General features: G+C 53.6%; 51 protein-coding genes, 4 tRNA genes, 1 rRNA gene and 2 other annotated features. Of the genes, 31 read left to right on the forward strand and 25 right to left on the reverse strand.

What is annotated here, in order from left to right; translation table 11 throughout:
• Positions 1 to 200: 200 nt before the first annotated feature.
• Genes BMX22_RS13465 through BMX22_RS13475 form a run of 3 tightly spaced genes read left to right on the forward strand, consistent with a single transcriptional unit; the run spans position 201 to position 3,842 of the window.
• The gene (locus BMX22_RS13465; RefSeq protein WP_074742940.1) at positions 201 to 3,173 is read left to right on the forward strand and encodes a signal peptidase I; all 2,973 of its coding nucleotides are present in this window, start codon (positions 201 to 203) and stop codon (positions 3,171 to 3,173) included.
• A complete protein-coding gene (locus tag BMX22_RS13470; protein ID WP_318259755.1) occupies positions 3,154 to 3,597 on the forward strand; it encodes a hypothetical protein in 444 nt (147 codons plus the stop codon). The genes BMX22_RS13465 and BMX22_RS13470 overlap by 20 nt, the downstream gene beginning before the upstream one ends.
• A 17-nt stretch (positions 3,598 to 3,614) precedes the next feature.
• The gene (locus BMX22_RS13475; RefSeq protein ID WP_074742942.1) at positions 3,615 to 3,842 is read left to right on the forward strand and encodes a hypothetical protein; all 228 of its coding nucleotides are present in this window, start codon (positions 3,615 to 3,617) and stop codon (positions 3,840 to 3,842) included.
• Between the two features lie 41 nt (positions 3,843 to 3,883).
• Here the strand turns inward: BMX22_RS13475 and BMX22_RS13480 are convergent, their stop codons facing one another.
• From BMX22_RS13480 to feoB, 3 genes are read right to left on the reverse strand one after another with little or no spacing between them, the layout of a single operon-like run.
• Positions 3,884 to 4,321 (reverse strand): PPC domain-containing DNA-binding protein, encoded by a 438-nt coding sequence (locus tag BMX22_RS13480; protein ID WP_074742943.1) that lies wholly within the window; start codon positions 4,319 to 4,321, stop codon positions 3,884 to 3,886.
• Positions 4,322 to 4,333: 12 nt separating this feature from the next.
• On the reverse strand, positions 4,334 to 4,483 hold the full coding sequence (locus BMX22_RS13485; RefSeq protein WP_081349216.1) for a FeoB-associated Cys-rich membrane protein: 150 nt from the start codon (positions 4,481 to 4,483) through the stop codon (positions 4,334 to 4,336).
• A gap of 2 nt (positions 4,484 to 4,485) precedes the next feature.
• Positions 4,486 to 6,825, reverse strand: a complete 2,340-nt coding sequence (gene feoB, locus BMX22_RS13490; protein WP_074742944.1) for a ferrous iron transport protein B — start codon at positions 6,823 to 6,825, stop codon at positions 4,486 to 4,488.
• A gap of 396 nt (positions 6,826 to 7,221) precedes the next feature.
• Here feoB and BMX22_RS13495 point away from each other — a divergent pair, with 396 nt between their 5' ends.
• Positions 7,222 to 8,085, forward strand: coding sequence for a PP2C family protein-serine/threonine phosphatase (locus BMX22_RS13495; protein WP_074742945.1), 864 nt, complete (start codon positions 7,222 to 7,224; stop codon positions 8,083 to 8,085).
• 351 nt (positions 8,086 to 8,436) lie between these two features.
• On the opposite strand, the gene BMX22_RS13500 is transcribed toward BMX22_RS13495, so the two are convergent.
• On the reverse strand, positions 8,437 to 10,254 hold the full coding sequence (locus tag BMX22_RS13500; RefSeq protein WP_177173035.1) for a phosphoenolpyruvate carboxykinase (GTP): 1,818 nt from the start codon (positions 10,252 to 10,254) through the stop codon (positions 8,437 to 8,439).
• A gap of 592 nt (positions 10,255 to 10,846) precedes the next feature.
• Between BMX22_RS13500 and BMX22_RS13505 the strand changes: the two genes are divergently transcribed.
• Positions 10,847 to 11,485, forward strand: a complete 639-nt coding sequence (locus tag BMX22_RS13505; RefSeq protein WP_074742946.1) for an AAA family ATPase — start codon at positions 10,847 to 10,849, stop codon at positions 11,483 to 11,485.
• Between the two features lie 449 nt (positions 11,486 to 11,934).
• On the opposite strand, the gene BMX22_RS13510 is transcribed toward BMX22_RS13505, so the two are convergent.
• The 9 genes from BMX22_RS13510 to BMX22_RS13550 all read right to left on the reverse strand — a co-directional run bounded on the left by BMX22_RS13510 (position 11,935) and on the right by BMX22_RS13550 (position 22,570).
• Entirely contained in the window at positions 11,935 to 12,870 is a 936-nt protein-coding gene (locus BMX22_RS13510; protein WP_074742947.1) for a hypothetical protein, read from the reverse strand.
• The gene (locus tag BMX22_RS13515) at positions 12,867 to 13,928 is read right to left on the reverse strand and encodes a hypothetical protein (RefSeq protein ID WP_074742948.1); all 1,062 of its coding nucleotides are present in this window, start codon (positions 13,926 to 13,928) and stop codon (positions 12,867 to 12,869) included. The genes BMX22_RS13510 and BMX22_RS13515 overlap by 4 nt, the downstream gene beginning before the upstream one ends.
• Positions 13,929 to 14,002: 74 nt before the next feature.
• Positions 14,003 to 14,719, reverse strand: a complete 717-nt coding sequence (locus tag BMX22_RS13520) for a PrsW family intramembrane metalloprotease (protein WP_074742949.1) — start codon at positions 14,717 to 14,719, stop codon at positions 14,003 to 14,005.
• 1 nt (position 14,720) lies between these two features.
• Positions 14,721 to 15,485, reverse strand: a complete 765-nt coding sequence (locus BMX22_RS13525) for a hypothetical protein (RefSeq protein ID WP_074742950.1) — start codon at positions 15,483 to 15,485, stop codon at positions 14,721 to 14,723.
• A 177-nt stretch (positions 15,486 to 15,662) separates the two neighbouring features.
• The gene (locus BMX22_RS13530; RefSeq protein ID WP_074742951.1) at positions 15,663 to 17,069 is read right to left on the reverse strand and encodes a glycine--tRNA ligase; all 1,407 of its coding nucleotides are present in this window, start codon (positions 17,067 to 17,069) and stop codon (positions 15,663 to 15,665) included.
• 85 nt (positions 17,070 to 17,154) lie between these two features.
• Positions 17,155 to 17,697, reverse strand: a complete 543-nt coding sequence (locus BMX22_RS13535) for a DUF5684 domain-containing protein (RefSeq protein WP_074742952.1) — start codon at positions 17,695 to 17,697, stop codon at positions 17,155 to 17,157.
• Positions 17,698 to 18,108: 411 nt separating this feature from the next.
• Positions 18,109 to 18,645 carry a DUF5684 domain-containing protein gene (locus BMX22_RS13540; RefSeq protein WP_074742953.1) on the reverse strand — a complete coding sequence of 179 codons (537 nt, stop codon included), beginning with the start codon at positions 18,643 to 18,645 and terminating at the stop codon, positions 18,109 to 18,111.
• 17 nt (positions 18,646 to 18,662) lie between these two features.
• Entirely contained in the window at positions 18,663 to 20,081 is a 1,419-nt protein-coding gene (cysS, locus tag BMX22_RS13545) for a cysteine--tRNA ligase (RefSeq protein WP_074742954.1), read from the reverse strand.
• Between the two features lie 143 nt (positions 20,082 to 20,224).
• Positions 20,225 to 20,416, reverse strand: a binding site (T-box leader).
• A 780-nt stretch (positions 20,417 to 21,196) separates the two neighbouring features.
• A complete protein-coding gene (locus BMX22_RS13550) occupies positions 21,197 to 22,570 on the reverse strand; it encodes a TrpB-like pyridoxal phosphate-dependent enzyme (protein ID WP_074742993.1) in 1,374 nt (457 codons plus the stop codon).
• Positions 22,571 to 23,123: 553 nt separating this feature from the next.
• Between BMX22_RS13550 and ilvB the strand changes: the two genes are divergently transcribed.
• The 15 genes from ilvB (at position 23,124) to BMX22_RS13625 (ending at position 36,299) form a co-directional block, all read left to right on the forward strand.
• Positions 23,124 to 24,779, forward strand: a complete 1,656-nt coding sequence (ilvB, locus tag BMX22_RS13555) for a biosynthetic-type acetolactate synthase large subunit (protein ID WP_074742955.1) — start codon at positions 23,124 to 23,126, stop codon at positions 24,777 to 24,779.
• Between the two features lie 9 nt (positions 24,780 to 24,788).
• The gene (gene ilvN, locus BMX22_RS13560) at positions 24,789 to 25,301 is read left to right on the forward strand and encodes an acetolactate synthase small subunit (protein ID WP_074742956.1); all 513 of its coding nucleotides are present in this window, start codon (positions 24,789 to 24,791) and stop codon (positions 25,299 to 25,301) included.
• Between the two features lie 48 nt (positions 25,302 to 25,349).
• The gene (locus BMX22_RS13565; protein WP_074742957.1) at positions 25,350 to 25,913 is read left to right on the forward strand and encodes a GNAT family N-acetyltransferase; all 564 of its coding nucleotides are present in this window, start codon (positions 25,350 to 25,352) and stop codon (positions 25,911 to 25,913) included.
• A gap of 18 nt (positions 25,914 to 25,931) precedes the next feature.
• On the forward strand, positions 25,932 to 27,197 hold the full coding sequence (leuC, locus tag BMX22_RS13570) for a 3-isopropylmalate dehydratase large subunit (RefSeq protein ID WP_074742958.1): 1,266 nt from the start codon (positions 25,932 to 25,934) through the stop codon (positions 27,195 to 27,197).
• The gene (gene leuD, locus BMX22_RS13575) at positions 27,194 to 27,688 is read left to right on the forward strand and encodes a 3-isopropylmalate dehydratase small subunit (RefSeq protein WP_074742959.1); all 495 of its coding nucleotides are present in this window, start codon (positions 27,194 to 27,196) and stop codon (positions 27,686 to 27,688) included. The genes leuC and leuD overlap by 4 nt, the downstream gene beginning before the upstream one ends.
• A gap of 224 nt (positions 27,689 to 27,912) precedes the next feature.
• A complete protein-coding gene (locus tag BMX22_RS13585; protein WP_074742961.1) occupies positions 27,913 to 28,389 on the forward strand; it encodes a hypothetical protein in 477 nt (158 codons plus the stop codon).
• 9 nt (positions 28,390 to 28,398) lie between these two features.
• Positions 28,399 to 29,472, forward strand: a complete 1,074-nt coding sequence (leuB, locus tag BMX22_RS13590) for a 3-isopropylmalate dehydrogenase (protein WP_074742962.1) — start codon at positions 28,399 to 28,401, stop codon at positions 29,470 to 29,472.
• On the forward strand, positions 29,469 to 29,675 hold the full coding sequence (locus BMX22_RS13595; RefSeq protein ID WP_074742963.1) for a hypothetical protein: 207 nt from the start codon (positions 29,469 to 29,471) through the stop codon (positions 29,673 to 29,675). The genes leuB and BMX22_RS13595 overlap by 4 nt, the downstream gene beginning before the upstream one ends.
• Positions 29,676 to 29,679: 4 nt before the next feature.
• Positions 29,680 to 30,606 (forward strand): quinolinate synthase NadA, encoded by a 927-nt coding sequence (gene nadA / locus BMX22_RS13600; protein ID WP_074742964.1) that lies wholly within the window; start codon positions 29,680 to 29,682, stop codon positions 30,604 to 30,606.
• A gap of 1 nt (position 30,607) precedes the next feature.
• The gene (gene hydE / locus BMX22_RS13605; RefSeq protein WP_074742965.1) at positions 30,608 to 31,645 is read left to right on the forward strand and encodes a [FeFe] hydrogenase H-cluster radical SAM maturase HydE; all 1,038 of its coding nucleotides are present in this window, start codon (positions 30,608 to 30,610) and stop codon (positions 31,643 to 31,645) included.
• A 49-nt stretch (positions 31,646 to 31,694) separates the two neighbouring features.
• A complete protein-coding gene (locus tag BMX22_RS16945) occupies positions 31,695 to 32,219 on the forward strand; it encodes a hypothetical protein (protein WP_318259759.1) in 525 nt (174 codons plus the stop codon).
• Complete coding sequence (locus BMX22_RS16950; protein WP_318259761.1) at positions 32,173 to 32,634, forward strand: hypothetical protein; 462 nt, start codon at positions 32,173 to 32,175, stop codon at positions 32,632 to 32,634. The genes BMX22_RS16945 and BMX22_RS16950 overlap by 47 nt, the downstream gene beginning before the upstream one ends.
• Before the next feature lie 328 nt (positions 32,635 to 32,962).
• Positions 32,963 to 33,922, forward strand: coding sequence for a hypothetical protein (locus tag BMX22_RS13615; protein WP_074742966.1), 960 nt, complete (start codon positions 32,963 to 32,965; stop codon positions 33,920 to 33,922).
• A gap of 92 nt (positions 33,923 to 34,014) precedes the next feature.
• The gene (locus BMX22_RS13620) at positions 34,015 to 35,550 is read left to right on the forward strand and encodes a sialate O-acetylesterase (protein ID WP_074742967.1); all 1,536 of its coding nucleotides are present in this window, start codon (positions 34,015 to 34,017) and stop codon (positions 35,548 to 35,550) included.
• Positions 35,547 to 36,299, forward strand: coding sequence for a hypothetical protein (locus tag BMX22_RS13625; protein ID WP_074742968.1), 753 nt, complete (start codon positions 35,547 to 35,549; stop codon positions 36,297 to 36,299). Before BMX22_RS13620 ends, BMX22_RS13625 begins: the two co-directional genes overlap by 4 nt.
• Positions 36,300 to 36,341: 42 nt before the next feature.
• On the opposite strand, the gene BMX22_RS13630 is transcribed toward BMX22_RS13625, so the two are convergent.
• The 8 genes from BMX22_RS13630 to BMX22_RS13660 all read right to left on the reverse strand — a co-directional run bounded on the left by BMX22_RS13630 (position 36,342) and on the right by BMX22_RS13660 (position 43,651).
• The gene (locus BMX22_RS13630) at positions 36,342 to 36,764 is read right to left on the reverse strand and encodes an Hsp20/alpha crystallin family protein (RefSeq protein ID WP_081349218.1); all 423 of its coding nucleotides are present in this window, start codon (positions 36,762 to 36,764) and stop codon (positions 36,342 to 36,344) included.
• Positions 36,765 to 36,875: 111 nt separating this feature from the next.
• Positions 36,876 to 37,262, reverse strand: a complete 387-nt coding sequence (locus BMX22_RS13635) for a DUF6483 family protein (RefSeq protein ID WP_074742969.1) — start codon at positions 37,260 to 37,262, stop codon at positions 36,876 to 36,878.
• Between the two features lie 311 nt (positions 37,263 to 37,573).
• Positions 37,574 to 38,413, reverse strand: coding sequence for a carboxylating nicotinate-nucleotide diphosphorylase (gene nadC, locus BMX22_RS13640; protein ID WP_074742970.1), 840 nt, complete (start codon positions 38,411 to 38,413; stop codon positions 37,574 to 37,576).
• Positions 38,414 to 38,427: 14 nt separating this feature from the next.
• A complete protein-coding gene (locus tag BMX22_RS16565; protein ID WP_177173036.1) occupies positions 38,428 to 39,753 on the reverse strand; it encodes a D-alanyl-D-alanine carboxypeptidase family protein in 1,326 nt (441 codons plus the stop codon).
• Positions 39,754 to 39,844: 91 nt separating this feature from the next.
• The gene (locus BMX22_RS13650; RefSeq protein WP_074742972.1) at positions 39,845 to 41,302 is read right to left on the reverse strand and encodes an L-aspartate oxidase; all 1,458 of its coding nucleotides are present in this window, start codon (positions 41,300 to 41,302) and stop codon (positions 39,845 to 39,847) included.
• A 159-nt stretch (positions 41,303 to 41,461) separates the two neighbouring features.
• Positions 41,462 to 41,635, reverse strand: a complete 174-nt coding sequence (locus BMX22_RS16570; RefSeq protein ID WP_177173037.1) for a hypothetical protein — start codon at positions 41,633 to 41,635, stop codon at positions 41,462 to 41,464.
• Positions 41,613 to 42,332 carry a hypothetical protein gene (locus tag BMX22_RS13655; RefSeq protein WP_074742973.1) on the reverse strand — a complete coding sequence of 240 codons (720 nt, stop codon included), beginning with the start codon at positions 42,330 to 42,332 and terminating at the stop codon, positions 41,613 to 41,615. Before BMX22_RS13655 ends, BMX22_RS16570 begins: the two co-directional genes overlap by 23 nt.
• A 131-nt stretch (positions 42,333 to 42,463) precedes the next feature.
• Complete coding sequence (locus BMX22_RS13660; RefSeq protein ID WP_074742974.1) at positions 42,464 to 43,651, reverse strand: CPBP family intramembrane glutamic endopeptidase; 1,188 nt, start codon at positions 43,649 to 43,651, stop codon at positions 42,464 to 42,466.
• 203 nt (positions 43,652 to 43,854) lie between these two features.
• On the opposite strand from BMX22_RS13660, the gene prfB reads away from it, so the two are divergent.
• Together prfB and BMX22_RS13670 are read left to right on the forward strand one after the other, a co-directional pair.
• A complete protein-coding gene (prfB, locus tag BMX22_RS13665; protein WP_074742975.1) occupies positions 43,855 to 44,973 on the forward strand; it encodes a peptide chain release factor 2 in 1,119 nt (372 codons plus the stop codon).
• 24 nt (positions 44,974 to 44,997) lie between these two features.
• Complete coding sequence (locus BMX22_RS13670) at positions 44,998 to 45,309, forward strand: hypothetical protein (RefSeq protein WP_074742976.1); 312 nt, start codon at positions 44,998 to 45,000, stop codon at positions 45,307 to 45,309.
• A gap of 331 nt (positions 45,310 to 45,640) precedes the next feature.
• Here the strand turns inward: BMX22_RS13670 and rlmH are convergent, their stop codons facing one another.
• The 3 genes from rlmH to BMX22_RS13685 all read right to left on the reverse strand — a co-directional run bounded on the left by rlmH (position 45,641) and on the right by BMX22_RS13685 (position 47,758).
• Positions 45,641 to 46,117, reverse strand: a complete 477-nt coding sequence (gene rlmH / locus BMX22_RS13675) for a 23S rRNA (pseudouridine(1915)-N(3))-methyltransferase RlmH (RefSeq protein WP_074742996.1) — start codon at positions 46,115 to 46,117, stop codon at positions 45,641 to 45,643.
• Positions 46,114 to 46,899 carry an MBL fold metallo-hydrolase gene (locus BMX22_RS13680; protein WP_074742977.1) on the reverse strand — a complete coding sequence of 262 codons (786 nt, stop codon included), beginning with the start codon at positions 46,897 to 46,899 and terminating at the stop codon, positions 46,114 to 46,116. Before BMX22_RS13680 ends, rlmH begins: the two co-directional genes overlap by 4 nt.
• A 184-nt stretch (positions 46,900 to 47,083) precedes the next feature.
• Positions 47,084 to 47,758: a TIGR00266 family protein gene (locus tag BMX22_RS13685; protein ID WP_074742978.1), complete on the reverse strand. Its 675-nt coding sequence runs from the start codon at positions 47,756 to 47,758 to the stop codon at positions 47,084 to 47,086.
• Between the two features lie 344 nt (positions 47,759 to 48,102).
• Here BMX22_RS13685 and BMX22_RS13690 point away from each other — a divergent pair, with 344 nt between their 5' ends.
• Together BMX22_RS13690 and BMX22_RS13695 are read left to right on the forward strand one after the other, a co-directional pair.
• On the forward strand, positions 48,103 to 48,324 hold the full coding sequence (locus tag BMX22_RS13690; protein ID WP_074742980.1) for a TM2 domain-containing protein: 222 nt from the start codon (positions 48,103 to 48,105) through the stop codon (positions 48,322 to 48,324).
• A 135-nt stretch (positions 48,325 to 48,459) separates the two neighbouring features.
• Positions 48,460 to 48,704: a binding site (T-box leader), on the forward strand.
• Between the two features lie 75 nt (positions 48,705 to 48,779).
• Positions 48,780 to 50,447 (forward strand): 2-isopropylmalate synthase, encoded by a 1,668-nt coding sequence (locus tag BMX22_RS13695; RefSeq protein WP_143055539.1) that lies wholly within the window; start codon positions 48,780 to 48,782, stop codon positions 50,445 to 50,447.
• Between the two features lie 117 nt (positions 50,448 to 50,564).
• Here the strand turns inward: BMX22_RS13695 and BMX22_RS13700 are convergent, their stop codons facing one another.
• Positions 50,565 to 51,512: a CAP domain-containing protein gene (locus BMX22_RS13700; RefSeq protein ID WP_074742984.1), complete on the reverse strand. Its 948-nt coding sequence runs from the start codon at positions 51,510 to 51,512 to the stop codon at positions 50,565 to 50,567.
• Positions 51,513 to 51,921: 409 nt separating this feature from the next.
• Between BMX22_RS13700 and BMX22_RS13705 the strand changes: the two genes are divergently transcribed.
• The 7 genes from BMX22_RS13705 to BMX22_RS16720 all read left to right on the forward strand — a co-directional run.
• Entirely contained in the window at positions 51,922 to 54,228 is a 2,307-nt protein-coding gene (locus BMX22_RS13705; RefSeq protein WP_074742986.1) for an AMP-binding protein, read from the forward strand.
• Positions 54,229 to 54,443: 215 nt separating this feature from the next.
• Positions 54,444 to 54,519, forward strand: a tRNA-Val gene (locus BMX22_RS13710).
• A gap of 6 nt (positions 54,520 to 54,525) precedes the next feature.
• Positions 54,526 to 54,602 (forward strand) — tRNA-Asp (locus BMX22_RS13715).
• A 5-nt stretch (positions 54,603 to 54,607) separates the two neighbouring features.
• A tRNA-Phe gene (locus BMX22_RS13720) sits at positions 54,608 to 54,683 on the forward strand.
• A gap of 4 nt (positions 54,684 to 54,687) precedes the next feature.
• Positions 54,688 to 54,763: transfer RNA gene (locus tag BMX22_RS13725), tRNA-Gly, on the forward strand.
• A gap of 150 nt (positions 54,764 to 54,913) precedes the next feature.
• The gene (locus tag BMX22_RS13730) at positions 54,914 to 55,834 is read left to right on the forward strand and encodes an NYN domain-containing protein (RefSeq protein WP_074742987.1); all 921 of its coding nucleotides are present in this window, start codon (positions 54,914 to 54,916) and stop codon (positions 55,832 to 55,834) included.
• A gap of 427 nt (positions 55,835 to 56,261) precedes the next feature.
• A 16S ribosomal RNA gene (locus BMX22_RS16720) occupies positions 56,262 to 56,346 on the forward strand; the annotation flags it as partial.

A 56,346-nucleotide genomic window follows, 5' to 3' on the forward strand; every position in this document is an offset into this window, starting at 1 on the left:
AGCAAACTATGACTTTTGAACAGAGTGAGCGAGTGAAACGAGCGGCAACGAAAACTGGGTTCCAAGGGGTGCGCCCCTTGGCGGGTCAAGGGCAGAGCCCTTGCGGAGTTCAGAGGCAGAGCCTCTGACAGGGGCTGGGACAGCGTCCCAGAAAAGGCGCAGCAATAATTATTCCAAGCAAAAAAGGCAGGTGAGAGCAAGTGAAAAACGGATACAGCGAGTGGTACAAGGAATTCAGCGAATTTTCCGAGGCATTCGACGACGACGAAGTATATTCCGCGCTTGACTCTCTCCTCCGTTCGAGCCATAATACCTTTGCCTTCAACAAGAAGATAATGGAGAAGGCGATAGACGTATCATGGGTAGAGGCGATAGAGAACGGCCTCGTCCACGTGGACAACTTCCTGCGCGCCCCGAGGAAGACGATAGAGGACGTGGAGGAGGTAGTACCGATAGCGCTGTCGAGGAAAATAACGGTAGATTCGGTCAAGCACCTCGCCCAGCACACCGACCTTATACAGAGCATCGACAAAAAAACGGGCAAGATAACGCCGTCGAAGATACTGAACATCCACAAGGAAGAGAGTATGTTCACCTACGAGAACAAGTTTGTGAACACGCTGATAGACAGGCTTTTCATCTTCATCAACACCAGATATGAGAAGCTTGCACAGGTCGCCCGCGACGAGGAGGTCTTCTCCCTCGGCTACGACACGTCTATAGACGACGGAAACGGCGGACGAATGAAGGTCGAGCTGAAAATAGAGACGGTAGACAGCCTTGACACATACGACGACAACGGCTATACGGTATGGCAGCGCGTAGAGAAGCTGAAAAAGGCGATAGAGGGCTACAAGGGCTCAGAGCTCTGCACCACCCTCGGCGCGACGTACATCCGCCCGCCCGTAATGCGGACGAACGCGATAATGAAGAACGTAGACCTCAAAGCCTGCCTGACGCTGTGGCAGTACATCGAGAGCTACGACAAGGTAGGCTACGAGATAAACGTGCAGAACAGCGCAGTCAAGCCGCAGAGGGAGTACATCGAGGACTTCTACAAAATGGTAGTGCTGAACCTCCTGCTGTTCCGTTCATACATGAACAACGACTCGGAGAAAAAGCTCGAGGTGCTGAAGGAGCACAAGGGCAAGAAGATAGCTCCGAAATTCGAGAAGAAGTTCAGCAAAGAACTTGCCGCCGACTACAGTGTAACGTCAGAGGCGGTAGCGGGCTATATCGCAGCAGACGGCGAATTCAGGCTCGAGAAGAAGCTGCCGCCCGACCTCAACCTCATGTTCGAGCAGATAAACGAGGTCATCGAGATAGAGACTGAGTACATCAAGGAGCTCGAAAAGAGGCGCAAAGAGGAGGAACGGCTCCGCATCGAGGCAGAGGCGCGCCGACTGGAGCAGGAGCGTATCGAGGAAGAGCGCAAGGCAGAGCTCGAACGCCAGCGCATAGCCAAAGAAGAGGAAGAGAAGCGACTGCAAGAGATGCTTGCGAAGAAGCGCGCCGAGCAGGAAGCCGAGGAGCGCGAGCGTCAGCGTCTTGAGGAGGAGCGACAGGCTCGTCTCGAGGAGCAGCGCAGACTCGAAGAGGAAGAGCGCCTGAAGAGAGAGGAAGAGGAGCGTGCTGCCGCCGAGCGTGAGCGTATCGAGCAGAACAGGCAGCTCGCCCGCCATGAGCTCGGAGGAGCAGAGGGCATAGCCGACGAGGAGCTCAACAGAGCGCCCGATGAAGCAGAGCTCGAAAAGCAGGCGTACGAATCCGTCACCGATGAGGAGCTCGAAGCCGCGAAGGAGGCAATGGAGGCAAACGGCGAGACCGAGACAGAGCTCGAAGACCCGCGAGCTGTCGCAGCCCGCATGAAGCTCGAACAGCAGAAGCGCGAGAAGGAACGCGCCGAAGCAGAGCGAGCCCAGCGTCTCAAGGCAGAGCGTCTGCACTTCGAGAGCAAGCATTTCAGGGATATATACCGCGAATACTCGTGGAATCCGATATATGTGCTGATGAGGCTGATAAGGCATCTGCTCGCGACCGTATTCGGCATTATCCCCGAAGATACGGACAACCCGCTGTATAAGCAGCTCCTTGCCGAAAAGAAGGCGGGGAAGGAGCAGAAGGAGCGCGAAAAGCAGGAGCGTACCGAAATGGAGGTATACTACCGCAAGTACGCGAAGGTCGCCAAGTACCAGCTCAGGCGCTTTATCAGTGACTGGAAGTTCAAGCGCAAAAAGCGCAAAGCAGACAAGAGCAAGCCGAGACCCGCATATACGCCCCCTGTAAGGACAGCCGAGGAGACCGCCGCGATACAGGCGGAGATGAATCGTCTGTACAAGGAGTACCACGTAGGCACAGCAGAGAAGCTGATGCGTGCATGGCAGGAGCGCAGGCAGGAGAAGCGCGAGCTTGAAGAGAGCATCCGTGCTAATGCCGAAAAGGTCAAGGAGATACAGGCTCAGCAGGCAGAAGCCGCCGAAAGCTCCGAGGAGGATAGCGACAACACCAACAGGATAGCGAACATCATCGCAACGGTATTGGTAGTGCTCGCGCTCGGATTCGTGATATATGTCATGGTATTCTCGGCGCAGGGCAAGGCGGTCGACATATTCGGGCACAGCATACTCCGCGTAGTTACGGGCAGTATGGAGCCCTCGCTCCACGTGGGAGACTTCATCATAATCGAAAAGACCGACCCCGAGGAGCTGACAAATGGTGACATAATCTCGTTTTATTCCGAGCAGAGCGACATCTACGGAATGCTCGTGACGCACAGGATAGTCGGCAAGAGCGATGACGGCAGATTCATCACCCGCGGCGACGCCAACCCCGTCGACGACAGCATAACGGTCGCCCCCGACAAGATAGTCGGCAGATTCAAGCGCAAGGCACAGTTTTTCATATGGGTGAATTCGTTCACCGATTCGAGGAAGATACTGCTTCTCCTCGTGATGATACCGACGACGCTGATAGCGCTGTACGAGCTGAAAACAGTGATGAAGCTCGGCAGGAAGCTCAGCGAAGACCACGAGCAGGAGGAAAAGGAGCGCCGCGAGTCAGCGGTCAGAGAGGCGATAGAGAAGGAGAAGCGGCGGCTTGAAGAAATAGGATACACGGAGGATGAGAACGATGCGGACAAGTCAGGAATCGTTGATGAAAAGGAGAATGATTAGTGCTATCGTTCTGTTTGCGGTCACACTTGTAGCACTGCTTGTTTTCATCGGACTGTACATTGACGAAACGAAGCGGACTCAGGAGAAGTACTACATACAGTACACGGCTAATCTGAGCCATGTGTCCGAGGACATAGACTCCTACCTCAATGCCGAGGGTGATAAGGATTTCCGCTATGTCCGCCTGATAAGTGATATGAGCAGTGCGGATTCGTTCGCATTTCTGCTCAATCGTCTCAGCGATGACAGGAAGAAGACGATAAACGAGTTCCACACCTGCATAATGCGGTATCCCGAGCAGATGCAGACCGAGGAAAAGCTAACGGAAGCGAAAAAAGCCGTAGATGATATACTTGCGGAGCTCGACCAAGGATATGAAGAAGCGCAGGCTCTTGTAGATTCGATAGATAAGCAGGGGCATTAACGGAAGGAGGATAGATGATGGGAGAAAAGAGTCGATTAAAGAAGGAAATAAGGCTGTGCATGAACACTATCAAGGAGATAGAGAGAAAGCGTTCGCGTTCGCAGTCGGCGCTTGTACAGGCGATATTGCTTCAGGAGCAGCCTGACGAAACGGACGTAGAGTGGTTCAACAAGTACACGGGCGAGATAACCGCCTGCCGTAATCACATGATAGAATTGCAGAAGAAGCTGAATTCAATCAAATAAGCAGAACAGCCATTGAGCATATGCCCAATGGCTGTTTTTCCTTAATCAAAATTCCAGAATCCCGTACCTGTTATCGGGTCTTTCTTCTTGCGTATGATGCCTCCGACGACGGGGCGGAGCTCTATCTCCGCGGTGTAGAGCACGGTTATCGACTTGATGTGCCCGCCCGAAGTGAGATGTGCGCCGTCCTGCTTGTAGGAGAAGAGGGCGTGAGTATGGTGCGTGAGCCTGCCGCTCTCGTTGACGGCGATGTTGCCCGTCATGGACACGAGTTCAAGCATACCGCTGACGGTCTCGGTCTCGAAGCTGCCGCTCTCGGGGATAAAGGTCTGTATCTCAGCCGAGCTGCAACCGCCGATACCGTAGAAGGTAGCGCTTGAAATGCCCTCCTTTCCGCAGATATCGAGCAGCGAGGTGATTATCTCGTCGCCCTTGTCGAGGCGGATATAGTAGCTCTCTCCGAATTTTCTGTAGTCCATATTAAGCCCTCCTTAATTCTTTTTCTTTTTGCAGCTGTCGCTGTAAGCGCAGCCCTCGCAGCCTCCGCAGCCTCCGTCCTTGCGGTGACGGAGGATAAACGCAAGCGCTCCGACGACTGCCGCAGCGATGATGATTATTAGGAAGATATCAACAGCATTCATGTTCACTTACCCATTGCAAGTCCGACGAGCTGAACGGCAGCCGCCGCGAGCCAGGCGATCCCGCACTGCCACACGACCACGAATGCAGCCCATTTTCTGCCGTATTCGCGGCGAACGGAGGCAATCGCAGCCACGCATGGGGTATACAGGAGCGAGAACACGAGCAGAGAAGCCGCGGTAATGGGAGACATAAACGCAGTGACATCGCCCGCGAAGAGGATCTTCATCGTCGAGACAACGCTCTCCTTAGCGATGAAACCCGTCACGAGGGAAACGCAGATACGCCAGTCGCCGAGCCCCGCGGGCTTCATGATCGGAGCGGCGAGCCGCGCGACAGAGGCGAGAATACTGTCCTCGGGGTTCTCGACGAGGGCGAGATTGAGCCCGAAGCTTTGCAAAAACCACACGGCGATAGTGGCGATGAGAATGACCGTGAACGCTCTCTGGAGGAAGTCCTTAGCCTTCTCCCAGAGGAGCTGCGTGGTATTTCTGACCCCTGGCATACGGTAGTTCGGGAGCTCCATAACGAAGGGGACGGGCTCGCCGCGGAAGAGGGTATGCCTGTAGAAAATGGCGGCGAAGATGCCGACGACGATGCCGAGGAGGTAGAGCCCCGTCATAATGAGGCCGCCTCTTTTGGGGAAGAAAGCGCTGATGAAAAAGGCGTAGATAGGCAGTTTCGCGGTACAGCTCATAAACGGGGTGAGCAGGATAGTCATTTTTCTGTCACGCTCACTGGGGAGCGTCCTTGTCGCCATTACAGCGGGTACGGTACAGCCGAAGCCAATGAGCAGCGGAACGATACTGCGTCCCGAGAGCCCTATTTTACGCAGCAGCTTATCCATAACGAAGGCAACGCGGGCGATATAGCCGCTGTCCTCAAGCAGCGAGAGGAATAGGAAGAGCGTGACGATAATGGGCAGAAAACTGAGCACGCTGCCCACTCCCGCGAAGATACCGTCGATTATGAGGCTGTGGATAGCGTCGTTGACATGAGCGCGCGTGAGGGCGGAGTCGGCGACATCGGTGAAGTAGCCGATACCCTCCTCGAGCAGCCCTTGCAGCCACGCTCCGATGACGTTAAAGGTCAGCCAGAAAACGAGCCCCATAATGCCGATAAAGGCGGGAATAGCGGTATATTTTCCTGTCAGCACCCTGTCTATGCGGCGGCTGCGGATATGCTCCTTGCTCTCCTTTGGCTTGATGACAGTCTCGGAGCACAGCCTGTTAATGAAGCGGAAGCGCATATCCGCTATAGCGGCGCTCTTGTCGAGCCCGCGCTCCTTCTCCATCTGGCGCACGATGTGCTCCATGAGGGCCTTTTCGCCGTCGTCGAGCCCGAGCTGACTGATGATAAGCTCGTCGCCCTCTGCGACCTTGCTTGCCGCGAAGCGGATAGGCAGCCCCGACTGCTCGGCGCGCCCTTCTATGAGGTGGCAGATACCGTGCAGACAGCGGTGAACAGCGCCGCCGTTTTCGGACTTCTCGCAGAAGTCCTGTATAACGGGCGGCTCGCGGTAGTACGCGACGTGAACGGCGTGCTCGACGAGCTCCTCGATACCCTCGTTTTTAGCCGCAGATATCGGAACTACGGGCACTCCGAGCATTTTTTCCATATCGTTGAAGTCAATACTGCCGCCGTTTGAGGTCAGCTCGTCCATCATATTTACAGCAACGACCATAGGGATATTCAGCTCGAGAAGCTGCATTGTGAGGTAGAGGTTGCGCTCGATATTATTGGCGTCAACGATATTTATGATGGCATGGGGCTTCTCGTTGAGCACGAAATTTCGGGAAACTATCTCCTCGCTCGTATACGGCGACATCGAATATATACCCGGGAGGTCGGTTATCAGCGTGTCGGGATGACCTTTTATAGCCCCGTCCTTGCGGTCGACGGTCACTCCGGGGAAGTTGCCGACGTGCTGCTTCGAGCCTGTAAGGCGGTTAAAAAGCGTAGTTTTGCCGCTGTTCTGGTTTCCGACAAGCGCAAATGTCATTACCGTGCCCGCGGGCAGGGGAGTACCGCTGCCCTTTGGGTGGAACTTTCCTCCCTCGCCGAGACCTGGGTGCTCGGAGCGCTTCATTTCGGCTTTTCTGGAGCTTGCGGCTTTTTTCTCAGTGGGCTCGACCTGTATCAGCTCGGCGTCCGCGAGCCTCAGCGTCAGCTCGTAGCCGTGCAGTGTCAGCTCCATAGGGTCGCCCATAGGTGCGAGTTTAGAGACGGTTATTTCAGTATGCGGGATTATTCCCATGTCGAGGAAGTGCTGACGCAGCGCACCCTCGCCGCCTATCTGTGTGACTCGGACGGTATCGCCGACCCTGACTTCTTTGAGTGTCATTTTCTATTCTCCTAACATAATTATCCTTCTTAGTATATTCTAACACTATAGAGAAAAGGTGTCAATTTTTAAGCGTTTGCAATATCTAACTCTGTATAAAATTAAAACATTTAGCTATATTTGAAACGGAGACTGTAAAGCAACAAAAAAAACATTGTTCCACGTGAAACAATGCGTTTTTTACAATAAAAACGGCATTTATAATTGTAAATAAAATAAAACATTTATCCATATCAGGACACGGAAACGGCGCCCCGACAGTTCGCGTGGAGAGTTCCCGCAAAGCCCTTGATTTTTCATAAGCTCCGTGATATAATAGCATTGTTGAACAAAATCGACTTTTGTCGAAAAGCGCGGACAGAAAAAAATAAGCTCCGCATGAAAGAGATGATATAAATGTTACGATTATTCGGTAAAAAAGAGGAGCCGTACGTCTCGATACTCGCAGGGACAGACGACGACGAATCCGAGGACGGCGAGCTGATCGTGTCAGCTGTCACGGACGTAGGCTTCGTCCGCGAAGGCAACGAGGACAGCTTCTATGCGGACGGATTCGGCATAAAATCCGAGGAGAGCTGCCTCCTGAGCAAGGCTGTGGGAGGCCATATCCGTTATATTTTCGCGGTCTGCGACGGCATGGGCGGAGAGGCTTACGGCGAGCTCGCTTCCAGAATTGCAGTGACCTCTCTGAGCAAGCGCGCGGAGATCCTCCGAAGCGTGGATATCAGCAGGCTCCACAGCGCCGTCAACGACTTCGCCAACGCCGCAAATGCAGGTATCTGCCGCATGGCCGGGCAGAAAAAATGCGGCAGGAGCGGCTCTACGCTTGCTATGGTGTGCATAGATAACGGCATGGTCTACAGCTTCAATCTCGGTGACAGCCGCGTGTATTACTACAGCGGCGGCAAGCTCACCCGCCTCTCTCAGGACCATACCCTCGCCGCTCAGAAGCTGCGCGACGGCAAGCTGAAAGCAGAGATACGCAGCAGCTCCGACGCGCATAAACTGATAACTTTCCTCGGCGTGGACGACGACGAAATGGGGCTGACTGCCTATGCACACGAGCCCGTCGAGCTCGGAGACGGCAAGGTGCTGATATGCAGCGACGGTCTGACCGATATGTGCAGCGACGAGGAGATAGCAGGCGTCCTCGGCGAGCGGCACTCGAATTATTCGGAGGCTCTCGCGGAAAAGGCCCTCACCAAAGGCGGCTGGGATAACGTCACCTGCATCGTCATCAGCAAAAAGGCTGCGGTATAAAAGAGCCCCTACAGTTGGTTGCTGTCAGGTGTTATGTAAGGCGTGGGACGTCGAGGACGCCGTCCCCTACAGATAGTTGCCGTGGGTATGACTGGGGGGATTGGCGGGGCGATGTGGGCATCGCCCCCTACATATTGTATCATGGCATTGTTCTGTTATGGCAAGTACGCCCAATCGGCGCCCCTACACGATGGTGTTTTATGCGGGATTATTGGGTTCTCCGCCGTCCCATGCAATTATACAAAAAGGCTATCGGTCGCCCGATAGCCTTTTATTTTTGTATGAACCGCGGGGGAGCACTGCCGCCCTGAAACAGGTTTCAACGCGAACCGCGCGCGCCCGCTTGGCGCATTACTTGTTGAGGTTTGCCTCTATCATGTCGAGCTCATCGTAGAGAGCCTGCGGGATATTGCCGCCCTTTGCCTTGATGTCCTCGTCATAGTATCTTCTCATCTCGGCGATCTCCTTCTTCCACTCTTCCTTGTCTACCGTAAGGAGAGCCTGAAGTGCTGTGGGAGTTACCTCGTCCTCGATGCCGCTGAGGTTGATGTCCTCAGGCTTGGGGAGGTATCCGATAGGTGTCTCTACAGCGTCTACTTCGCCGTCAACACGCTTGATGATCCAGTCGAGAACACGCATATTCTCGCCGTAGCCGGGCCACAGGAAGTTGCCTTCGTCGTCTGTTCTGAACCAGTTTACGTTGAATATCTTAGGAGCCTTGCTGCCAAGTCTTGCGCCCATTTCGAGCCAGTGAGCCCAGTAGTCGCCTACGTTGTAGCCGATGAAGGGCTTCATTGCCATCGGGTCGTGACGGAGTACGCCTACTGCACCTGTTGCAGCAGCTGTTGTCTCAGACGAAACTGCTGAGCCGATGTATGTACCGTGTGTCCAGTCGAACGACTGATATACGAGCGGAGCTGTTGTAGCACGGCGTCCGCCGAAGATGATAGCCGATACGGGCACGCCCTCGGGATTGTTGAACTCGGGGCTGATGCACGGGCAGTTCTTTGCGGGTGCTGTGAATCTTGAGTTGGGGTGAGCAAGCTTCTTGCCTTCCTTTACCCATTCCTCACCGTTGCACTTGATACCTGTCCACTCGGTAGCGTCCTTGGGCGGATTATCGTTGAGCTTCTCCCACCAAACTGTGTTGTCGGAGTTGTCGAGTGCTACGTTTGTGAAGATAGCGCCTTCCTTTGTGCAAGCAAGAGCGTTGTAGTTTGACTTTGCATTTGTTCCAGGAGCAACGCCGAAGAAGCCGTTCTCGGGGTTGATAGCGTAGAGTCTGCCGTCCTTGCCTGGCTTCATCCATGCGATATCGTCGCCGACTGTGAATACCTCATAGCCGTCCTTCTTGTATCCCTCGGGCGGGATGAGCATTGCGAGGTTTGTCTTGCCGCAAGCCGACGGGAATGCTGCTGTGATGTACTTGATGTCGCCGTTGGGCTTCTTTACGCCGAGGATGAGCATATGCTCTGCCATCCATGCTTCGTTCTTGCCCTGGAAAGATGCGATACGGAGTGCAAAGCACTTCTTGCCGAGAAGTACGTTTCCGCCGTATGCGGAGTTGATCGACCAGATAGCGTTCTCCTCGGGGAACTGTACGATGTATCTGTTCTCGGGGTCAACGTTTGCCTTGGAGTGGAGGCCTCTTACGAAATCGTCGGAGGTATCGCCGAGGTTCTCGAATGCCTGCTTGCCCATTCTTGTCATTATGTTCATGTTGAGCACAACGTAGATAGAATCGGTAACTTCAACGCCTACCTTGGCAAGAGGAGAGCCGATGGGGCCCATGGAATAGGGGATGACATACATCGTTCTGCCCTTCATTACGCCGTCGTACATGGGGATCAGCTTAGCCTTCATCTCTTCGGGGTCCATCCAGTTGTTTGTAGGACCTGCGCCCTTCTTTTCCTTCGAGCAGATGAATGTTCTGTCCTCAACGCGGGCAACGTCGTTCTGGCGTGTTCTGTGGTAGAGGCAGTTGGGGTACTTCTCGGGGTTGAGCTTGTACATTTTGTCCCAGCTGTCGTCGGGGAGAGATGTTACCTCTTCTGTGAGAGCGTCGAGCTGCTCCTTGGAGCCGTCGATCCATACTACCTTGTCGGGCTTGCAGAGAGCGACCATCTCGTCGACCCACTTTAATACATTGGGGTTCTTTGTCAGTGACATTGATATATACCTCCTAAAAGATTATCGTTTCAGTGCGGCGGAAATGCCGCGCAGGGAAACCGAAAATACCGATTTACCCTCAAATACTATTATATACAATTTTTGTCAAACTGTCAATAGCGGGGAATGATATTTTTTTGTCATAGCATTATAGGCAATACCGCACAAAGCTTGTGCTGGAGATGCGCCGACAGATTTTTCGTCAGATTGTATAGAAATTCCGCAGGCATACTGACGTATGTCAAGGGATTTCTGTGCAAGATGACGGAAAATATGCAAGCATATCCAGTACAAAGCCTTTAGGCGGGCTTTGTGCGGTGTTGCCTATATACTGCGCACGGATGATTTCGGCGGAAACAGCGTCGGCTCTGCTGTTCTCTCATATACCATTTCTTGCGGCAGGAGGTCGAAAGTTGCGTTGAATGCGATGGTTTGTTGTACGGACTGCACAAGTATTTCAACATTCACTTGTATAAAAGGTAGAATCACATTTAAAAACAGGTGTTTTTTATTCGACATTGTTGAAATATCTGATTTTTGTGGTATAATTATATTATGTTATATTATATATAAGGAAGCGGAGGCCATTGATATGAAGAAAACTATCATCACTATCGAACGTCAGTACGGCAGCGGCGGCAGTACCATAGGCAAGCTTGCTGCGGAAAAACTCGGCGTCAACTACTATAACAGACAAATACTCGAAATGACTGCCCAGAAATGCGGTATTTCCGCCGAGTACCTCGAATCTGCCGAGGAGAGCGTGCCTACGAGCTTCCTCTATTCTCTGCTGCTCTCGGCTAATCCCGCAAGAACTATGGAGGAGAATCTGCCCCTCTCGGATAAGGTCTTCCTCATGGAGAGCCGCATCATCAGCGAGATAGCCGAGCGCGAGAACGGTTTTGTCCTCGTCGGTCGGTGCGGCAGCTATATCCTCGAGGATAAGGGCTGTTTCAGCGTGTATATTTACGCTCCGCACGACGCGAGGATACAGCGCGCGACCGAGGAGTACGGCGTCGCCCCGAACAAGGCCGAGAATATGCTGAAAAAGATCGACAAGCGCCGTGAGACCTTCTTCAACGTCAACACAGGCAGAAGCTGGCAGGATAAGGACCTCTATTCGCTCTGCCTCAACAGCGCCGAGCTCGGCGATGAGCTGTGCGCGGAGCTGATCGTCAAGGCGTATAACGAGTATAATGCCCGTTTCAGAAACGAGGCGGGTATCAAGTGAGCGGCTGTGCTCATACGGAAGCAATACGGGACTTATCGGGGGAAACCTTTCTGTAGAAAGGTTCCGCCAACAGCGGCGGTCCCCTCTGTCGCTTCGCGACATCTCCCCGCACTGCGGGGAGTCACCCCCGAGCGCCTTACCAAAGACTTTTAGCCCAAATTTTGCCCCTATGGGGTACTCTCACGAAAAAAAAAGACTAACTCTTTCCATACAAGAAGAGTACCCCATAGGGGCAAAATTTAAATTGAAAGTTTTAGGAAGGGAGTTTGAGGGAGAACCCTTTTTCAAAAGGGTTTCCCTCAATAAATACTCCGTATTGCTTATGTATGAACAGAAGTAGGGGCTGATGCCAACATCAGCCCCTATAAATCAATGTGAAGGGGGGCGATGTGGACATCGCCCCATTCATTTTCAATTTAGCCTTCAGGCGGGCTTTGTGCGGTGTTGCCTTAACGGTGTCTGCCGCCGCCGCCGAAGCTGCCGCCGCCTCCGCCTCCGCTGCGGAAGCCTCCGCCGCCTCCGCCTCCGCTGCTCTGCGGGATATGCGTCGTCGATGTGTGCGAGCGGATCAGCTCGTCGTTATTTACCGAGAACCGCGTCTCGTCCTTTGCAAGGTAGATGTTGGGGTTCGTCTTTGCCTTGAACTTGTAGTTGCTCTTGGCGACAAAGAAGGTGATGAGGTGGGCGATGCCGCCTCCGACAATTGCTATGAGCAATGCCTTGAGGTACACGGCGGGCGGTTTGAATTCAGTGACCTTCAGCTCGCCGTTTAAATAGTAGATGTACTTTTTCGTGTTCTTGTCGTAATAATATTTCAGTCCTGCGCGAAAATCTTCCTGATACTCGTTCAGCTGACCGTAGAAGGAATTTATAGCTGTCCTTACATCGGAGGAATAGTCCGTGTCTGCACTGAAAGAATCGGATGAGGGCAGATAGCAGAGCGAGGCGTCGAGGATCTCGTCCACGTCCTCCTGATAGAAGAGGATAGCCTTGCCTGCTGTAGCCATATAGTCATAGGCAGGCTTTTTGCCCGTCATATCAATGAAGAGGTACACGCCGTCGGTATCATCGCCGAAACGCTCGGAGTATGCCTTCTTGCAGAACTGCACCTCGTCACTGTCGCTCATTCGGTACTGAGGTCCTGCGATGAAAACGCAGATATTCATTTGCAGCTTCTCGGAGTATTCTCTTGTGCTCGAGTTGAGCTGTTCGAGAACGTAGCTCTTGTCATTGAATATGCCCGCGTTGTCGATAACGCATGAGAGAGAGCTGTCTCCCGACCAGCCTGCCGCGGTATTCTCGGCGGAGGCACACAGAGTACAGAACGGGAGCATCAGCATTATCGCTATGATCGCGGCAGCTGCTGCCGATATAAGACGTTTCATAATAGCAGCGCACCTCCCAGAAAGCAGATAACTCCCACGATCAGTCCTATTATAGAGGAGAATGCGAAGAGCTTGGGCTTGGAAAGAGGCGGTGTTCCCGCGAGCTTGCCTGTCTGACCGTTCATTGCGAACTCGTAGACCTTATCGTTGTACTTGTAGCTCATGAACCACACGGGGAGCATCATATAGCTCCAGTCGGTCTTGAGGATATTGTAGCTCTCGTTGTCGACCTTTATCGAGGAATACCCCTTCGCTATACTTTTCTGTATGACCTCGCGCGCTACCTTGTCGGAGCGCTCGCGGATACGCGGGAATACGCCTGCGCGGTCGACGTCGTACTTGTCGGCGTAGAAGCCGCTGAGGTAGGACATCGAGAAGTCCTTGAGGTCTTTGTAGTCAAAGGGTTCGATCGCTTCCATGAGCAGGTCGTCTATCTTGCTCTCGCCGTCGGCGGGGATCCCCTTGTTGAGGATGCGCGCGTTCCTGATTATGCGGAACTCCTTGGTCTCGGTGTAGACATACTGGCCCGATGTCCATGTACGGACCTTCTTGCCCGTCGCGGAATAGCGGGCGTCAACGTCGCAGTCCGCCACCCAGAACGGCACATACAGTCCTGTCATTTTTTCGAGCTGCTGCTGCGACTTGAAGTCGCTCGGCACGAATTTGCGCCCCTTGCACCAGTTCTTGAACGCGTCGAGAGCCTGCTCGCGCGTATATCTGAATCCGATGACCTTGTTTGGCTTGTAGTCGCCTGTGAGCTTGCCCGCAAGAATGACGGGATTATGGCAGTAGTAGCAGAAGAGAGCCGTCTGACCGTCGTCAGCCATTATCTCGGCTCCGCAGCTCTGGCAGTGGTAGAGGTTGGTGTGCTCGGCGAACTCGTCTTTTGCCTCCTCGACCACCTCGTCGGTGGGAAGAGCCTCGAGCTCTGCGTATATCTGCTTTACCTCTTCGATCGTGAACGAGCTGTCGCAGTATTCACAGCCGAGTTTCTGGATAGTCGGGTCGAATTTCAGGTCGGCGCCGCAGTTCGGACATTTGTATTCGGATGCTTCCAAGCTTCACATCTCCTTTCGCAGTTGCGTGAGTAGTATCTGATACAAGCAGGCGGATGTACATCTGCCGCTTCATGTCATACGTATGAATACGGTGAAACGGGTGAATCCTCGCGTGAGAGCCTGTTTACGGTAAGGAAGGCGAGGACGGTTATCACTACCTCGAACATGAGGAAAACGATCACGAACAGCCAGTTTCCGACTGAAAGACAGAAATCATAGAAGCCGTGTATCAGTACAGGCAGTATGAACGATATCGCAAAGCCCGCTATGGTAAGCGGTATCTTGCGCGCGCACCACGCCTTCTTGGCTACGCCGTAGTGATAGCCCATGTATACGGCGAATATGGTGTGCCCAGGGACTGACGTCAGAGCACGCAGAAGTGCGACTCCGAAGCCGCCCTCAAATACGTAGAGCACGTTCTCGAGCGCAGCGAATCCGAGCGACACCGACACTGCGTATACTACGGCGTCGTAGGTGTAGTTGAACTCCTTCGACCACCACGTCCGCAGGAAGAGACAAGCGAATTTGCAGCCCTCCTCTGCGACCGCGATGACGAAGAAGCAGTCGAGGAACTGGTATATCGGGCTTGTTTCGCTGAGCACCAGCGAGAGCACCGCACCGCCGATGAGCTCGAGGATTATGGCGGGGATAATGGACAGACCGCCCAGTCCCACGAGCTGGAGAAGCAGCTTCATCGGTTCGGGTTCGACCTTGTCCTTTTTGCGTATGTAGAAAAAGAGTATCACCGCGGGAGCAAGCGCCGCGGAGAGAAGATATCTTCCTTTGAACATTTTATTCCTCCTTTTGAGCGGCAGAACGTGAAGTAAATCTTTCCTTTGCCTGCGAGATGAGCTCGGGCTTGGATTTTATGATATAGGGGTATTGCCCATCGGGCGTAGTCGGGATATTGACGAAGTCGGAGAGCCAGCTTCCGTCGCTGTCGACGAGCACGAAGCATGGGCTCATATGCGAGAAGCTGTCAAATTCCGCGCCGTATTTCTTACCGTTTTTGAATTTGGGAATGATGTATCGGTCGGCAATGCTGTAGAGCACGTCGGCAGCGGGCTCGATTTCGTTGCTTCTGCTGACGCATATCTCGCACTTGTAGGGAGAGCGCACCTCCCCCTCGGGCTTGAAGCTGTAAGAAACTCCCGAATCGTCGAGCTTTGCGAGGACGTCCCTGTCCGCGAACATCTTAGCAGATAGGTAGTAGTCGGTCACCTCGTAGTGCGAGTTGAACATATAGCCGTGGTTGAGGAACTGGACGACCGAGAATTCCACTCCGTTTGCGTCGGAGTAAAGATAGGCTGTTTCGTCGGAATATTCGGCAGTTTCGAGCTCGCGCACGAACGTGAAGTCAGTGCCGTAGCAGTCCTCGAGCCAGTTTTCTATGTAGTCGGTGGTGTATGGCTCCTTGCCGCTGTTGGGCTCGACCTTGGTACACGATCTGAAAAAAAGCATTACCGAGACCGCGAGGGCGATAAACGCCGCGAGCGCGAAAATGCTCAGCCCGAGCACTATCCTGCCGATTATTGTCGCTTTCTTTTCGTTGTTCATAGTATTTCTCCGATTCGGGCTGTCGGGGACGCCAGCCCCTACAAATCACATCTGTGGAAATAATCGTAGGGAACGGCGCCCCCGCCGTTCCGTATTGCCGCCGGTCGTCGTGCGGCGGAACGCCGAGGGCGGCGTTCCCTACAAAGAGAATCGTCTTATGCCCTTATTATGTTTTGATTAAAACTCCATCTTTGCCTCAAGGAAGGCAACAAGGTCATCAACAGCGATACGCTCCTGCTCCATTGTGTCGCGGTCGCGGACGGTTACGCAGTTGTCCTTCTCGATGGTGTCGAAGTCGACTGTGATGCAGAAGGGCGTGCCTATCTCGTCCTCGCGGCGGTATCTCTTGCCGATAGTGCCCGACTCGTCATAGTCTACCATGAACTTCTTTGACAGCATCTCGTATATCTCCTCTGCCTTGGGCGAGAGTTTCTTTACGAGCGGCAGAATTGCACACTTATACGGTGCGAGTGCGGGGTGGAAGTGCATAACTGTGCGGACATCCTTCTTCTCGTTGCCGTTCTTGTCGGTGGAGATGAGCTCCTCTTCGTCATATGCCTCAGTAACGACAGAGAGGAAGAGCCTCTCTACGCCGAGCGATGGCTCGATGACGTAGGGAATGTACTTCTCGTTGGTCTCGGGGTCGAAGTATTCGAGAGACTTGCCGCTTGTGTTGATGTGCTGGGTGAGGTCGTAATCTGTTCTGTCGGCTACGCCCCAGAGCTCGCCCCAGCCGAAGGGGAAGAGGTACTCGAAGTCGGTAGTTGCCTTTGAGTAGAAGCAGAGCTCCTCGGGAGAGTGGTCGCGCAGACGGATATTCTCCTCCTTGAGACCGAGGCTGAGCAGGAAGTTCTTGCAGTAGCTTCTCCAGTAGTCGAACCACTCAAGGTCGGTGCCCGGCTTGCAGAAGAATTCAAGCTCCATCTGCTCGAACTCGCGTACACGGAAGATGAAGTTTCCCGGAGTTATCTCGTTGCGGAAGGACTTGCCGACCTGTGCTACGCCGAAGGGGACCTTCTTGCGGGTAGTTCTCTGGATGTTGGCGAAGTTTACGAATATGCCCTGTGCTGTCTCGGGGCGGAGATAGAGCTCAGCCTTGCTGTCCTCCGTAACGCCCTGAAAGGTCTTGAACATGAGGTTGAACTGGCGGATATCAGTGAAATTCTGCTTGCCGCAGTTTGGGCAGACGATGTTCTTCTCCTTGATGTAGTCCATCATCTGCTCGTTGGTCCAGCCCGCAACGTTGGTGCCGTCGAAGTCCTCGATGAGGTTGTCGGCGCGGTGACGGGTCTTGCACTCCTTGCAGTCCATGAGCGGGTCGGAGAATCCGCCGATATGTCCCGATGCGACCCATGTCTGGGGGTTCATGAGGATAGCCGAGTCAAGACCTACGTTGTACTTGTTCTCCTGCACGAACTTCTTCATCCACGCATTCTTGATGTTCTTCTTGAGCTCGACGCCCAGCGGACCGTAGTCCCATGTATTGGCGAGACCGCCGTATATCTCGGAGCCAGGGTATACAAAGCCCTTCGATTTACAAAGGTCGACGATCTTGTCCATGACTTTTTCGTTGTTTTTAAGCATTTTAAGTACCTCTTTCGGTGAATTATTGTCATTGCTATTATTTTACATCATACACGCTCAAATGTCAAGCGTGACACAGCCCTGTTCATTCAAACCATTTGATGTGGTTTTTCGGTCCGACGTAGCTTGTTTTACCGTCGAATGCCATTACGATATAGATAATGGGTCCGAAGAATATCGAAAGCACGCACCATACCGTTTCCTTGCCGTAGGACTCGGTGAAGATGTAGCGGAAATATCCTGTCAGCACTGCCATTCCGATGCTCAGCACCATACTTAAAAGTGAAAGCGGGAGCGAGATAATGCTGAGTATCGCAAGAGAGCCGTCACCCGAGGTAGCGATGGCGTTGATGGTGTTTGCTACGCCCATGCATAATGAGTAGGCTGCCGATGTGCATAGTGACGCTATACCGAGCTTGTAATTGCCCGTAGCTATCTTTGACATTATTATGGTGTTGTATATCGGGATTATCGCCTTCCAGCCGTCCTCGCCCGCCTTCTCGAAGAGCTTCCACATCGAGACGAAATTGATGACCAGCATCACCAGCGCAACGAGAAAAGCTATTCCGATAAGGATAATAAAGAATATTCCTAGTCCTGCTAAAGCCATTCCTTCATTTGTACTCATAGTTAATTACCTCCGTTTATACATTATTTTTTGGTTATCTGTGTACCCTCGCGGCGGGGAGCCCCCCGCGGGCGGTTCGCGTGGTCACTCGTAAACTCGTTCACATATATGAGCGACAAGTATATTCCCGCGATTGTTACTCGCCGAAAGCAGAGCCCTTGCCTTAAAGCTTGTTAATTTGTGTACCATCGCGGCGGGGAGCCCCCGCGGGCGGTTCGCGTGGTCACTCGTAAACTCGTTCACATATATGAGCGACAAGTATATTCCCGCGATTGTTACTTGCCGAAAGCATAGCCCTTGGTTTAAAGCTTGTTAATTTGTGTACCCTCACGAGTCTCCTTTATCTCATAGCCGAGAGCCGCTATCTTGTCGCGGAGCTCGTCTTAAGTAGCAAATGTTTATAATTGAATTTCAGTTTGGACCTACGTACTCCGTTTTTTTGCTGAAGCCTATTATGATGAATATGAACGGAGCGAAAAAAATTGCGAGTCTGCAAAGATACGGCTCCTTGCCGTATGATTTGACGAAGGAGTATGAAAGAACACCAAATAGGATCAAAGCTATCAACAAACCCATCATTCCTGTCTGAACGAACATCATTAAGACAGTGCTCACCACAAACGTAAACGTTGGGGAGTCAACAAGCATTTCGATTGGACTGATTATTAATAATAATATCTGCGGCAGCAGGTATAGACCGATTAAGACGGAAATTAAGACAGCCATAGTGCTTTTTCCTGTTGCGATCTTTGACATCTGGAATACATTGTATACGGGAATGAAAGCCGACCAGCCGGGGCGGTCAGCCTTTTTGAACAGTATACGCAGGGCAAACAGGCTTATCAGTCCGGCTACCTCATAAATCAGCCCTATTGCCACAAACAGAGTTAAGGAATAACCGATCAGTTTGAAAAGCGGGTTAGTCTGTTCATCGAGAGCAAGCAGCATATAGTCCCCATCCTTTGCTATTTCTTGGCTATCTGTGTACCCTCACGAGTCTCCTTTATCTCATAGCCGAGAGCTGCTATCCTGTCGCGGAGCTCGTCTGCGAGCGCGAAGTTCTTCTCCTTGCGGGCTGCCTTGCGCTGCTCGACTAACTCCATAACGTCACTCGGGACGTCGAGGACGCCGTCCCCTACAGAGTTCGCCTTAGCTTCCGCCTTCTTGATGAGGTCGAGCCCGAGCACCTTGTCGAACTCGCTGATGAGAGCGAGCTTTGTCGCGTTGTTTGCAGCAGATTTCAGCACATCGTAGAGCACGGTTATACCCATAGCGGTGTTGAGGTCGTTGCCGAGAGCGTCGTTGAAGCTCTGCATGAGGCGGTCGGACTCAGCCTTGTCGATGTCGCCCGACTTGTCAGCAGTGAGCGGAGCTATCTTCGCGATGAGCTTGTCAAATGTGACCTTCGCGTTGTCGAGGTTCTCCCACGAGAACACGAGAGACTTGCGGTAGTGCGACTGTAAGCAGAAGAAGCGGTAAACGAGCGGGTCGTAGCCCTTCTCCTCAAGGAGAGACACCGTGAGGAACTCGCCGCTCGATTTGCTCATCTTGCCGCTGTTTGTATTGAGGTGGTGAACGTGGAACCAGTAATTGCACCACTTATGCCCGAGGTATGCCTCGGACTGCGCTATCTCGTTGGTGTGGTGCGGGAAGGCGTTGTCTATGCCTCCGCAGTGGATATCAAGGTATTCGCCGAGGTTCTTCATGCTTATGCACGAGCACTCGATATGCCAGCCAGGATAGCCCACGCCCCACGGAGACTCCCATTTCAGCTCCTGGTCGTCGAACTTTGACTTGGTGAACCACAGTACGAAATCGGCTTTGCTGCGCTTGTTCTCGTCCTCCTCGACGCCCTCGCGGACGCCTACTGCGAGGTCCTCCTCCTTGAAGTCATTGAACACGTAGTATTTTTCGAGCTTTGAGGTGTCGAAGTAGATGTTGCCGCCTGCCTCGTAAGCGTAGCCTTTGTCCATAAGGGCAGAGATAACGCGGATAAACTCGTCGATATACGTGGTCGCGGGTACGACCGCATCGGGTGTCTTGATGTTTAGCTTGGCGCAGTCTGCGAAGAATGCGTCGGTGTAGAACTTGGCTATCTCCATGACGGTCTTGTGCTCGCGCTTGGCGCCCTTGAGCATCTTGTCGTCGCCCGTATCGCCGTCGCTTGTGAGATGTCCGACATCGGTGATATTCATCACGCGCTTGACATCAAGCCCCGTGAAACGCAGGTATTTCTCGAGGATATCCTCCATGATGTAGCTTCTGAGGTTGCCGATGTGCGCATAGTGGTACACGGTCGGGCCGCAGGTGTACATCGAGACCTTTCCCGCCTCACGCGGTACGAACTCCTCTTTTTTGTGTGAGAGAGAATTATACAGCTGCATATTATTCCTCCTTGCAGGTTTTTGCGAATGATCGTGTTTGGTGCGGACCCCGCCGATGCCGTGAAAAGGGAAACTCAACTTTGTGTATGCGGTTTTTTCTCATGCGGTCATCGTAAAATATGCAAAAAACCTCCTGTGAAGACACAGGAGGCGTATTTACGCGGTTCCACTCCGTTTTTTACTCTGAGCCCTTAACGCGGGAGTTCGTCGGCGGATACTTTGGTTTCCCCGCCGAAGCTGACAGCCGCACTTCACCTTTTTCGTCTGCGGACTCGCACCGACCGTCCGCTCTCTGAAAGACCGCGAAAAAGCTACTCTGACTGCTACGCCTTTGATAAAACTATTATATACTAAGTGACATTGATTTGTCAATACCCTGACAGACTTGATATTTCGGTATTTATTGATAAGGCAGCAGATAACGGTGAATGGTGCGCCGAGGCGAGGATGTATGGGGCGGTCGGCAGGCATTGCTTTGCTCGCCTGCCTGCTTCTCAAGGGGGACGTCGTCCCCTCGGTGAGGGTGATTCCCGCTTTGCGGGGGGATTTATTGTAAAGTATCGGTAGATGTTCCGTCGGCTGCGCCGAGGCGAGGGTGTACGGGGCGGTCGGCAGGCTTTGCTTTGCTCGCCTGCCTGCTTCTCAGGGAGGGACACTGTCTCCCTCGGTGAGGGTGATTCCCGCTTTGCGGGGGGATATTTTGTATAGTATCGGTAAGTGTTCCGTCGGCTGCGCCGAGGCGAGGGTGTACGGGGCGGTCGGCAGGCTTTGCTTTGCTCGCCTGCCTGCTTCTCAGGGAGGGACGCTGTCTCCCTCTGTGAGGGTGATTCCCGCTTTGCGGGGGATTTATTGTATAGTATCGGTAAGTGTTCCGTCGGCTGCGCCGAGGCGAAGATGTACGGAGCGGTCGGCAGGCATTGCTTTGCTCGCCTGCCTGCTGCTCAGGGGGACGCTGTCCCCCTCGGGTCACCCCCTGCCGGGGTGAGAACCTCACCCCGGACCCCCGCGGATTCCGCTTCGCGGTTTTTTTATTTATTGTTTCGCTAAATTGACAAAAAGCAGGCTGCCGTGCTCTGAACTACTGTTCATTTTCGGCAGCCTGTGGACCCCTTGTTTTATTTTATCTCGGGCAGTGAGGAGAGTGACTTTGCTATCTCTTCATCTGTGGGGATATAGTCGCTCATCTTGCCGTCATTGTATGCGCCGTATGCGTACATATCAAAGTAGCCTGTGCCTGTGAGTCCGAAAAGTATCGTCTTTTCTTCGCCTGTCTCCTTGCACCTGAGCGCCTCGTCGATCGCTACGCGGATAGCATGGCTGCTCTCGGGAGCAGGCAGGATGCCCTCGACTCTTGCGAACTTCTCGGCTGCCTCGAATACCGAGGTCTGCTCGACCGAGCGCGCCTCGATGAGTCCCTGGTCGTAGAGCTCGGAGAGTATGGAGCTCATGCCGTGGTAGCGGAGTCCGCCTGCGTGGTTCGGTGACGGCATGAAGCCGCTTCCGAGTGTGTACATCTTGGCGAGCGGGCACACTTTGCCTGTGTCGCAGAAGTCATATGCGTACTTGCCGCGTGTAAGGCTCGGGCATGATGCGGGCTCGACTGCGATTACCTGATAATTGGCTTCGCCGCGGAGCATCTCGCCGATGAACGGGGAAACAAGTCCGCCGAGATTTGAGCCGCCGCCTGCACAGCCGATTATCATATCGGGCTTGATGCCGTATTTGTCCATTGCTATCTTGCTCTCAAGTCCTATCACCGTCTGGTGGATGAGTACCTGTGAGAGTACGCTTCCCAGTACGTAGCGGTAGCCTTCCTGCGAAGTGGCTGCCTCAACTGCTTCGGATATGGCGCAGCCGAGGCTCCCGTTCGTGTCGGGGAACTCGGCAAGTATCTTCCTGCCGACCTCTGTCGTATTCGAGGGAGAGGGGGTGACGCTCGCTCCGTAGGTGCGCATTACCTCGCGGCGGAAGGGCTTCTGCTCGTAGCTGACCTTTACCATGTAGACCTGACAGTCAAGTCCAAAGTATGAGCACGCCATTGACAGCGCTGTGCCCCACTGACCTGCGCCTGTTTCGGTTGTGACGCCTTTCAGTCCCTGCTGCTTTGCGTAGTATGCCTGCGCTATGGCTGAGTTGAGCTTGTGGCTGCCTGAGGTGTTGTTGCCCTCGAACTTGTAGTATATCTTTGCAGGGGTGCCGAGCGCCTTTTCGAGACAGTATGCTCTTACAAGCGGCGACGGACGGTACATCTTGTAGAAGGACAGTATCTCCTCGGGAATGTCGATATAGGCGTTTGTCTCGTCAAGCTCCTGCTTTACGAGCTCCTTGCAGAATACGTGCTCAAGCTCCTCGGCTGTGACGGGCTTGCCTGTACCCGGATTGAGGAGCGGTGCGGGCTTCTTCTTCATGTCCGCGCGCACGTTATACCACTGCTTCGGCAGCTCGCTTTCCTCCAGATAGATCTTGTAGGGTATTTTTTCGTTTGACATAGCTTTTTTCTCCTTTTTGTCTTTTTTTCGGTACAATAAAAACTCCTGCCCGACATTGTTGATGTCGAGGACAGGAGCTCGGATACATAGCTTCTGCGGTGCCACCCCGCTTGACGTGTGAAACGTCCGCTCATGTGTACTTGTGATACACGGGATTTGATAACGCAGTACCGCTGCGGCTCGCATACTCGGTCGCCCTTTCAGCTCGCCCTCGGAAGTCCATTCGCCGCAGCCGCACGTACCTGCTCACACCTACGCAGGCTCTCTGGGACGCTTGTGAAGCGGTTACTTACACTTCCTCACTGGTTTATGCTTGCATTATAGCACATATTTCTGCGTTTGTCAAGGGGGGGAGCGGGCAGGGACGCGCAATGTGTGCGTGCTGACACGGCTTGTCCGCGGGATGCCGTGTTTATCCCCGAAGTCAGCGGACTGCCGCCGTATACTGCGTTTTTTCCCTGACCAAATATGTTTTTGGAGATGCCCTTGATTTTTACGGAGAAAAATGTTAAAATAGAAGAAGTATATCCCTATTCGGAAGGAAAACGATATTATGAGGATCACCGGTGCAAAAATAGTGGTCGAGACACTCATCGAGCAGGGCTGCGAGACCGTTTTCGGTTTCCCCGGAGGTCAGGTCATTGACCTCTTCGATGAGCTCTATCTCAGCCGCGACAGGATCGAACATATTCTTACCGCCCACGAACAGGGCGCCGCTCACGCTGCGGACGGTTTCGCACGCGCTACGGGCAAGGTCGGCGTCTGTATCGCGACCTCGGGTCCCGGGGCTACGAACCTCGTTACGGGTATCGCGACCGCTTACCTCGACTCTGTGCCATTGGTCGCTATCACGGGCAATGTGCCTTGCAGTCTCATCGGACGCGACAGCTTTCAGGAGGTCGATATCCTCGGCGTGACTATGCCCGTGACAAAACATAATTTCATAGTCAAGGACATTCGCGAGCTCGCGGATACGCTCCGCTCCGCTTTCAAGATAGCCAAGTCAGGCAGACCAGGTCCTGTGCTCGTGGATATCCCAAAGGACGTACAGACGGCTGAATGGGACTTCGAGCCGCGTCCCGACCCCGTTCGCCCTTATCCGCTCAGTTTCGCCTCGGAGAATAAGCTGCGCAGAGCAGCAGAACTGATAAACAGCGCTCAGAAGCCCTTCATCTACTTCGGCGGCGGTATCATTTCGGGCAAGGCTTCAAAGGAGCTGCTCGCGCTCGCTGACAAGACAGATGCGCCGCTCGGCTGCTCGCTCATGGGGCTTTCTGCCGTGCCGTGCGACTGTCCGCGTTTTCTCGGGATGAACGGCATACACGGTCACTATGCCTCCTTTGCCGCTCAGAGCGAGGCTGACCTCGTAATCGCTCTCGGTGTGCGGTTCTCGGACAGAGCTGCTTTCGGGGACGGGCATATCCCGCGTATCATACACATCGACATCGACAATGCCGAGCTCGACAAGAACGTCGCTGCCGACCTCGCCATAGAGGGCGACATCAAGGACGCTCTCTACAGGCTGCTGCCCATTATCGCCGAGCGAAAGCTCCCCGAGTGGAGCGCGCGCATTGAGGAGCTCCGTGCGGAGGAGCGCCGCAGATATGACCTCGCGGACAGGAAGCACGGACACATCGGGGGCAAGCTTTCGCCGCATGACATTATCGGCACGGTCAGCGGCATTGCTCCCGAAGACTGCATTATCGTCACCGACGTCGGACAGCATCAGATGTGGACCGCTCAGATGTATCCGCTCCGCAAGCCGAGGACTTTCCTCACGAGCGGCGGTCTCGGTACGATGGGCTACGGCATGGGTGCCGCTATCGGCGCTTCCGCTGCGACGGGCAGACGCACCGTCCTCTTTACGGGGGACGGCAGCTTCGGCATGGACCTCAATGAGCTCGCGACTGCTGTCGCGCAGGGGACTCCGCTGACCGTAGTTGTCTTCAATAACGGTGTGCTCGGCATGGTGCGCCAGCTACAGGCACGCTTCTACGACAAGCACTACTCCGCGACTACACTCGGAAGACAGACCGACTTCGTCAAGGTCGCCGAGGCTTTCGGCGCGGGAAGCGGCAGGGCTGCATCTGCCGATGAGCTCAAAAAGCTCGCGGAGGAGGCTTTCGCTTACGACGGCACTTTCGTCATCGACTGCGCCGTGGACTGCGATGAAGCGGTCTCTTCTCCGCTGTGGAACGACTTTGATTGAGGTGAGTGCATGGATTATAATCAGTACGTTATAGGCGTTATCGTTTCAAACGTATCAGGCGTGCTTTCGCGCGTTTCGGGTATGTTCACGCGCCGCGGCTTCAATATCGACTGCCTTACCGTCGGCGAGACGGAGTCTGCGGGGTTTTCAAGGATAACTGTCGCTTTCCACGGCGATAACGACATTCGCGACAAGATACTCAAACAGCTCGAGAAGCTCCATGACGTCAAGGAGGTCGAGGTGCTCGACCCGCATGATACCGTTATCCGCGAGCTGCTGCTCATAAAGATACGCAATTCGCCCGCTACAAGACAGGACATAATGACTGCGGTCGAGATTTTCCGCTCGAAGATAGTGGACTACTCTCCCACTGCCCTCATATGCGAGCTGACGGGCGAAACATCCAAGATAGACGCGTTCATCGAGCTGATGAAGCCCTACGGCATAATGGAGATGTGCCGCACGGGTATCGTCGCCATAGAACGCGGCGATAACTGCCTCAAGACCATGAAACAACTGTAGGTCGCCTGACAGCTTTGTTCGGTGCTGCCTCTAAAGGAGTTGTATGATATGAAACTACTGCTAAGGTGCGCGGATTTGCAGGACGCTGCCGCTTTGCTCGATATCTACGCCTATTATGTCAAGTATACCGCGATATCCTTTGAGTACGACGTGCCCGACGAGGCGGAGTTTGCAGAGCGTATGAGGAAGATATCCGCAAAATATCCCTACATCGTCGCCGAGACCGAGGGCAGGGTAGTCGGCTTTGCTTACGCTGCGCCGTTCTCCGACCGCAGTGCCTATGACTGGTCGGCGGAGCTGACGGTCTATGCTCACAAGGACTATCAGAAATGCGGCATCGGCGGGCTGCTCTACTCCGAGCTCGAGAAAGCCCTCGGGAAAATGGGCGTGACCAATCTGTACGCGCGTATCGCCGTCCCCGAGACCGAGGATAAGTACCTCACCGACAACAGCCTCGGTTTCCATAAGCACCTCGGCTATTCCGTCGCGGGACGATTCCATAAGTGCGGGTATAAGTTCTCGACTTGGTATGATATGGTGTATGTCGAAAAAATAATCGGCAGCCACTTCACTAAACAGGAGGATATCACTTACTTCTGTGATATCAAATAATCCGGAAAGCGTGATAATATGGGTATGACTATGACGCAGAAGATTCTTGCGGCTCATGCGGGAGCGGAGTCCGTGCGGGCGGGGGAGCTCATCCTCGCCTCGCTCGACCTCGTTCTCGGCAACGACATTACTTCGCCCGTTGCCATACGTGAGTTCGCCAAGCTCGGAAAAGACAGCGTGTTCGACAATAATAAGGTCGCGATGGTGATGGACCACTTCGTGCCCAACAAGGACATCAAAGCAGCAGAGCAGTGTAAGGTATGCCGCGGTTTCTGTGCGGATATGGATATAACCCATTTCTATGACGTCGGCGATATGGGCATCGAGCACGCGCTCCTGCCCGAAAAAGGTCTCGTCACCGCGGGGGACGCTGTCATCGGCGCTGACTCGCATACCTGCACCTACGGCGCTCTCGGTGCGTTCTCGACAGGCGTGGGCTCGACCGATATGGCGTGCGCTATGGCGATAGGCAAGGCGTGGTTCAAGGTGCCCTCCGCGATGAGGGTGGAGCTCACGGGGGCTTTGCGTCCCTATGTCAGCGGAAAGGACGTCATATTGCAGATAATCGGGAAAATAGGCGTGGACGGCGCGCTCTACCGCTCGATGGAGTTCGGCGGAGAGGGGCTTTCCTCGCTCACTATGGCTGACCGCTTCACTATCGCGAACATGGCGATAGAGGCGGGCGCTAAGAACGGCATCTTCGAGGTCGATGAGCTCACGCTCGGCTATATACGCGGGCACGGAGCTGACGAGCCGAAGGTATATGCTCCCGATGCAGACGCAGACTACGACGAAGTCCTGCACATCGACCTCTCCGAGACAGAGCCGACTGTCGCTTTCCCTCACCTGCCCGAAAATGCAAGGACGTTCGCGGATATCGGCGATGTGAAGATAGACCAGGTCGTTATCGGCTCCTGCACAAACGGCAGGCTCGAGGACCTGCAGGCGGCGGCTGAGATAATGCGCGGCAGACACGTGGCAAAGGGCGTGCGCGTCATCGTTATACCCGCCACTCAGCGCGTCTATCTCGAGGCTATGGAGCTCGGTCTGCTGAAGGTATTCATCGAGAGCGGCGCTGTTGTGTCGACTCCTACCTGCGGTCCGTGCCTCGGCGGTTATATGGGCATTCTCGCCGAGGGCGAGCGCGCGGTGACTACCACTAACCGAAACTTCGTCGGGCGTATGGGCCACCCGAAGTCGGAGGTGTACCTCGCGAGCCCCGCTACTGCCGCCGCAAGCGCGCTGACAGGCAGGATAACTTCTCCGTGGGAGGTAATGGCATGAAATATTCGGGTAATGTGATAAAATACGGCGACAACGTCGATACAGACGTTATCATACCCGCGCGGTACCTCAATACGAGCGAGCCGTCGGAGCTCGCCGCTCACTGCATGGAGGACCTCGACAAGACCTTCACTGCACGTGTTAAACAGGGCGACATCATCACCGCAGGACTGAATTTCGGGTGCGGTTCCTCGCGCGAGCACGCTCCGATAGCAATTAAGGCGAGCGGGGTCTCGCTCGTCATTGCAAAGAGCTTCGCGCGTATCTTCTACCGCAATGCTATCAACATCGGGCTCGCGATAGTTGAGTGTCCCGAGGCAGCGGAGGAGATACGCGAGGGCGATATAGTCGAGGCCGATCTCGACAACGGTATCATCCGCGACCTCACTGCGGGAAAAGTGTACAATACTGCCCCGTTCCCCGAGTTCGTGCAGAAAATCATCGGGAACGGCGGGCTTATCGCTTCGATCGCTAACGGAGCGGTGAAGTAGAAGAACTCAGAGCTCAGAATGTAGGGGCGCATTACAGCAAAGCTGCATATAACATCGCAATCCAAATCAAAGATTTGGTGCGCTGCTTATCCGTGCGCCCGTATAATGCGTAATTGGAGGTATCGCCTGCGGCGATGATTTGAAACGGGACGTCGAGGACGCCGTCCCCTACATATTGTTGCTTGCCGAAAGTCGTTTGCACAGAGTCCCTGAAAGGAGGAATCATGAAACGAAAGAGCTATAATCCCGCACTGATAATGTTCCCTATCGGTCTGCTCGAGATGCTGCTCGTCACGGGTGTCCCCGTGGGAAAGGCACCTCTGCCCATTGCGGCTGTTGTCGTGTTCGCGCTCGCTTCGATCGCTGTGATCGTACTCTCCGCGACGATAAAGGGCAACATCAGGCTGTTTGTAACGATAGGCGCACTCTTCCTCGCGACGCTCACCTTCATCGGCATTGTCGAGGTCGCCTGCGCGGATAAGATAGTTTTGCTCGCCGTGGGGTGGTTCATGGGGGCGTGTACGGGCGTTGGCGGCATAATCAAGTCCGTCCGCAACCGCGGGGACTACAAGGTGATCATGTCTGTCGTCTTTAACAGCCTGACCGTGCTCATCGCACTCATCACTGCCGCTGCGGAACTCGTGACTTTCCGCGGTCTGGTCATTCTCGAAAAAGCCGCGCCCGCTGTCAGCGGGCAGTAAGGAGCATTTATGAAAGCTGAAATCGCCCTTCTGAAAGGCGACGGCATCGGTCCCGAGATAGTGGACAGCACCGTCGCGGTTCTGGAAAAAACTGCGCAGATATACGGACACGAATTCGTATTCAAACCGTACCTCATAGGCGGCTGCGCGATAGATGCAACGGGACAGCCCCTCCCCGAGGAGACCGTGAACGGCTGCCTCGCGAGCGATTGTGTGCTGCTCGGAGCGGTCGGCGGTCCGAAGTGGGACGGTCTGGCAGGGGATAAGCGCCCCGAAAAGGCTCTCCTCGGCATCCGCGCTGCTCTCGGGCTGTATACGAACCTCAGACCCGCTAAGCTCTACCCCGCGCTGAGGGCTGCCTCGCCGCTCAAGGATGAGATAGTCGAAGGTGGATTCGACATCATGATCGTCCGCGAGCTCACGGGGGGTATCTACTTCGGCGAGCGCGGATTCCGCGAGGGCAGATACGGGCGGGAGGCTTTCGACACCGAAGCCTACAGCGTGACCGAGATAGAGCGTATAGGACGGGTTGCCTTCAACACCGCCATGAAGCGCAGCAGGCGCGTTTGCAGCGTGGACAAGGCGAATGTCCTCGAGACCTCGCGCCTCTGGAGGCAGACTATGCACCGCCTCGCGGAGGAATTCCCCGATGTCGCTTACACGGATATGTTCGTCGACAACGCCGCCATGCAGCTCGTACGCGACCCGCGGCAGTTCGATGTCATCGTTACCTCGAATATGTTCGGCGATATACTCTCCGACGAAGCCTCGCAGATAACAGGCTCGATAGGTATGCTGCCGTCTGCCTCGCTCGGGGACGGTACGCGCGGTATGTATGAGCCGATACACGGCTCTGCGCCCGATATCGCGGGACAAAATAAGGCTGACCCTATAGCTGCGGTGCTCTCGGGGGCGATGATGCTCAGGTACTCGCTCGGGCTCGCCGAGGAGGCTGACCGTATCGAGAGAGCTGTCGATGACGTGCTTAACGCGGGCTTCCGCACTGCCGATATTATGGGCTCGAAGCAGGGGAGCCCCCTCACTTGCACCGAAATGACGGAAAGGATTCTGGAAGCGCTATGATATGTGATAAATGCGAGGTCGAGATGAATCTCGCGGAGACGATAAAGCTCAACTTCACAAGCCCGAATTTCGCCGAGCTCGGATTCTTTCGAGTGCCGAAGCAGTATCGGAACGTGGAGAAATACATCTGTCCGCTCTGCGGAAAGACGGGCTATGCTCCCGAAATGCCGCAGGATGACGAGACTACCGTTGAAAAGGAGTAAAAATATGACAGTACGCGAACTACAGGACAAGATAATCAAGCTCAAAAAAGAAACGAATACTGCTATCCTCGCACACAGCTATCAGGCACGCGAGATAGTCGAGATAGCCGACTTCACGGGCGACAGCTATAAGCTCAGCGTCGATGCCACCAAGACCGACGCCGAAAATATCATCTTCTGCGGCGTTCACTTCATGGCTGAGACCGCGAAGATGCTCTCGCCGCAGAAGCGCGTCTTCCTCGCAAACAAGGACGCGGGCTGTCCTATGGCGGAGCAGATGGACAAGGACCTCATCTCGCAGATACACGCTATGGAGCCCGACCGCACCGTCGTCGCCTATATCAATACGACAGCAGAGCTGAAAACGGTCTGCGATGTGTGCGTTACGTCGTCGAGTGCGCTCCGCATAGTCAGGGCTCTCGACAATGACAAGCTGCTCTTTATCCCCGACTGCAACCTCGGAAGCTGGGTGCAGGCTCAGTGCCCCGAAAAGGATATCAAGCTCCTCAGCGGAGGATGTCCCACACACGCGGCGCTGACGGTCGCGGAGGTCAAGAAGGCTAAGGAGGAGCATCCCGACGCTCTCTTCCTCGTTCACCCCGAATGCGTTCCCGCCGTAGTGGCTCTTGCTGACTATGCGGGCTCGACAAGCGGTATCATGAAATTTGCCATGGAGTCCGATGCGAAGGAGTTCATCATCGGTACCGAGACTTCCATTGCCGAGCATTTGCAGTATGAATGTCCCGATAAGAAGTTCTACCCCGTGACTAAAAATATCGTCTGCCGCAATATGAAGCTCACGACCCTCCCCGATGTGTACAATACGCTCGCGGGAATGGACAGCGGTGAGGCTTTCGAGATACTCATGAGCGACGAGCTCATCGCCTCCGCGCGCAAGTGTATCGACGAGATGATACGCCTCGGAGGCTGATATGACCGAGCTTATCGAAAAACTTTACCGTACCTCAGACCTGTCAGACGCGGAACTGAAACTCCTGATAGTGATCGATGACGCGGATGCTGCGGAGCTCCTGCGAAGACGCGCTGACGAGGTGCGTCAGCGGCACTACGGGAAAAAGGTCTTCCTGCGCGGACTCATCGAGGTGTCGAGCTACTGTAAAAATGACTGCCTGTACTGCGGTATCCGCCGCAGTAACAAGGACGCCGACCGCTACCGCCTCACGCGCGAGCAGATAATGCTCTGCGCCGAGAGCGGCTATGAGCTCGGATTCCGCACCTTCGTCATGCAGGGCGGCGAGGACAGTTTCTTCACCGACGACTTTATCTGCGGCGTGATATCAGAGCTGCGCGGGAAATATCCCGACTGCGCGATAACTCTGTCCCTCGGCGAGCGCAGCTTTGACAGCTACAGGCGCATGAAAGAGGCGGGCGCCGACCGCTACCTGCTGCGTCATGAAGCTGCCGACGAGGAGCTGTACAAATGCCTGCACCCCGCGGAAATGAGCCTTTCACACCGCAAGCAGTGCCTTTTCGACCTGCGCGAGCTCGGGTATCAGGTCGGAGCAGGGTTTATGGTGGGGGCGCCTTATCAGACCGCCGACCACATAATTGCAGACCTTCGGTTCTTGCAGGAACTCAAGCCGCAGATGATAGGGATAGGTCCGTTCGTACCGCACCATTCCACGCCGTTTGCGGACGAAAAGGGCGGCACGCTCGGGCTAACGCTGAGGCTGCTCGGCATTCTCAGGCTGATGTTCCCGAAGGTGCTGCTCCCCGCAACGACCGCTCTCGGTACTATTGCTCCGAACGGGCGTGAACTCGGCTTGCAGACGGGCTGCAATGTGGTGATGCCGAACCTTTCGCCTGTAGATGTGCGGAAGAAGTATGACCTCTACGACAACAAGATATGTACGGGCGAAGAGGCGGCGGAATGCCGCGCCTGCCTGCAAAGGCGCATTGAAGCCGCTGGGTATGAGGTCGCCGTCGAGCGCGGAGACTGTATAGAATAACATTTGTAGGGGACGCCGCCTTGGCGTCCCTGCCAAAAAGGAGAAAAATATGCGAGTAAGATTCCATTTGCCCGATTTTTCGGGACGATTCAGCCTTAACCTGATGTTCGCGGAAATGCTGAAGAACAGACCCGACTTCTTCCGAGAAGGTGTCGAGATAGCCTCTTTCTACGGCGTTTTCCCGCCCTCGATATGGAACGGCGGACGCACTCAGGGCGGCGTCTGCGACAGCGCTTTCGTCAAGCGCGTTATCAAGGAGTTCAACGACCGCGGCATCCCCCTCCGCTTTACCTTCACCAACCCCGCTCTCGAGAAAAAACACCTCTCCGACCCGTTCTGCAATATGGTCATGAACCTCGCGAACAACGGGCTCAACGAGGCTATTGTGATGTCTCCGCTGCTCGAGGACTATATACGTAAGAATTACCCGAAGTACAAGCTCACGAGCTCGACCTGCAAGCGTATCACCGACCCCGTTAAGCTCGAGGAGGAGCTCGGAAAGGACTACAGCATCGTTGTTGTTGACTATGACTTCAACAATAACTTCGATGTGCTCTCGAAACTCCCCCCGTAAAGAGGACTGCGAGCTGCTCGTCAATGCCTGCTGTGAGCCTAACTGTCCACGCAGAAGCGCACATTACCGCTGTATCGGTGAGCAGCAGATAGCCTATAACGAGCACATCAAAAAGCACCCAGGTATGCCGTTCAATCCCGATAAGTTCGACCCCCAGCACTTCCGCGACTGCCCTTACTCGCAGCGCGGTATCTTCGAGATACGCGGGCTCCGCACTCATATCTCGCCCGACGACATCTGGGAAAAGTATGTGCCTATGGGCTTTGAACAGTTCAAGATCGAGGGGCGCACTGCGAGCGCTCTCAATATCCTCGAGACCTATATGTACTATATGGCTAAGCCCGAATGCCGTGACGAGGCGCGCTTCACGCTGCTGAAGGCTCTCGAGAACAGCGGGGCTCTCACCTATAGATAAACTCCCGATAGTGGGACGTCGAGGACGCCGTCCCCTACAGTCCGTTGCAGTTGGTTCGTTCGTGCATTTACGGGCGGCGGTACGCCGATTTATTGGCGTGCGTGCAATGCGAGTGAAAATGCGGACTGCCAAAGGCAGCCCCTACGCAGCGAAATGCAACCGCAACCAATTGTAGGAGCGGATATTATCCGCCCGCACAAGTATATATTTTTCAATGACATTACACGGGCGCACGGATAAGCAGCGCACCAAATCTTTGATTTGGATTGCGATGCTATATGCAGCTTTGCTGTAATGCGCCCCTACACATTGATTTCAAGGAGAATATATGAAAGCAAGATTCCACCTCCCCGATTTCAGCAAGCACTTCGCGTTCAATATCATCTTCGCGGAGATGCTGCAAGTCCTGCCCGACTACTTCCGCGAGGGCGTCGAGATAGCCTCCGTATACGGCACATTCCCGCCTGCGATCTGGAACGGCGGACGCTTTCAGTACGGGATCTGTGACAAGAATTTCATTAAAACCGTCATCAAAGCCTTCAACGATAAGGGCATTCCGCTCCGTTTTACTTTCACGAACCCCCTTATCGAGAAAAAGCACCTCTCCGACGACTACTGCAATATGATAATGCACCTCGCCGACAACGGTATGAATGAGGTCATCGTCGCTTCGCCCGTGCTCGAGGACTACATTCGCTCGAATTATCCCAATTACAAGCTGACAAGCTCTACCTGCAAGCGTATAACCGAGCCCGATAAGCTCTATGCGGAGCTTGAGCGCGATTACCATATCGTCGTCATCGACTATGACCTCAACAATAACTTCGAGGCGCTCGAAAAAATACGCGACAAGAAAAAGTGCGAGCTGCTCGTCAATGCGTGCTGCAATCCGAACTGCAAGCTCCGCTCCGAGCACTACCGTGTCATCGGCGCTGAGCAGTTCGCCTATGCCGAGCATATCAAAAAGCACCCGAACAAGGACTTCGATTTTTCTGTGCTACCCAAGTACGCGGAGTATCAGAATGAGGCGATATTCGGCTGTCAGTGCATGAACCGCACTACCTTCGAGAGCCGTAAACTGAGCAGCCATATCTCTCCCGATGCGATATGGGAGAAGTATATCCCCATGGGCTTTGAACAGTTCAAGATAGAGGGCAGGACTATCGACCTCTTTAACCTCATGGAGCACTATATGTACTATATGGTCAAGCCCGAGTGCCGCGATGAGGCTCGCCTCAGACTTTATATCCAGCTCGCCAAGCGCGGCGTTATAAAGGCGCAGTTCTGACTGTAGAGGCGCCCTTCGGGCGTCCGCAAACTGCAAAAAATGACGGGCGAGCGGAACTCGCCCCTACAGATTCCACGCAAAAGGAGTTTACTATGAAAACAGCCCCGATTTTCAGCGATAATATGGTGCTTCAGCGTCACAAGAACATCCGCGTGTTCGGCTCGTGCTCGGGCAGGGAGCAGCGCATCACCGTCAGCATCCCCGAGCTTCACGCCTCCGCGGAAGCCGTCATCACGGACGGCAGGTGGGAAGCTGTCCTGCCTGCGCTCCCCGAATGTGACTGCTGTACCCTCGTCGTTGCCTGCGGTGCAATACAGAAGCAATTCTCCAACGTCGCTGTCGGGGAAGTTTGGCTCGCGGGAGGGCAGTCAAACATGGAGTTCGAGCTCCGCAACGACAGGCACGGCACCGATGAGCTCCGAAAGTGCGCAGACGAGAATGTGCGCTATTACTACACGCCGAAAGTTTCTATGCTCGGCGATGAGCTTACTGCCGCAGAAGCCGCTTCATGCTGGACTGCCGCCTCGGAGACGGATTCGGTCGCGTGGTCGGCGGTCGGCTGGTACTTCGCAAAGGAGCTCAGCCGCAGGCTCGGCTGCACTGTCGGCATTATCGGCTGCAACTGGGGCGGTACCTCCGCTTCCGCATGGGTGCCGAGAGATGTTCTCGATACCGCGGGGCTGCGCCCTTACCTCGATGAGTATGCCTCGGCGGTCGAGGGAAAGACCGACGCGCAGATGATAGCCGAGTATGACGAATACGTTGCATATCAGACCGAATTTGATAGGCGCGTCGGCGAGTGCTACGCTGAAAACCCCGATATTTCGTGGGACGAAGTGCTCGGAAAATGCGGCGAGAACCGCTATCCAGGTCCGCTCGGGATTAAAAATCCAATGCGCCCCTGCGGGCTCTTCTACACCATGATAAGCCGTGTGTCGCCATATACTGTGCGCGGCGTGCTCTGGTATCAGGGAGAGTCCGACGACCACCGCCCCGAGTCCTACTATGAGCTGATGTGCGCGCTGATACGCTGCTGGCGCGAGGTCTGGCACGACGACGGTATGGCTTTCCTCATCGTGCAGCTGCCGATGTATTCATGCGACGGAGATACCGAATCAATGCGCTGGGCTTTCATACGTGAGGCGCAGGAGAGGCTCTTCCGCACCGTGAAAAATACGGGGCTCGCTGTCACCCTCGACTGCGGCGAATACAACAATATCCACCCCGCCGACAAGTCTGCGGTCGGGCACAGGCTCTTTTTGCAGGCGATGAGCGAGGTCTACGGGCTCTCGGACAGAGCCGATACCATGCCGCCGTTGTACGGCTCGCATGAGGTCAGGAACGGCGATACTATGGTCGTTTACCTCGATAACCCGTCGCATTGCCTGTCGGGAAATGACAGCTGCCGCGAGGGCTTTGAGCTCGCCGGGGCGGACGGTGTGTACTTCCCTGCCGACTCCGTGGAGATACTCGGTGACCAGATACATATAAAGTCCGAGAAGGTAAAGCGTCCCGTGAACGTGCGCTTTAAGTGGATAAACTATGCCGATGTGGGGCTTTTCAGCTCAAACGGCATTCCCGCGGCTCCCTTCCGCACGGACAATTTCTGCAAGGAGAATAAGCAATGAGGAAAATCGCCGTACTTATCGCCGCGCTCTCGCTGCTCGCTCTGACGGGCTGCGGGGAAAAAGCTGACAAGGCTGCTCGCGTGGAGGAGACGACTGCCGAGACTGCTTCGCTCAGCGACGCGGAAAAACTGCAAAGATTAAAGGAGACCAGCATCAAACGGCTCGGGCTGACTGCCTCTGAGCTCCCCGAAGAGGCGCTCGAGGTGCCCGATGACTGGGAGCAGCTCACCGTAAACGGCGTGACCGTGCGGCTTCCTGCGGACTTTACCGTGGATGCTGAGGACAGCACTGTCTATGATTTCAGGTGCAATGACGTCAAGGGCTATGTCTGCTTCAGCGACGATGGTGATGTCGATGTGAACGAGCTGTATAAAACTATGATGGATATGGCTGACCTGAAGAAGGTCTTCGGCAGCTTCGGACTCGAATTTGACGGTACTACGCGGTCGATGTTCGGGAATTTTCTGAAGCTGTCAGAGGAGGATATCAGGTCTGCCGATGAGAAAACACGCGATGAACTCACTAATTTCGGAGGCCTGTTCTTCTTCACCGAGAAGGCTTACGATGTCGAAAAGAGCGGCTGTGAGCTCTTTATCTCGGATATGAAGGACAGCCTGCGCGACGACGAGGGCAACGATGCCTACAGCGTGGACATCTTCGACGACAACAGCGAGCTTTCCGTCATTACTGTCAATTGCAAGGACGAGCTGACTGCTTTGCGTATCGCTGCCTCAGCCGATTTGCAATAGGCGCTGTATAAAAAAGGACTGCTTACGCAGTCCTTTTCGTTTTTACTTTATTTCAAGCCTCTTCGCTACGGGTTCCGCGGGCTTCTTCTTCGGGAGCTCTATCGTAAGGATACCGTTCTTGTACTCCGCTGTGATAGTCTCTGCGTCAACGTCGGATATATCAAAGCTCCTCTTGTATGAGCCGTATCTTCTCTCGCGGCGGATATACTTGGTATTGTCGTCCTTTTCTTCCTTCTCCGCGGTGTGCTCGGCGGAGATAACAAGGAACTCGCCGTTTATGTCGAGCTTGATGTCTTCCTTCTCGAAGCCAGGCAGCTCCGACTCCATCACGTATTTATCGCCGACATCCTTGATATCGGTCTTGCAGGCGTTGACGGGCATACTGTCATAGCTCTTGTCGATATCGTTCCATAAATTGAAAAGGTCAAATGCGTTTCTTTCAAAGGGTGTCATTCCGTACATCATATTTATTCCTCCTTAATATTCAGCCCTTTCGGGTCTGTCGGTGATAGTGTGTGCGTCATTCGGTGGGATATACGTGTTCCATTGGGATCAGTCCTTTCACTGACTTTTCTTTTAATCCTTTGAATGTGTCACAAGGTCAACTACCTCAGGCGAGATGTAATGCGAAAAGAACCGTTTCATCTCGGCTTCGACGTCGGAGTACAGCAGCCCGTACTTATCGAGGTAATCGTCGTCCTTCTGACATAGGTGGGTGTAGAATCTGTAGCCGACGATAAGGTCGTCCTGCGACCTGTCAGCCGTTTCTCTGTCCAGTTCGGATATTGCCTCTCTGACCTTTCCGCCGTCGAGCATATCGGTCAGCTTTTGGACAAGCTCCTCCTTTTGCCGGTCCTTCAGCACCAGCATTGCGGGTGATTCTACGTTTACGTGAAACAGAAGTCTCATCGCTGCGTCAATACATTCTTTTATCTGACGCATAATGTAATCATCTTCAAACATAGGGGTGAGCTCCTTTCGTTTCATTGTCTGTATGATACAGCCGTTTTGTGTTGGGTTTATTATGGTTTTGTGAAAAACAGATGAAATTTAGCACTCGTTATATACGAGTGCTAACACTTATATGGCTAGAGTGCTAATGTGCCGCGGCGGAGTGTTCGGGAATTTGCGGAACGCCGAGGGCGGCGTTCCCTACAAGTGATTGTCGCGGGGGCGGTGGTATATTGGCGGGCGGCGGAACGCCGCCCCTACAGGGGGAATGCTCCGTGCGGTAAAAACAGGGGGCGGATGATATCCGCCCCTACAGTCTGCGTTCATTTGCGAATCTTCATTGAGATATCAAAACACTTCACGGAGTGGGTGAGCGCTCCGAGCGAGATTATATCTACGCCTGTCTCCGCTACAGCGCGGATATTCTCGGCTGTGACGTTGCCTGATGCCTCCAGCAGAGCAGCTCCCGCGGTTATCTCCACTGCCTGCTTCATCTCCTCGCAGCTCATGTTGTCGAGCATGATTATCTCGACCTTGTTCGCAAGAGCTTCACGGAGCTCGTCAAGTGTGCGTACTTCGACCTCTATCTTCACCGTGTGTCCTATCTTCTCGCGAAGTGCCGTCACGGCTGCTGTGATGCCGCCGTATGCGTCGATGTGGTTGTCCTTCAGCATTGCTGCGTCCGAGAGATTGAAACGGTGGTTCTTGCCTCCGCCTACTGTCACCGCGTACTTTTGCAGTGCTCGTAGTCCTGGGAGAGTCTTTCGCGTGTCGGTGACGGACGCGTTTGTCCCTGCGACGAGCTCCACACACTTATTCGTTGCAGTAGCGATGCCCGACATATGCTGCAAAAGGTTGAGCGCTGTCCGCTCGCCCTTGAGGAGTGTGAGCGTGCTGCCCTCAAGCTCGGCAATGATGTCGCCCTTGTTGACCTTTGTGCCGTCTTGAAGGAGTATGCGGAAGTCAACGTCTCCGCCTGCAAGGTCGAATACGCGCTTTGCGACCTCTATGCCGCATACGACTCCGCTGTCCTTCGCGACATAGTACGCGGAGCTGCGGTGCTCGGGCGGTATGAGGTTGTCAGCGGCGGCGTCGATGTAGTTGATGTCCTCCATCAGAGCCGTCGTGATGATATTGTCGATGTAGCACTGTAATAATTTCATGGCTGTTACCTTCCTTAATACGAATACTTTGAATCTACGCAGAGGTACTCTTCGAGCGTCAGCCCCGAATCGTGTACGAGCTGTGCCAGCTCTTCGCCGAGGTAGCGGATATGCCAGCTCTCGTACTTGTAGCCCGTGATATCGTCCTTGCCCTTGGGGTAGCGGATGATGAAACCGTATTTGCAGCAGTTATCCGCAAGCCATTTCGCCTCGGGCGTGGAGGTGAAATAATCGCTCGCGTAGTTGATATCCGCGGCAAGCCCCGTCTGGTGCTCGGAGTGTCCCGGACGGGCGGAGTAGGTGTCCGCCTTTGCCTTGCCGTCGCGCGCAACGTAGCTGTTGTAAAGCTGTGCCTGATAGCTGTACGAGCGGTAGCCCGAGCATATACTGAGGTTCATGCCGTCCTGCTTTGCGGCTGACTGCATCTTCGCAAACGCTGTGTTGAATTCGGGGAGAAGTCCTCCCGGAGCATAGGTCGAGGGGAGGGGATAGGTCTTGTTCGCGATGAGCACGCCGTTGACATAGGTTATCCCGTCTTTGTACGTTATCTCGCGGCGGGTGAAGTTCTCAGCCGTGCCGTCCTCCCATTCAAGGGTGAAGTGATACTTGTCCATGCGGGAGAAGTTGCCCGTTTTGGACGTCCCGTCGCTGTAGATGAACTGCGCGCGAGTCCTCATCGGGAGCACCTTGATCTCTTCGCTGCCGCAGCTCCCCGACAGCCAGTTGAGCGTGTAGCTGCGTCCCTTGTCGGAGACGTATTCTCCGATAAGGTAGGGTCCCTTGTCAAATGGGACGTCGCTCTTGTAGGTGAAGAGCGCGGGCTCGGCTCCGCTGCTCTTCAGATAGAAGCGATCGCCGTCAAGCCACGATATCTTCGCGGAGACACTTTCCTCCGCGGAGAGGGTCAGCTCTATATCGTCGCCCCACTTGCTGTGCGTGAAGGGGACGGAATCATCGGCGGTTATGTCGGCGGACGAGCCTTCGCCGCGCTCGCCGAACCACATATAGTACGTGCCTTTGCTGCTCTCGCAGATGTAGGTGCCCTGCGGGTCGTCTATGGCGTTGCGGACATAGCTCTTGCGCATGAGGATAAGGTCAAAGGTGTCAACTCTGCCGTCTTCGTCGCAATCGGCGCGCTCTGCCTGCTCGGCTGTGAGCTCTCCGCCGCCGAGAAGATATTTGCTCAGCAGTACCATGTCCTGCGTGTTTATGATGTAGTCGCCGTTTATGTCCGCTCTTAGCAGCGGAAGTACGGCTTCGGCGGCGTGTGTCTGCACTGCCGCTGTCGGCAGCAGAGCCGCGGTCATCAATGCGGCTGCCGCGATCTTTAGCAATTTCATCCTTTTGCCTTTCTTTTGAGGAGCGTTTGTATGGGAGCGCGGGCGATGCGTTACAGGCGGGGAGTTCGCGGGCGCACGCACGGCTGCACTCTTACTGCATTACCTCGCCGAGTATGATGTATGCCACGGTCACTATCGACTTCGCAAGCACGTAGTCTGCGTCCACAAGATAGCCGCCGTTGAGCAGGTCCTCGCGTATCTCCTTTACGCGGCGGAAGCCCTCCGCTGCCTTCTTCTTGTCGGGAATGACAAAGTGGCTCTCCTGCATTATCTTGCGTGTCTCGGTGCGTATGCCCTTGGGGATGCGCGATGCTCCGATGTGTGCGTCGAACTGCACCTCCTCGAAATCCTTCGGTGCTTTAGATGCCTTCGCTGCTATGTCAAGTGCTGCATGGCGCGAGAATACGAGCGCTTCGAGCAGTGAGTTGCTTGCGAGGCGATTGCCGCCGTGTACTCCCGTGTGCGAGCACTCGCCGCACGCATACAGGTTCGGGAGCGTGGTCTCGGAGTTTTTGCCGACGTCGATGCCGCCCATAAGATAGTGCTGGCACGGGAATATCGGTACGGGTCCTTTTGTGAGGTCCCAGCCCTGATCGAGCAGGTTCTTGTATATCATCGGGAAGCGCTTCTTCAGGAACTCGCTGTCCTTATAGCTTATGTCAAGGTAGAAGTCCGTCGAGTTCTGCTTGCGCGACTCGAGGATTATCGAGTGCGATACCACGTCGCGGGGAGCAAGCTCGAGGCGCTCGTCGTAGTTGTGCATGAAGCGCTCTTTGTTGCAGTTGAGTAGGTATGCGCCCTCGCCGCGGACTGCCTCGGAGATGAGGAAGCACTCGCGTGTTGCGCGGTTGTTGAATGCTGTCGGGTGGAACTGCACGTAGCTGAGGTTCTTTATCTTTGCGCCCATTTCGTACGCAAATGTGATGCCGTCACCCGTCGCTATCGCGGAATTTGTCGTGAACTGGTATACTCTGCCGATACCGCCCGTGGCAAGTATCATATAGTGGCAGTTTGCCGTGATGTACTCGTCGTCGGGAGTCTTCAGGAACGCTGAATAGCCTGTGGAGGTCTGCTTCACCGCGCACATCATGGTGTTCTCCATTATCGTCACGTTCGGGAGCTTCTTCACGCAGTCGAGCAGGGTCGTAGTGATAGCTTTGCCTGTGGAGTCGGCGTGGTGGAAGATGCGGTGGTGGCTGTGTCCGCCCTCGAGCGTGCGGTGGTAGCTCCCGTCGGGGTTCTTGTCGAAGTCGACACCGAGCCCGATTATCCGCTCGATGTCCTGCGCTGCTTCGCTGACGAGCGTGTGTACGGCGTCAACGTTGTTCTTGAAGCCGCCTGCTATCAGCGTGTCGTTCTGGTGGTACTGTATGCTGTCGGTGGGAGAGTCGTACACGCCTGCGATGCCTCCCTGTGCGAGCATAGAGTTGCAGAGGGGCAGCTCACGCTTGCAGAGGATAAGGATATTGAGGTCGGCGGGAAGATTGATCGCGGCGTATAGTCCCGCAGCGCCACAGCCTGCGATTATAACGTCATAGTTTACAGACATAATGAGCACGTCCTTTACCTGAATTTTACCAAATGGGTATACACATATATTATATCATATCGCCGAGAAAATAGCAAGGGGCGCGGGGGAGTTTTTCGGTGCGGTGAAGATAAAAATGCGCCGTAAAGAAACCTTCGCTTCTTTACGGCGCTTTTCACTTTAACCGTTTTTCCTTTTTTTCGCGGACTCGGTCACCTTCGGGAGAAGCTTCTTTGCTATGAGGGCAGGTGCGATGAGCGTTCCTGCCACAGGTATCATCGCGGCTGCCGCGATGACCGCTATCTCCTTCTTGGTATTCGATGTGTCTTTATCAGCTCTTTGCCTTCTGCTCATTTTCCATCATTCCTATCTGCTTGTATTTCAGCGGCGGGTCAAGGTAGACTCTGAGGTTGTTGTCCATATGATACCAGAAGTCGTAGACTTCGTTGTTGTCTCCGCAAAGCGAGAGCACGAGGCGGTGTATCTTCTCGTCCTCGATGAATTTCACCATGTCGCGGCACGGGTTGCTGAAGGAGCGCTCGACGTTGTACTGAAGAACGGAATTTACCGCGTAGTCGAGCTCTACCGTGTAGGTGAAGAGCCTCATCGACTTGGTGAGGAGCGAGATGTTCTTGTCTATCTCTGCGTTGAGATTCCTCTGTCCGAAGAGGGAGCCTCTGTTGAAGCGGTCGTTGCAGTTGCGGAGCTGTCCTACGTATCTCTCGACGTAGCGCATGAGCGTCAGGAGAGATTCGCGGAGCTTGTCGTGGGCGCTGTCGAGCTTCTGCTTGGTTATCTCGGGATTGTCCAGCCCCTCGTAGTAGAGGCTCTTCGCGCTGTCGATGTTTATCTTTATCTTGTCGAGCTCGTTGCTCTGGATAGCAAGGAGAGTGTTGTTGTAGTAGTTGTAGTCGTCGTCGAGGAGCTCTTTGACGACTCCGACGAGAGCTGTGACGTTCTCATCGTTGATGAGTGCCTGTATGTCTGTGGTGTCTGTCAGGCTGTTGCCGAGAAGGTGGGTGATTATATCTACGACCAATGCCATTTCCATAGGTATCGACCTCCTGTATCGTTATCTGCTGCTCCACTTAAAATTATAACACAGTTCGTGCTTTTTGTCCAATAAAGGGAGCTGAAATATTATACGATTTTTGGTTCCCGTATTTGTGTATTTCCACTACATCAGTGCTTGCTCAAAAGCTGATAGACGATGTATAAGATGTAAATGATGACCGCTCCCGTGAAGGGCAGTGAGCCCGCGGCTACGAGCAATCCGCGGCGTGCCTGCTTGGGGGTGGTCGAGGGGAGCTTGTCCTTGCTGAGGAATACGAGAAGAAGTATCATCCCCAGAAGCGATGCCGCAAGCAGCATGAGGTAGCAGATAAGCGATGCTGCCGTACTTATCCCCGATACTTCGCCGATGAGCGTCGAGACGCTGTTGATGAACATATGCACTATCACCGACGGGATTATCGAGCCGTGCTTGATGGTGATGTGCGCGAGGAATATGCCTATCAGAAAGGCAAGTATGAACTGCTGGAGATTGCCGTGGACAAGTCCGAAAAAGAACGCCGACGCGAATATCGCAAAGCGCTGGTTGGACTTAGCGAGCGTGCGCAGGAGTACTCCGCGGAAGAAGAGCTCTTCCGTTATCGGGGCTAATATGCATCCGTACAGGATGTTGACCGTCTTGCCGAGGTAGGTGTTCGCTACTCCGCTCATGTCGGGGACGATGTCTATGCCGTACTGCATGAATATGTCGCTCACGCACGTGATGAGGTAGAGCGATATCGTCCACAGGAGCAGGGCTATCATGCAGTATTGGAAAGCTCTGCCTATGCCGAAGTCCTTCGTCCGCACGAGAGAGGTGTACTTTATCCCTCCCCATTTCATGCCTATCGCACCGATGCCGACGTTGCTTATGACGTATATCATCATGTTTATAGATACGAGTATGGACGAGCCGCGGATGTAGTCGCTGACGGCGGAAGCGTCGGCGGCGGGATTCAGCGCGTTCATGAGCCATAAAATGAGCTGCACTGCCAGAAACCCGAGCGCATTCGAGAACACGAACTGGAATATCATCAGCCAGCCGCTCTTTCGGTAGGCGCGTTTGAGGTTCCTGCGCTCGGTGAAGTCGGGTTCGAGGGGTATCTCGTAGCCTGCCTCCGTTATCCGCGGGTCTATCTTGGTGTAGTCGCCGCAGAAGCCCTTGTATTCCGTAGGGTTTCCGAACGGGTCGTACTTGTCGGGCATGGCATCGGTCAAGCGGCGCTGTTCCTGCTCTTCAAGCTGCTTTGTGAGGCGGTATACCTCGTGGCTCAGCGCAGCTATCTCAGACCTGCTGTCTGCATCTGTGAGTTCTGTCATTGTCTCTCCCTCCTTGGGGTGCTTTTTATCTGTAATATATACTACCATATTTTTGCCGTATTGTAAAGGGGGAACGTACAGCTTTCACGTGTCCCGCAAAATAAAAAACGGAAATTTGTTCCCGCGATACTTGCTATTTGCGGAATTGTGTGGTATAATTAATGTGTATATGTGCAAAATCTGACATCAGAAAGGAATTTGTTATGATTATTCTTGACGAACTCAGAGTCGAAATGGTCGGCTATCGCAAAGAAGTGGAAGAGCTCGCCGACGTTCTGAATATCAAGGCGGCTAAGGAACGTGTGGCTGAACTCAACGAGGAAACAGCCAGGGACGGCTTCTGGGACGACCTCGAAAATTCGCAGAAAGTGCTCCAGGAGACCAAGTCCCTCGAGCGAAAGATAGAAAAATTCAATAAGCTCAGCGATAACCTTGAGGATATCATCACCCTCATCGAGCTCTCGATAGAGGAGGACGATGAGAGCTCCGTCGATGAGATAAAGTCCGAATCTGACGCGTTCAAGGCTAAGCTTGAGGAGGAGAAGCTCTCGACACTCCTCACGGGCGAGTACGACAACTCCAATGCTATCCTCACTTTCCACGCGGGCGCGGGCGGCACCGAGGCTCAGGACTGGGCTGAGATGCTCTACCGTATGTATAACCACTGGGCTGAGCGCCATGAGTATAAGGTCGAGCTCCTCGACTACCTCGACGGCGACGATGCGGGTCTCAAATCGGCGTCTATCCTCATCGAGGGCGACAACGCCTACGGCTATATGAAGTCGGAGTCGGGCGTTCACAGACTTGTACGCGTGTCACCGTTCGATGCGTCGGGCAGACGTCACACATCGTTTGCCGCTCTCGAAGTAATGCCCGAGATCGATGACTCCATTGAGGTCGAGATACGCGACGAGGACATCGAGATGGAGGTGTACCGTTCAAGCGGTGCGGGCGGTCAGAAGGTAAACAAGACCAGCTCGGCTGTACGCCTTATCCATAAGCCTACGGGCATCGTTGTATCCTGTCAGACTCAGCGAAGCCAGTACCAGAACAAGGACTACGCTATGAAGATGCTCCGCTCAAAGCTCATTGAGATAAAAGAGCGTGAGCACCTCGAAAAAATCGAGGATATCAAGGGCGTGCAGAACCAGATAGCTTGGGGCTCGCAGATACGCTCTTACGTGTTCATGCCCTATACCCTCGTGAAAGACCACCGTACAGGCTTTGAAAACGGTAACATTCAGGCTGTTATGGACGGCGACCTTGACGGGTTCATCAACGCATATCTGAAGTCGCTCTCACACGGAACGCTTCAGAAGTAATAAACATGAAATAAGGAGAAAAACATGAAAATTGTATTCAAGGTATGGAATGTACTCATCATCATCGGAGCTGTTCTCTCAGTCATCTCGGGCTTGTTCAACGGAGGAATTCTCGGTGCCGCGATAGCGCTGATATTCAGTCTGCTGTCGCTGTTTATGGCGATAAAAGGCTTTCAGGGCGACTACACGGGCTGTAAGAAGCTCGCCTTCATCGCACTTGTTTTAGATGCGATAGGGCTCGTGACCTCGGGATTCTCGGGCGGCGCGATATTCTCACTGCTCCTGATGATAGTCTACGTTGTCCTCTGCATCTCACTCGAATCAAAATCATTCTAATAAAAAGCACCCTGTAAGGGCTGTACCTATACGGAAGTATTACGGGACATATATCGGGGGAAACCTTTCTGAAGAAAGGTTCTCCCCCGAACCCCTTTCCAAAGACTTTTAGTCCAAATTTTGCCCCTATGGGGTGCTCTCCTGATATGAAAAGAGTAAGTCTTTCTTTTCAATGAGAGTACCCCATAGGGGCAAAATTTAAATTGAAAGTTTTAGGAAGGGAGTTTGAGGGAGAACCCTTTTTCAAAAGGGTTTCCCTCAATAAATACCCCGCATTGCTTCTGTATGAATATAGCCCTTACAGGGTGCTTTTTTGCGATGTCTGTGCTTTTTATTTATGGTATTTGCCGCCTGTGGATATCTGGAAGCTGCGGTATATCTGCTCCAGAAGCATCACTCTTGCAAGCTGGTGCGGGAACGTCATCTTCGACATCGAGAGCTTTAACTCTCCCATTGACTTGACCTCGGGGTCAAGACCAAATGAGCTGCCGATGATGAATGTTACCGTGCTTATGCCGTCCACTCCCGCGGAGGCTATCTTCTCCGCAAGCTCGGGGCTCGTGAGCTGCTTTCCCTCGATGCACATGGGTATCACCATGCCCTTCGCCAGCCTGCGTATCTGCTCGCCCTCTTTTTTCAGCGCCGCGGCTATCTCCTTCTCCGAGGGAGAGTCGCTCAGGCGGCACTCGTCGAGCTCGTGAAGCGTGAACGTACAGTATCTTCCCAGCCGCTTTATGTACTCGGCACACGCTGCGCGGAGGTAGTCCTCCTTGAGCTTGCCGACAACTATGAGTTCAATATTCATCAGAAAATAACTGCTCCTCCCTGTGTTTCTACGGGGGCGACTCCCATGAGATAATCGCGCCCACGTGTATAGCCGAGCAGATGCGACTGGACCGTGCTGTCGGCGATGTCGGGACGGTTGTTGTCCTGACTCAGATGTCCGAGGATTATGTGCGTCGTGCCCTGACGTATCAGCCTGTTGACCTGCTCGCCGCACGCGTGGTTCGAGAGGTGGCCGTTCTGCGAGAGTATGCGCTCTTTCAGATACAGCGGGTACGGTCCGTGACGAAGCATATCCTCGTCGTAGTTTGCTTCGATGAGCACGAGCCTGCACCCGAGCAGCGCCGAATCTATCTCGGGGGTGACGTGGCCGAGGTCGGTGCAGACAGCGCACGTCCTGCCGTCTTCGGTGGTTATCCTGTAGCCGCAGGAGTGTATCGCGTCGTGCGGCGTGTTGAAGCACGTCAGCTCGCAGCCTGCGCACGCTATGGTCTTGCCTGCCATGTCTATGAGCGGAGAATTCCCCGAGACCTTGTCCGTGTCGCTCAGCCGCTGGAGCGTGCGCTTCGTGCCGTAGACCGGCATTCCCGTGTTCTTCGTCAGGAGCTTCAAGCCGCTGACGTGGTCGCTGTGTTCGTGTGTTATGAATACCGCCTGTACAGCTTCAAGTGGGATATTGTTGAGCTCGAGGGCGGCTGTCAGCCTGCGGAAGCTGACCCCGCAGTCGATGAGTATGCCGCCCTTTTCTGTCCCGATAAAGGAGGAATTGCCCTTGCTGGAGCTGAAAAGCGGATATATCCTTGCCATTGTATCACCTTTATATCAAAGAAATGACCGCTCGGCGCGAAGCTCTGCGGTCATTGGATTTTTAAATTTGAGCCCTTAGCCGTTAGCTTTTAGCCTTTAGCTGTCGGTGTCGCTTCGCGACATCTGAAATATGTCCCGCAGGGACACCATTAGCTAAGGGCTAACGGCTATAGGCTAATAGCTCTTATTTATGCGGCATCATTGAGATGACTCTGCCTGCAAAGTCGTTGAAGTTCTGGGTCTGGAGGATGATGCGTCCGGGACCTGTGAGCTTCGTGAGGAAGAGACCCTCTCCGCCGAGGAAGATGTTTCCGAGACCCTTTACTGTCTCTATATCATAGCTAACAGAGGTATCAAATGCTACTACGTTACCTGTATCGACCTTGAGCACCTCGCCCGGAGCAAGTACGCGCTCTACCTTATCGCCGTCTATTTCAAGGAATGCGAGTCCGCTTCCGAAAAGACGCTGGAGGATAAAGCCTTCGCCGCCGAAGAGACCTGCCGTGAACTTCTTGGTGAATGTAGCCTTGAGGTCAACGCTCTGCTGAGCACAGAGGAATGCGCCCTTCTGAACTATCATTTCGCCCTGTGAGATGTCTACGGGTACGATACAGCCCGGGACTGTCGAACCGAATGCTATCTTTGCGCCCTCTGTCTCGGCTGTGTAATTAGCCATAAATACAGACTCGCCTGTGAACATACGTCCAAGGCTCTTTGCGAGACCGCCTCTTGCATTGGTGGACATCTTGATGCCCTCTGTCTGCCATACCATTCCGCCAGACTGGGTGTACATCGACTCACCTGTGCTGAGTGTAACTTCGACCGCGGGGACTGTCTGTCCGATAATTTCGTATTTCATTTCAAAGCCTCCTGTTTTATACAGATTATTCGGGGAAAATCTCCCCTACAAGTATTATTTTACCACGTTCACGTTAATTCGTCAATATACAAAATAAAATAATTTTCGAGTCAGGAGCCTTTTTGTCTAAATTTGTGCTTATGCACCAAATTACTGTCACAAAAATATTATTTTTTGCGCAAATAACAGAATGTTATCCGCTTATTCAAAAAAACTTCAAAATAGATATTGATTTTGTGAAAAGTATGTGATATACTGGATGTTAACAGATTATAAAAAGTGTTTTTATGTCTGTTCACTTGATTTACTTATTATCATAAGGATTTGAAAGGAGAACTATTGTTATGGAACAGAAGTCAAAAATGACAGCAGGTCTGCTCGGTATCTTCCTCGGTGCATGGGGTGTTCACAACTTCTACCTTGGCAATACAAAGAGAGCTATCATCCAGATCATCGTTACTATCTGTACTTGCGGTGCAGGCGGTCTCTGGGGCCTTATCGAGGGCATCATGATCCTCGTTGGCAAGATCAATACGGATGCTGACGGCAATCCTCTTGCAGACTGATTTTTATAGCATCAAACGTCCTGTTCCTTACGAACGGGACGTTTTTTGTTTTTCAGCCTTTGACGCGGCGGATGCGTCAGTGCTTTTTTTGAAAACCTCTTGACAAATCCGTTCCGACAGTGTATAATGCAAGTAATAAATGCGATGAAGGGAAACAAAACCCGAGGATGTTTTCTCAGAGAGCCGCCGTTCGGTGCGAGGCGGCAGACGGATACGGGTCATAGCTCCTCCCCGAGCAGTCGGCTGAAAGCATTGGCAATTAGGCTTGAACGGGCTTCTCCCGTTACAGGGATATGCGTTTACAGGCGCAGATGAGCGGGCGTATTTCTTTACGCCAAGAAGAGTGGTACCACGGAGATATTCGTAACTTCGTCTCTTCCATGCAGGGCATGGAGGGGACTTTTTTGTTACCCTCGTGTCAACAGCTTATACAAGGAGGCATAACTATGGCGACAATGAAAAATGTAAGCAAGTACACACGGCAGTTCTTTGAAGCTCCGAAGACTGCGATGAAATGGACCGAGCGCTCCTACGTCGATAAGGCGCCGACATGGTGCAGCGTCGACCTGCGCGACGGCAATCAGGCACTCGTCATCCCTATGGGGCTCGGCGAAAAACTCGAATTCTTCAAGGTTCTGGTCGATATCGGATTCAAGGAGATCGAGATAGGCTTCCCTGCCGCTTCCGAGACCGAGTACGACTTCTGCCGCACTCTCATCGAGGATGACCTCATCCCCGACGATGTGACTATCCAGGTGCTCACACAATCACGCGAGCACATTATCGAAAAGACCTTCGAGGCTCTGCGCGGCTGCAAGAATGCGATAGTCCACCTCTATAACTCCACCTCCGTTGCTCAGCGCGAGCAGGTCTTCCGCAAGAGCCGCGAGGAGATAATCGATATCGCCGTGTCGGGCGCGAAGCTCTGCAAGGAATACCGTGAAAAGTACGAGGGGAATTACCGATTCGAGTATTCGCCCGAGAGCTTTACGGGTACCGAGCCCGAATTTGCCCTCGAGATATGCAACGCCGTGCTCGACGTGTGGAAGCCCGCTCCCGAGGATAAGGTCATCATCAACCTCCCCGTGACCGTGCAGCTCTCGATGCCGCACGTTTACGCAAATCAGGTGGAATATATGTGCGAGAACCTGAAATACCGCGAAAATGTCATCGTCTCGCTTCACCCCCACAACGACCGCGGCTGTGCTGTTGCGGACACGGAAATGGGTCTGCTCGCGGGAGCAGAACGCGTGGAGGGGACTCTCTTCGGCAACGGCGAGCGCACGGGCAACGTCGATATCATCACGCTTGCGATGAATATGTACACTCAGGGCGTTGACCCGCAGCTCGACCTCAGCGATATACCCGCGATAAACGAGGTATACTCGCGCCTGACGGGCATGGCGGTCAACGAGCGTCAGCCCTACACGGGGAAGCTCGTGTTTGCGGCGTTCAGCGGCTCGCATCAGGACGCTATCGCCAAGGGTATGAAGTGGCGCGCCGAGGGGCACACCGACCGCTGGAGCGTTCCGTATCTCCCGCTCGACCCCGAAGATATAGGACGTGAATACTCTGCGGACGTTATCCGCATTAACAGTCAGTCGGGCAAGGGCGGCATCGGTTACATTCTCGAGACGCGCTTCGGCTACGACCTCCCGAAAAAGATGCGCGAGAAGCTCGGGTACATCGTCAAGGACGTCTCCGACAAGAAGCACAAGGAGCTTCTCCCCGACGAGGTCTACGGCATTTTCAAGCAGAGATTCGTGGACATAACCTCACCGATATGCGTGACCGAGACGCACTTCGTACAGCGCGACGGTATCGAGGCGACGGTGTCCTTCGACTACAACGGCAAGCGCGTCACTGCGACCGATACGGGCAACGGCCGTCTTGACGCGGTCAGCAACGCTCTGCGCTCCTATACGGGCGCTGACTTCAACATCAACGCCTACACCGAGCACGCTCTGGAGGTCGGCTCGGCGTCTAAGGCTGTCTCTTACGTCGAGATAGTCACGGGCACGGGCAGGAGCTACTGGGGCACGGGTATCGACAACGATATCATCACCTCCTCGATAAAGGCACTGGTCAGCGCTGTGAACAATATGCTCGGCGACAAGAGCTGAGTACACGGACAGGCTGCAATATACGCAAAAAGACGGCAGACCCCGCTGTGAGTGGCAGGGGGTCCGCCGTCCTTTTTTATGAACACACCTTTTCTGTCGTATTTCCTTTGCCTGATGTCAGAATTCGTACGGCAGGGTCCTTACCTCGCCGAGAACGTATTTCTGCAATACCTTTGCGTCGTTGATGTTGATGACGCCGTCCTTGAAGCAGTCGGCTGCTTCTTTCTGGAGCGCGTTGAATGTCTTGGGGTGCTTCAGCAGCTCCTCGTTGTATTCCTTGCCCGCTTTCATCTTCGCGAGCGCGTCCTGATACTCGATGTACTGTAATATTGTGATGTAGTCGAATGAATCCACTACTCCGTCGCCCGAGAGGTCACCTGTGGACTCGGGGATTATTTCATACCGCGTCGGAAGATACTGGCCGTTGAGCTCGATGTCGGCGGTGTATACCCTCTTCTTTTTGCCCGGATTGTCGGGGTCGTCGACGAGCAGGGCACAGTTGGGGTCTTTCTGCACCTGTATGAGCAGAAGCTCCCAGTACCATTCAAACGGGTCTTCCCTGAAGGTTTCGGAGTTTCTGTCCTTGTGCTCGTAGGTGACTGCTACGCCCATATGCGTCATATCGGGGTCGAGGATAGCGTCCCAGTGACCCTCGTCGGAGTTTTGCCACTGTGCGAATGCGTCCTCCGCTGTGCATGGGTCTTCGGAGGCTGCGAGGTTCTCGGCTGCCGAAAGATACGGCGCGAGGGTCGTGTCCATGACGGAATCGAAGTTCTCGTTTGTCGGACGCTCGTGGCTGAATTTGAATACGGATTCTCTTACGCGAACGTTCGAGCAGTCGCAGAGATATGGGGCGACGTAGAGCGGCTGCAAGCCGTGCTCGGTGCGTGCTTCGTTGACCATTATCGCTATCTGGTTTGCAAGGTCTTTCAAGTCCTCCTGTGTGACCTGCGCGGAATCGCCTTCGTTCACCGAGGAGGTGAAAAATGCCAGAGGTGATACGCAGCAAACGATAGACATCGCAAGTGCTATCGAATAGGTCTTTTTGAAGATTTTGCCGAACATGACACTGCACCTCCTTTCCGAATCTTGAAACTTGCCGTTCCTAAGTCTAATTCTATCACATACCCCTTCTGTTTTAAAGGGGAAGAGGTAAGATTTGGTGATTTCACCAATAAAAATCTACGTTTTGTACAACGTTTTTTATTACCACAAGTAATATCAGGCGGCGTTTATCAGGTCTGTAATATGAAAATTATGCATTCTGGAAAGAAATGTTACTTTCTGTAAAGTTTTGACAATTTACGAAAATGAATATTTTTTGTGAATACTACCGAGCGTATATCTGCGCGGAGGCAAAATTGATGTTGACAGAAAATCCCAACAGTGATATAATTGATAATGTGCTGCTAATGGCGGTAATTCGCTTTATATCATATTTTCTGACGATTCTTTTGAAAGGAGCAGGCTTGCTGTGAGTAATATCAATCCCGAGTTTAAAATTAGAGAGGTCGCCGAGCGAATCAGGCTAACCCGCGAATCCGTGGGTCTGACTCCCGAGGAAATGGCTGAAAAGGTCGGTATATCGACCTATGAATACCTCGCCTATGAGGGCGGTGCAAAGGATTTCAGCTTCACTTTTATATATAAGTTCGCGAATGTGTGCGGCGTAGAGATAGCTGACCTCATGGAGGGCGAGTCTCCCCGTATCAACAGCTTCGATATCACCAGAGCGGGCGAGGGGCTTCCCATTGCGAGAAGAAAGGGTCTCAGCTATCTGCGCCTTGCTCCGAAATTCCGCAACAAGATAGGCGAGCCCTTCCTCGTTACTATCCCCTATGTTGACGAGAAATTCCGCGTTCCGCACCCCCATACTCATGAGGGGCAGGAGCTCGATATCATCATCAGCGGTCAGCTGAAAGTGCAGGTCGGCGACAATGTTGAGGTGCTCAGCGAGGGCGACTCTATCTACTACGACAGCTCAGAGCCCCACGACGAATGGGCGGTAGGCGGTCATGAGTGCCGATTCTATGCCGTTGTTTTCGGGCAGAACGAGAAGCCCACTCACGCTATATCCAACCTCGAGCCCGTTATTCTCCCCGGTGTTACCAACTTCGACCTCGCCAATATCAAGGACCCCATTGCTGACAGGTTCGTTGACTGCGAGACAGATGAGAACGGCGCTCTCACAAGTATAAAGTTCAAGAACGAGAGTACGTTCAACTTCGGTTTCGACGTCGTTGACGCGCTCGCGGAGAAATGTCCTGATAAGACGGCTCTCATATATGTGTCAAACGAAATGGAGGAGCGTCGCTTTACATTTGCCGAAATAAAGAAATACTCGAATATGACCGCGAATTATTTCAGGTCGATGGGCATTAAGAAGGGCGACAAGGTCATGCTCGTCCTCAAGAGACACTATCAGTTCTGGTTCTCGATAATCGCGCTCCATAAGATCGGCGCTATCGTTATCCCTGCGACGAATCAGCTCGTTCAGCATGACTTCACCTACCGTTTCAAGGCGGCGGGCGTGAAGGCTATCGTCTGCACGGGCGACGGCGACGTTGCTCATCAGGTCGACCTCGCTGTCGAGGAGTGCGGCATGGATATACTCCGTATGATGGTCCACGGCGAGCGCGAGGGCTGGGCTGACTTCGACAAGGGTATCGCTGAGCAGAGCGATTCTTTCGAGCGTCCGACCGACCCCGAGCTCCTCTCCTGCGGCAGAGAGCCTAACCTCATGTTCTTTACTTCGGGTACGACGGGCTATCCGAAAATTGCTACGCACTGCCACCTCTATGCGCTCGGTCACTTCATCACTGCGCGCTACTGGCATAACGTCGACCCCAACGGCATACACTTCACTATCTCCGATACGGGCTGGGGCAAGGCTCTGTGGGGCAAACTCTACGGACAGTGGCTCAGCGAGACCTGCGTTTTCGTCTACGACTTTGACCGATTCGACGCGAACAAGATACTCCCGATGTTCAAGAAGTACAACATCACGACGTTCTGCGCGCCGCCTACGATGTACCGCTTCTTTATAAAAGAGGACCTCAGCAAGTACGACCTCAGCAGTATCAAGTACGCGACCGTTGCGGGCGAGGCTCTCAATCCCGAGGTGTACAATCAGTTCCTCAATGCTACGGGCGTGAAGCTCATGGAGGGCTTCGGTCAGACCGAAACTACGCTGTCTATCGGAAATTTCGTCGGCATGACGGCTCGTCCCGGCTCTATGGGCAAGCCGAGCGTCATGTACGATGTGGATATCGTAGACCCAGACGGCAAGCCCTGCAAGACGGGCGAGACGGGCGAGATAGTCATCCGCCTCGACAAGGGTATTCCCGCGGGACTTTTCCTCGGATACTACAACGACGAGGAAAAAACCAAGGAAGTATGGCACGACGGTATGTACCACACGGGCGATACCGCGTGGAAGGACGAGGACGGCTACTTCTGGTACGTCGGTCGTGTTGACGATGTTATCAAGTCGTCGGGCTACCGCATCGGACCGTTCGAGATAGAGAGCGTTATCATGGAGCTTCCGTATGTTCTGGAGTGCGGTGTCAGCGCCGCTCCCGACCCCGTAAGAGGTCAGGTGGTCAAGGCTTCTGTCGTGCTCGTGAAGGGCAAGGAAGGCACCGACGAGCTCAAAAAGGAGATACAGGACTACGTCAAGAAGCATACTGCTCCTTATAAGTACCCGAGAATAGTCGAGTTCCGCGACGAGCTCCCCAAAACTATCAGCGGAAAGATAAGACGTGTGGAGCTCAAGGGATAAATATATCAGAGTCTGCGGGCGGATATCATCTGTCCGCAGACAATAATACAGACAGGACGGCTCATACTTCCCGAAAAATCGGGATATAAAAAATTTTTGGAATTTTTTGAAAAAAGTGCTTGACAAATCCGGAAAGGTGTGATATAATTAATTTCGTCGTCAGGGGACTGATAGTCAACAGACAGCGTTCGGCTGACGGAATAAAAGGTTTATGTGGGGGTTTAGCTCAGCTGGGAGAGCATCTGCCTTACAAGCAGAGGGTCATAGGTTCGAGCCCTATAGTCCCCACCACTTTTTGGCCCGGTAGTTCAGTTGGTTAGAACGCTAGCCTGTCACGCTAGAGGTCGTGAGTTCGAGCCTCATCCGGGTCGCCATCTGTGCTTCTGTAGCTCAGTCGGTAGAGCAGAGGACTGAAAATCCTCGTGTCGTTGGTTCGATTCCGACCGGAAGCACCACAATGCGGATTTAGCTCATCTGGTAGAGCGCCACCTTGCCAAGGTGGAGGTAGCGAGTTCGAGCCTCGTAATCCGCTCCATAGTGCTGGGGTAATAACCTTGGCATTAACAAATCCCGAAGCTTTGTGCATCGGGATTTTTTCTTTTTTGCGGATTTTGCTTGCAAAGGGCGGCAAATTGGTGTATACTTGACTTATACGGCTCTTGATGCCAATAATAAGAGGTGGAAAATGACTGACGAAATGAGATATGCCGTGCTTATCGACGCCGATAATGTCGCGGCAAAGTATACGAAGAATATCCTCGACGAGCTGTCTAACTACGGTATCGTCACTTACAAGCGAGTTTACGGCGACTGGACCCGCCCGAACCTTGCGGGCTGGAAGAATATGGCGCTCGACAACGCTATCACGCCTGTCCAGCAGTACAGCTATACCACCGGCAAGAATGCGACCGACTCCGCTATGATAATCGACGCGATGGATATCCTCTACTCGAATAATGTGGACGGTTTCTGCATCGTGTCCAGCGACAGCGATTTTACGAGGCTTGCGATACGTCTCAGGGAGTCGGGCAAGCACGTCATCGGAATGGGCGAGAAGAAGACTCCGAAACCTTTCAGTACCGCGTGCAATGCGTTCAAGTACCTCGAAGTCCTCGCGGAGGAGGAGATACAGCCTACTGCCGAGAACGAGATAGTCGAGATGAAGATGCTTGAGCCCGCTATTATCCGAATTATCGCGGAAAATGCTAACCTCGAGGACGAGATAAATATCGGTGAGCTCGGGAGCCGCCTTCAGGGACGCTACCCCGATTTCGATGTCAGAAACTACGGCTATTCCAAGTTTTCACAGTTCCTGAAGGACTTCGACTGCCTCAGCTTCCGTCAGGTGGGCAGCAGTATCCTTGTCTCGCTAAAAACCAAGGCGACTGACCTTGAACGCGTGGAGGTGGCGCTGGCGGCTGTCGTCCGCACGAACGGCACGAAGGGCTATAACCTCGGCGAGCTGAAAAAGCAGCTCTGCGCCAAGCTGCCCGATTTCGACGTCAAGACTTTCGGTTACTCGAAGTTCAGCAAGTTTGTCGAAAATCTGCCTGAGTTTAAAATAAAGAATAACACCGTATACTTCGTGGGGACGGAAAGGATCTGAAAATGGAGAATAACACGGGATGTGCGCTTTCTTTGGCGGCAGCGGCGGCTCTCATTATGACTGCGGCGGCTGTTTTTGCAGGGATCTTCGGGAAAAAAGCAACAGTCTGAGGGTTGAGTTTTAAACAAAATATATGCGCCTATATGTTGATTGTTGAAAATCGCTAAAACCCGAATGAAAATCACAACAAAATTTGAGTTGACAAACCGCAAATAGCGTGCTATAATAATTAAGTCGCCGCGAGAGAGTGTGACGGCACAGCATCTTGAAAATTGAACAATGCTAAGAAAAAAGTAACGACCCTTGAGATTCCTTGTAATGAGGAAACAACTCAAGCAAGAGTAAAAAATGCGCAGTAATAACGCAAGCGTTATTGAACAGGATTAAGATATTTCAAACTCTGGAGACAGAGAGTGATATATACTATTTAATAAAGAGTTTGATCCTGGCTCAGGACGAACGCTGGCGGCACGCTTAACACATGCAAGTCGAACGGAGTTAATTTTGGTTTA

It is taken from the genome of Ruminococcus sp. YRD2003 (genome assembly GCA_900109435.1).
Classification (GTDB): Bacteria; Bacillota; Clostridia; order Oscillospirales; family Ruminococcaceae; genus Ruminococcus; species Ruminococcus flavefaciens_G.

Coding starts and splice junctions, on each gene's coding strand:
- BMX22_RS13470 (WP_318259755.1), top strand. CDS start 3,154: ATGAAAAGGAGAATGATTAGTGCTATCGTTCTGTTTGCGGTCACACTT.
- BMX22_RS13475 (WP_074742942.1), top strand. CDS start 3,615: ATGGGAGAAAAGAGTCGATTAAAGAAGGAAATAAGGCTGTGCATGAAC.
- BMX22_RS13480 (WP_074742943.1), bottom strand. CDS start 4,321: ATGGACTACAGAAAATTCGGAGAGAGCTACTATATCCGCCTCGACAAG.
- BMX22_RS13485 (WP_081349216.1), bottom strand. CDS start 4,483: ATGAATGCTGTTGATATCTTCCTAATAATCATCATCGCTGCGGCAGTC.
- feoB (WP_074742944.1), bottom strand. CDS start 6,825: ATGACACTCAAAGAAGTCAGGGTCGGCGATACCGTCCGAGTCACACAG.
- BMX22_RS13495 (WP_074742945.1), top strand. CDS start 7,222: ATGTTACGATTATTCGGTAAAAAAGAGGAGCCGTACGTCTCGATACTC.
- BMX22_RS13500 (WP_177173035.1), bottom strand. CDS start 10,254: ATGTCACTGACAAAGAACCCCAATGTATTAAAGTGGGTCGACGAGATG.
- BMX22_RS13505 (WP_074742946.1), top strand. CDS start 10,847: ATGAAGAAAACTATCATCACTATCGAACGTCAGTACGGCAGCGGCGGC.
- BMX22_RS13510 (WP_074742947.1), bottom strand. CDS start 12,870: ATGAAACGTCTTATATCGGCAGCAGCTGCCGCGATCATAGCGATAATG.
- BMX22_RS13520 (WP_074742949.1), bottom strand. CDS start 14,719: ATGTTCAAAGGAAGATATCTTCTCTCCGCGGCGCTTGCTCCCGCGGTG.
- BMX22_RS13525 (WP_074742950.1), bottom strand. CDS start 15,485: ATGAACAACGAAAAGAAAGCGACAATAATCGGCAGGATAGTGCTCGGG.
- BMX22_RS13530 (WP_074742951.1), bottom strand. CDS start 17,069: ATGCTTAAAAACAACGAAAAAGTCATGGACAAGATCGTCGACCTTTGT.
- BMX22_RS13535 (WP_074742952.1), bottom strand. CDS start 17,697: ATGAGTACAAATGAAGGAATGGCTTTAGCAGGACTAGGAATATTCTTT.
- BMX22_RS13540 (WP_074742953.1), bottom strand. CDS start 18,645: ATGCTGCTTGCTCTCGATGAACAGACTAACCCGCTTTTCAAACTGATC.
- cysS (WP_074742954.1), bottom strand. CDS start 20,081: ATGCAGCTGTATAATTCTCTCTCACACAAAAAAGAGGAGTTCGTACCG.
- BMX22_RS13550 (WP_074742993.1), bottom strand. CDS start 22,570: ATGTCAAACGAAAAAATACCCTACAAGATCTATCTGGAGGAAAGCGAG.
- ilvB (WP_074742955.1), top strand. CDS start 23,124: ATGAGGATCACCGGTGCAAAAATAGTGGTCGAGACACTCATCGAGCAG.
- ilvN (WP_074742956.1), top strand. CDS start 24,789: ATGGATTATAATCAGTACGTTATAGGCGTTATCGTTTCAAACGTATCA.
- BMX22_RS13565 (WP_074742957.1), top strand. CDS start 25,350: ATGAAACTACTGCTAAGGTGCGCGGATTTGCAGGACGCTGCCGCTTTG.
- leuC (WP_074742958.1), top strand. CDS start 25,932: ATGGGTATGACTATGACGCAGAAGATTCTTGCGGCTCATGCGGGAGCG.
- leuD (WP_074742959.1), top strand. CDS start 27,194: ATGAAATATTCGGGTAATGTGATAAAATACGGCGACAACGTCGATACA.
- BMX22_RS13585 (WP_074742961.1), top strand. CDS start 27,913: ATGAAACGAAAGAGCTATAATCCCGCACTGATAATGTTCCCTATCGGT.
- leuB (WP_074742962.1), top strand. CDS start 28,399: ATGAAAGCTGAAATCGCCCTTCTGAAAGGCGACGGCATCGGTCCCGAG.
- BMX22_RS13595 (WP_074742963.1), top strand. CDS start 29,469: ATGATATGTGATAAATGCGAGGTCGAGATGAATCTCGCGGAGACGATA.
- nadA (WP_074742964.1), top strand. CDS start 29,680: ATGACAGTACGCGAACTACAGGACAAGATAATCAAGCTCAAAAAAGAA.
- hydE (WP_074742965.1), top strand. CDS start 30,608: ATGACCGAGCTTATCGAAAAACTTTACCGTACCTCAGACCTGTCAGAC.
- BMX22_RS16945 (WP_318259759.1), top strand. CDS start 31,695: ATGCGAGTAAGATTCCATTTGCCCGATTTTTCGGGACGATTCAGCCTT.
- BMX22_RS16950 (WP_318259761.1), top strand. CDS start 32,173: ATGACTTCAACAATAACTTCGATGTGCTCTCGAAACTCCCCCCGTAAA.
- BMX22_RS13615 (WP_074742966.1), top strand. CDS start 32,963: ATGAAAGCAAGATTCCACCTCCCCGATTTCAGCAAGCACTTCGCGTTC.
- BMX22_RS13620 (WP_074742967.1), top strand. CDS start 34,015: ATGAAAACAGCCCCGATTTTCAGCGATAATATGGTGCTTCAGCGTCAC.
- BMX22_RS13625 (WP_074742968.1), top strand. CDS start 35,547: ATGAGGAAAATCGCCGTACTTATCGCCGCGCTCTCGCTGCTCGCTCTG.
- BMX22_RS13630 (WP_081349218.1), bottom strand. CDS start 36,764: ATGATGTACGGAATGACACCCTTTGAAAGAAACGCATTTGACCTTTTC.
- BMX22_RS13635 (WP_074742969.1), bottom strand. CDS start 37,262: ATGTTTGAAGATGATTACATTATGCGTCAGATAAAAGAATGTATTGAC.
- nadC (WP_074742970.1), bottom strand. CDS start 38,413: ATGAAATTATTACAGTGCTACATCGACAATATCATCACGACGGCTCTG.
- BMX22_RS16565 (WP_177173036.1), bottom strand. CDS start 39,753: ATGAAATTGCTAAAGATCGCGGCAGCCGCATTGATGACCGCGGCTCTG.
- BMX22_RS13650 (WP_074742972.1), bottom strand. CDS start 41,302: ATGTCTGTAAACTATGACGTTATAATCGCAGGCTGTGGCGCTGCGGGA.
- BMX22_RS16570 (WP_177173037.1), bottom strand. CDS start 41,635: ATGAGCAGAAGGCAAAGAGCTGATAAAGACACATCGAATACCAAGAAG.
- BMX22_RS13655 (WP_074742973.1), bottom strand. CDS start 42,332: ATGGAAATGGCATTGGTCGTAGATATAATCACCCACCTTCTCGGCAAC.
- BMX22_RS13660 (WP_074742974.1), bottom strand. CDS start 43,651: ATGACAGAACTCACAGATGCAGACAGCAGGTCTGAGATAGCTGCGCTG.
- prfB (WP_074742975.1), top strand. CDS start 43,855: ATGATTATTCTTGACGAACTCAGAGTCGAAATGGTCGGCTATCGCAAA.
- BMX22_RS13670 (WP_074742976.1), top strand. CDS start 44,998: ATGAAAATTGTATTCAAGGTATGGAATGTACTCATCATCATCGGAGCT.
- BMX22_RS13680 (WP_074742977.1), bottom strand. CDS start 46,899: ATGGCAAGGATATATCCGCTTTTCAGCTCCAGCAAGGGCAATTCCTCC.
- BMX22_RS13685 (WP_074742978.1), bottom strand. CDS start 47,758: ATGAAATACGAAATTATCGGACAGACAGTCCCCGCGGTCGAAGTTACA.
- BMX22_RS13690 (WP_074742980.1), top strand. CDS start 48,103: ATGGAACAGAAGTCAAAAATGACAGCAGGTCTGCTCGGTATCTTCCTC.
- BMX22_RS13695 (WP_143055539.1), top strand. CDS start 48,780: ATGAAAAATGTAAGCAAGTACACACGGCAGTTCTTTGAAGCTCCGAAG.
- BMX22_RS13700 (WP_074742984.1), bottom strand. CDS start 51,512: ATGTTCGGCAAAATCTTCAAAAAGACCTATTCGATAGCACTTGCGATG.
- BMX22_RS13730 (WP_074742987.1), top strand. CDS start 54,914: ATGACTGACGAAATGAGATATGCCGTGCTTATCGACGCCGATAATGTC.